This is a genomic window from uncultured Phascolarctobacterium sp. (assembly GCF_905212365.1).
Classification (GTDB): Bacteria; Bacillota; Negativicutes; order Acidaminococcales; family Acidaminococcaceae; genus Phascolarctobacterium_A.
Window position 1 is genome coordinate 1 of the sequence record NZ_CAJMEH010000001.1, and the last position, 55791, is coordinate 55791.

General features: G+C 53.4%; 60 protein-coding genes and 1 pseudogene (1 of these 61 only partly in view). 51 read left to right on the top strand and 10 right to left on the bottom strand.

The window, feature by feature from the left end; all coding sequences use genetic code 11:
- From QZ105_RS00005 to QZ105_RS00050, 10 genes and pseudogenes are all read left to right on the top strand, one after another.
- A pseudogene (locus tag QZ105_RS00005) lies at positions 1-360 on the top strand (3-deoxy-7-phosphoheptulonate synthase); the annotation flags it as partial.
- A 194-nt stretch (positions 361-554) separates the two neighbouring features.
- Complete coding sequence (locus QZ105_RS00010) at positions 555-1427, top strand: prephenate dehydrogenase (RefSeq protein WP_293727792.1); 873 nt, start codon at positions 555-557, stop codon at positions 1425-1427.
- Complete coding sequence (aroB, locus tag QZ105_RS00015) at positions 1427-2491, top strand: 3-dehydroquinate synthase (RefSeq protein ID WP_293727793.1); 1065 nt, start codon at positions 1427-1429, stop codon at positions 2489-2491. The genes QZ105_RS00010 and aroB overlap by 1 nt, the downstream gene beginning before the upstream one ends.
- A gap of 11 nt (positions 2492-2502) precedes the next feature.
- Positions 2503-3828, top strand: coding sequence for a 3-phosphoshikimate 1-carboxyvinyltransferase (aroA, locus tag QZ105_RS00020; RefSeq protein ID WP_293727794.1), 1326 nt, complete (start codon positions 2503-2505; stop codon positions 3826-3828).
- Positions 3825-4919, top strand: a complete 1095-nt coding sequence (aroC, locus tag QZ105_RS00025) for a chorismate synthase (RefSeq protein WP_293727795.1) — start codon at positions 3825-3827, stop codon at positions 4917-4919. The genes aroA and aroC overlap by 4 nt, the downstream gene beginning before the upstream one ends.
- A 1-nt stretch (position 4920) precedes the next feature.
- On the top strand, positions 4921-6039 hold the full coding sequence (pheA, locus tag QZ105_RS00030; RefSeq protein WP_293727796.1) for a prephenate dehydratase: 1119 nt from the start codon (positions 4921-4923) through the stop codon (positions 6037-6039).
- A gap of 2 nt (positions 6040-6041) precedes the next feature.
- Positions 6042-6860 (top strand): shikimate dehydrogenase, encoded by an 819-nt coding sequence (gene aroE, locus QZ105_RS00035; protein ID WP_293727797.1) that lies wholly within the window; start codon positions 6042-6044, stop codon positions 6858-6860.
- On the top strand, positions 6857-7357 hold the full coding sequence (locus QZ105_RS00040; RefSeq protein ID WP_293727798.1) for a shikimate kinase: 501 nt from the start codon (positions 6857-6859) through the stop codon (positions 7355-7357). Before aroE ends, QZ105_RS00040 begins: the two co-directional genes overlap by 4 nt.
- A gap of 12 nt (positions 7358-7369) precedes the next feature.
- The gene (gene aroQ / locus QZ105_RS00045; RefSeq protein ID WP_293727799.1) at positions 7370-7810 is read left to right on the top strand and encodes a type II 3-dehydroquinate dehydratase; all 441 of its coding nucleotides are present in this window, start codon (positions 7370-7372) and stop codon (positions 7808-7810) included.
- Positions 7811-7988: 178 nt separating this feature from the next.
- Positions 7989-9176 (top strand): dicarboxylate/amino acid:cation symporter, encoded by a 1188-nt coding sequence (locus tag QZ105_RS00050; protein WP_293727800.1) that lies wholly within the window; start codon positions 7989-7991, stop codon positions 9174-9176.
- Between the two features lie 77 nt (positions 9177-9253).
- Here the strand turns inward: QZ105_RS00050 and QZ105_RS00055 are convergent, their stop codons facing one another.
- The gene (locus QZ105_RS00055; protein WP_293727801.1) at positions 9254-10939 is read right to left on the bottom strand and encodes a DUF4127 family protein; all 1686 of its coding nucleotides are present in this window, start codon (positions 10937-10939) and stop codon (positions 9254-9256) included.
- A gap of 194 nt (positions 10940-11133) precedes the next feature.
- Here QZ105_RS00055 and rsmD point away from each other — a divergent pair, with 194 nt between their 5' ends.
- From rsmD to QZ105_RS00070, 3 genes are all read left to right on the top strand, one after another.
- Positions 11134-11688, top strand: a complete 555-nt coding sequence (gene rsmD / locus QZ105_RS00060; RefSeq protein WP_293727802.1) for a 16S rRNA (guanine(966)-N(2))-methyltransferase RsmD — start codon at positions 11134-11136, stop codon at positions 11686-11688.
- 147 nt (positions 11689-11835) lie between these two features.
- Positions 11836-12327, top strand: a complete 492-nt coding sequence (gene coaD / locus QZ105_RS00065) for a pantetheine-phosphate adenylyltransferase (protein ID WP_293727803.1) — start codon at positions 11836-11838, stop codon at positions 12325-12327.
- Between the two features lie 18 nt (positions 12328-12345).
- Positions 12346-12942, top strand: a complete 597-nt coding sequence (locus QZ105_RS00070) for a hypothetical protein (protein ID WP_293727804.1) — start codon at positions 12346-12348, stop codon at positions 12940-12942.
- A gap of 128 nt (positions 12943-13070) precedes the next feature.
- Here QZ105_RS00070 and QZ105_RS00075 read toward each other — a convergent pair whose 3' ends face one another.
- Positions 13071-13829 (bottom strand): sulfite exporter TauE/SafE family protein, encoded by a 759-nt coding sequence (locus QZ105_RS00075; protein WP_293727805.1) that lies wholly within the window; start codon positions 13827-13829, stop codon positions 13071-13073.
- 286 nt (positions 13830-14115) lie between these two features.
- On the opposite strand from QZ105_RS00075, the gene QZ105_RS00080 reads away from it, so the two are divergent.
- The 3 genes from QZ105_RS00080 (at position 14116) to QZ105_RS00090 (ending at position 17660) form a co-directional block, all read left to right on the top strand.
- Complete coding sequence (locus tag QZ105_RS00080; protein ID WP_293727806.1) at positions 14116-15813, top strand: FAD-dependent oxidoreductase; 1698 nt, start codon at positions 14116-14118, stop codon at positions 15811-15813.
- 75 nt (positions 15814-15888) lie between these two features.
- Positions 15889-16332, top strand: a complete 444-nt coding sequence (locus QZ105_RS00085; protein ID WP_293727807.1) for a C-GCAxxG-C-C family protein — start codon at positions 15889-15891, stop codon at positions 16330-16332.
- 143 nt (positions 16333-16475) lie between these two features.
- On the top strand, positions 16476-17660 hold the full coding sequence (locus QZ105_RS00090; protein ID WP_366935927.1) for a PLP-dependent aminotransferase family protein: 1185 nt from the start codon (positions 16476-16478) through the stop codon (positions 17658-17660).
- A 143-nt stretch (positions 17661-17803) separates the two neighbouring features.
- On the opposite strand, the gene QZ105_RS00095 is transcribed toward QZ105_RS00090, so the two are convergent.
- The 4 genes from QZ105_RS00095 to QZ105_RS00110 all read right to left on the bottom strand — a co-directional run bounded on the left by QZ105_RS00095 (position 17804) and on the right by QZ105_RS00110 (position 21869).
- Positions 17804-18880, bottom strand: coding sequence for a hypothetical protein (locus QZ105_RS00095; protein WP_293727809.1), 1077 nt, complete (start codon positions 18878-18880; stop codon positions 17804-17806).
- Between the two features lie 245 nt (positions 18881-19125).
- Positions 19126-19905 (bottom strand): transglutaminase family protein, encoded by a 780-nt coding sequence (locus tag QZ105_RS00100; RefSeq protein WP_293727810.1) that lies wholly within the window; start codon positions 19903-19905, stop codon positions 19126-19128.
- A 6-nt stretch (positions 19906-19911) separates the two neighbouring features.
- Positions 19912-20577 (bottom strand): alpha-E domain-containing protein, encoded by a 666-nt coding sequence (locus tag QZ105_RS00105; protein ID WP_293727811.1) that lies wholly within the window; start codon positions 20575-20577, stop codon positions 19912-19914.
- Positions 20559-21869: a circularly permuted type 2 ATP-grasp protein gene (locus QZ105_RS00110; protein WP_293727812.1), complete on the bottom strand. Its 1311-nt coding sequence runs from the start codon at positions 21867-21869 to the stop codon at positions 20559-20561. The genes QZ105_RS00105 and QZ105_RS00110 overlap by 19 nt, the downstream gene beginning before the upstream one ends.
- Positions 21870-22372: 503 nt before the next feature.
- Here QZ105_RS00110 and QZ105_RS00115 point away from each other — a divergent pair.
- Positions 22373-23593 (top strand): MFS transporter, encoded by a 1221-nt coding sequence (locus QZ105_RS00115; protein ID WP_293727813.1) that lies wholly within the window; start codon positions 22373-22375, stop codon positions 23591-23593.
- 89 nt (positions 23594-23682) lie between these two features.
- On the opposite strand, the gene QZ105_RS00120 is transcribed toward QZ105_RS00115, so the two are convergent.
- Positions 23683-24234 carry a gamma carbonic anhydrase family protein gene (locus tag QZ105_RS00120; RefSeq protein ID WP_293727814.1) on the bottom strand — a complete coding sequence of 184 codons (552 nt, stop codon included), beginning with the start codon at positions 24232-24234 and terminating at the stop codon, positions 23683-23685.
- 221 nt (positions 24235-24455) lie between these two features.
- Here QZ105_RS00120 and QZ105_RS00125 point away from each other — a divergent pair, with 221 nt between their 5' ends.
- From QZ105_RS00125 to QZ105_RS00200, 16 genes are all read left to right on the top strand, one after another.
- On the top strand, positions 24456-25148 hold the full coding sequence (locus QZ105_RS00125; protein WP_293727815.1) for a TVP38/TMEM64 family protein: 693 nt from the start codon (positions 24456-24458) through the stop codon (positions 25146-25148).
- On the top strand, positions 25133-26548 hold the full coding sequence (locus tag QZ105_RS00130) for a CYTH domain-containing protein (protein ID WP_293727816.1): 1416 nt from the start codon (positions 25133-25135) through the stop codon (positions 26546-26548). Before QZ105_RS00125 ends, QZ105_RS00130 begins: the two co-directional genes overlap by 16 nt.
- Positions 26549-26550: 2 nt before the next feature.
- Entirely contained in the window at positions 26551-27756 is a 1206-nt protein-coding gene (dpaL, locus tag QZ105_RS00135; RefSeq protein WP_293727817.1) for a diaminopropionate ammonia-lyase, read from the top strand.
- A gap of 11 nt (positions 27757-27767) precedes the next feature.
- Positions 27768-28673 (top strand): fumarylacetoacetate hydrolase family protein, encoded by a 906-nt coding sequence (locus tag QZ105_RS00140; protein WP_293727818.1) that lies wholly within the window; start codon positions 27768-27770, stop codon positions 28671-28673.
- 103 nt (positions 28674-28776) lie between these two features.
- Positions 28777-29190 carry an EamA family transporter gene (locus QZ105_RS00145; RefSeq protein ID WP_293727819.1) on the top strand — a complete coding sequence of 138 codons (414 nt, stop codon included), beginning with the start codon at positions 28777-28779 and terminating at the stop codon, positions 29188-29190.
- 227 nt (positions 29191-29417) lie between these two features.
- Positions 29418-29972: a peptidylprolyl isomerase gene (locus tag QZ105_RS00150; RefSeq protein ID WP_293727820.1), complete on the top strand. Its 555-nt coding sequence runs from the start codon at positions 29418-29420 to the stop codon at positions 29970-29972.
- Between the two features lie 57 nt (positions 29973-30029).
- Positions 30030-30968, top strand: coding sequence for a PhoH family protein (locus tag QZ105_RS00155; RefSeq protein ID WP_366935934.1), 939 nt, complete (start codon positions 30030-30032; stop codon positions 30966-30968).
- 3 nt (positions 30969-30971) lie between these two features.
- Positions 30972-31487 (top strand): rRNA maturation RNase YbeY, encoded by a 516-nt coding sequence (gene ybeY / locus QZ105_RS00160; RefSeq protein WP_293727822.1) that lies wholly within the window; start codon positions 30972-30974, stop codon positions 31485-31487.
- A 22-nt stretch (positions 31488-31509) separates the two neighbouring features.
- A complete protein-coding gene (locus tag QZ105_RS00165; RefSeq protein ID WP_366935935.1) occupies positions 31510-31908 on the top strand; it encodes a cytidine deaminase in 399 nt (132 codons plus the stop codon).
- Between the two features lie 3 nt (positions 31909-31911).
- Complete coding sequence (gene era, locus QZ105_RS00170; protein WP_293727824.1) at positions 31912-32826, top strand: GTPase Era; 915 nt, start codon at positions 31912-31914, stop codon at positions 32824-32826.
- A gap of 79 nt (positions 32827-32905) precedes the next feature.
- On the top strand, positions 32906-33658 hold the full coding sequence (locus tag QZ105_RS00175; RefSeq protein ID WP_293727825.1) for a CNNM domain-containing protein: 753 nt from the start codon (positions 32906-32908) through the stop codon (positions 33656-33658).
- The gene (locus QZ105_RS00180) at positions 33601-34173 is read left to right on the top strand and encodes a transporter associated domain-containing protein (protein ID WP_293727826.1); all 573 of its coding nucleotides are present in this window, start codon (positions 33601-33603) and stop codon (positions 34171-34173) included. Before QZ105_RS00175 ends, QZ105_RS00180 begins: the two co-directional genes overlap by 58 nt.
- Before the next feature lie 29 nt (positions 34174-34202).
- Entirely contained in the window at positions 34203-34964 is a 762-nt protein-coding gene (gene recO, locus QZ105_RS00185) for a DNA repair protein RecO (protein WP_293727827.1), read from the top strand.
- A 136-nt stretch (positions 34965-35100) separates the two neighbouring features.
- Positions 35101-36375, top strand: coding sequence for a GTPase ObgE (gene obgE, locus QZ105_RS00190; protein WP_293727828.1), 1275 nt, complete (start codon positions 35101-35103; stop codon positions 36373-36375).
- A 16-nt stretch (positions 36376-36391) separates the two neighbouring features.
- Positions 36392-37534 (top strand): glutamate 5-kinase, encoded by a 1143-nt coding sequence (proB, locus tag QZ105_RS00195; protein WP_293727829.1) that lies wholly within the window; start codon positions 36392-36394, stop codon positions 37532-37534.
- A 21-nt stretch (positions 37535-37555) separates the two neighbouring features.
- Entirely contained in the window at positions 37556-38812 is a 1257-nt protein-coding gene (locus QZ105_RS00200) for a glutamate-5-semialdehyde dehydrogenase (RefSeq protein ID WP_293727830.1), read from the top strand.
- Positions 38813-39004: 192 nt separating this feature from the next.
- Here the strand turns inward: QZ105_RS00200 and QZ105_RS00205 are convergent, their stop codons facing one another.
- A complete protein-coding gene (locus QZ105_RS00205) occupies positions 39005-39586 on the bottom strand; it encodes a LysE family transporter (protein WP_293727831.1) in 582 nt (193 codons plus the stop codon).
- A 272-nt stretch (positions 39587-39858) separates the two neighbouring features.
- Between QZ105_RS00205 and QZ105_RS00210 the strand changes: the two genes are divergently transcribed.
- The 13 genes from QZ105_RS00210 to QZ105_RS00270 all read left to right on the top strand — a co-directional run bounded on the left by QZ105_RS00210 (position 39859) and on the right by QZ105_RS00270 (position 51226).
- On the top strand, positions 39859-40410 hold the full coding sequence (locus QZ105_RS00210) for an XRE family transcriptional regulator (RefSeq protein WP_366935930.1): 552 nt from the start codon (positions 39859-39861) through the stop codon (positions 40408-40410).
- Between the two features lie 205 nt (positions 40411-40615).
- Positions 40616-41122, top strand: a complete 507-nt coding sequence (locus tag QZ105_RS00215; RefSeq protein WP_293727832.1) for a hypothetical protein — start codon at positions 40616-40618, stop codon at positions 41120-41122.
- 22 nt (positions 41123-41144) lie between these two features.
- Positions 41145-41435, top strand: coding sequence for a hypothetical protein (locus tag QZ105_RS00220; protein WP_293727833.1), 291 nt, complete (start codon positions 41145-41147; stop codon positions 41433-41435).
- Between the two features lie 21 nt (positions 41436-41456).
- The gene (locus QZ105_RS00225) at positions 41457-41882 is read left to right on the top strand and encodes a SoxR reducing system RseC family protein (RefSeq protein ID WP_293727834.1); all 426 of its coding nucleotides are present in this window, start codon (positions 41457-41459) and stop codon (positions 41880-41882) included.
- A gap of 14 nt (positions 41883-41896) precedes the next feature.
- Entirely contained in the window at positions 41897-42472 is a 576-nt protein-coding gene (locus QZ105_RS00230) for a nucleoside triphosphate pyrophosphatase (protein WP_293727835.1), read from the top strand.
- Positions 42465-43229, top strand: a complete 765-nt coding sequence (gene radC / locus QZ105_RS00235; protein ID WP_293727836.1) for a DNA repair protein RadC — start codon at positions 42465-42467, stop codon at positions 43227-43229. Before QZ105_RS00230 ends, radC begins: the two co-directional genes overlap by 8 nt.
- 14 nt (positions 43230-43243) lie before the next feature.
- Positions 43244-44287, top strand: a complete 1044-nt coding sequence (locus QZ105_RS00240; RefSeq protein WP_293727837.1) for a rod shape-determining protein — start codon at positions 43244-43246, stop codon at positions 44285-44287.
- A gap of 14 nt (positions 44288-44301) precedes the next feature.
- Positions 44302-45159 (top strand): rod shape-determining protein MreC, encoded by an 858-nt coding sequence (mreC, locus tag QZ105_RS00245; RefSeq protein ID WP_293727838.1) that lies wholly within the window; start codon positions 44302-44304, stop codon positions 45157-45159.
- The gene (gene mreD / locus QZ105_RS00250; protein ID WP_293727839.1) at positions 45156-45656 is read left to right on the top strand and encodes a rod shape-determining protein MreD; all 501 of its coding nucleotides are present in this window, start codon (positions 45156-45158) and stop codon (positions 45654-45656) included. The genes mreC and mreD overlap by 4 nt, the downstream gene beginning before the upstream one ends.
- 28 nt (positions 45657-45684) lie before the next feature.
- Complete coding sequence (gene mrdA / locus QZ105_RS00255; protein ID WP_293727840.1) at positions 45685-47523, top strand: penicillin-binding protein 2; 1839 nt, start codon at positions 45685-45687, stop codon at positions 47521-47523.
- Between the two features lie 15 nt (positions 47524-47538).
- Positions 47539-48645 carry a rod shape-determining protein RodA gene (gene rodA, locus QZ105_RS00260; protein ID WP_293727841.1) on the top strand — a complete coding sequence of 369 codons (1107 nt, stop codon included), beginning with the start codon at positions 47539-47541 and terminating at the stop codon, positions 48643-48645.
- An 8-nt stretch (positions 48646-48653) separates the two neighbouring features.
- On the top strand, positions 48654-50522 hold the full coding sequence (locus tag QZ105_RS00265; RefSeq protein ID WP_293727842.1) for a TIGR03960 family B12-binding radical SAM protein: 1869 nt from the start codon (positions 48654-48656) through the stop codon (positions 50520-50522).
- A complete protein-coding gene (locus tag QZ105_RS00270) occupies positions 50519-51226 on the top strand; it encodes a TIGR03936 family radical SAM-associated protein (protein ID WP_293727843.1) in 708 nt (235 codons plus the stop codon). Before QZ105_RS00265 ends, QZ105_RS00270 begins: the two co-directional genes overlap by 4 nt.
- 106 nt (positions 51227-51332) lie before the next feature.
- Here QZ105_RS00270 and QZ105_RS00275 read toward each other — a convergent pair whose 3' ends face one another.
- Positions 51333-52115: a MerR family transcriptional regulator gene (locus tag QZ105_RS00275; RefSeq protein ID WP_293727844.1), complete on the bottom strand. Its 783-nt coding sequence runs from the start codon at positions 52113-52115 to the stop codon at positions 51333-51335.
- Between QZ105_RS00275 and QZ105_RS00280 the strand changes: the two genes are divergently transcribed.
- The 5 genes from QZ105_RS00280 to QZ105_RS00300 all read left to right on the top strand — a co-directional run bounded on the left by QZ105_RS00280 (position 52114) and on the right by QZ105_RS00300 (position 55349).
- Positions 52114-52821 (top strand): 4Fe-4S binding protein, encoded by a 708-nt coding sequence (locus QZ105_RS00280; protein ID WP_293727845.1) that lies wholly within the window; start codon positions 52114-52116, stop codon positions 52819-52821. The genes QZ105_RS00275 and QZ105_RS00280 overlap by 2 nt on opposite strands.
- On the top strand, positions 52808-53005 hold the full coding sequence (locus tag QZ105_RS00285) for a hypothetical protein (protein ID WP_293727846.1): 198 nt from the start codon (positions 52808-52810) through the stop codon (positions 53003-53005). The genes QZ105_RS00280 and QZ105_RS00285 overlap by 14 nt, the downstream gene beginning before the upstream one ends.
- Positions 52998-53504: a hypothetical protein gene (locus tag QZ105_RS00290; RefSeq protein WP_293727847.1), complete on the top strand. Its 507-nt coding sequence runs from the start codon at positions 52998-53000 to the stop codon at positions 53502-53504. The genes QZ105_RS00285 and QZ105_RS00290 overlap by 8 nt, the downstream gene beginning before the upstream one ends.
- A gap of 81 nt (positions 53505-53585) precedes the next feature.
- On the top strand, positions 53586-53939 hold the full coding sequence (locus tag QZ105_RS00295; protein ID WP_293727848.1) for a CGGC domain-containing protein: 354 nt from the start codon (positions 53586-53588) through the stop codon (positions 53937-53939).
- 195 nt (positions 53940-54134) lie between these two features.
- A complete protein-coding gene (locus tag QZ105_RS00300) occupies positions 54135-55349 on the top strand; it encodes an ATP-binding protein (protein WP_293727849.1) in 1215 nt (404 codons plus the stop codon).
- Between the two features lie 67 nt (positions 55350-55416).
- On the opposite strand, the gene QZ105_RS00305 is transcribed toward QZ105_RS00300, so the two are convergent.
- On the bottom strand, positions 55417-55791 hold the 3' end of the coding sequence (locus QZ105_RS00305; RefSeq protein ID WP_293727850.1) for a hypothetical protein. Its footprint extends 390 nt past the window's final position; only the last 375 of its 765 coding nucleotides appear in the window; the start codon falls outside the window, past its right edge; it ends in the stop codon at positions 55417-55419.

The window sequence follows — 55791 nt, forward strand, 5'->3', positions numbered from 1 at the left end:
ATGTCCGCCGAATACATTAGGGCGGGCGGCAATGAAAATGTAATTTTGTGTGAGCGCGGCATCCGTACTTTTGAAACCTACACCCGCAATACGCTGGACTTGAGCGCGATTCCCGCTGTGAAAAAGCTCAGCCATCTGCCGGTAGTAGTGGATCCCAGCCATGCCGCCGGTATGTGGTGGATGGTAGAGCCCTTGGCAAAGGCTGCCGTAGCGGTAGGAGCCGACGGCTTGCTCATCGAGGTACATAACAATCCGGAATGCGCGCTGTGCGACGGCGCACAATCTTTGAAGCCGGAACGCTTCGCACGCTTGATGCAGGATTTAAAGGGAATTGCCCGCATTGTCGGCAGGGAAATGTAAAAATAAAACTCCCCCAGACATTTTGCAAGCAAAATGCCAGCCCCCTCAAGGAGGGGGCACAAAATTAGATTAAGCTTATTTTCTTGTCCTCCCTCGTTGAGGGAGGTGCCGAACGAATGTGAGGCGGAGGGAGTGGGCAATGGAGTAAAATTTTTCGCAGTATAGTAGTTTGGAATTTTTTAGGAGTGATTTTGTTGGAAGCTGGTTTTAGAAGTACCCAATGGCAGGAGCTGACCTTTGCCGTCGTAGGCCTGGGGTTGATTGGCGGATCTTACGCTAAGGCGCTGCGCCAATTGCAGGCCAAGCGCATCATCGGCGTGGAGCGTAATCCTGTAGTGCTGCGGCAGGCAGTTGAGCTGGGAATTATCGACGAGGCGCTGACGGAGGCAGGCCCTGAGCTGGCACAGGCCGACGTGCTGATTTGCGCTATTTATCCCGAGGCTATCGCAGGCTTCATTAAAAGCAACGTGCAGTTTTTGTCGCCTCATGTGCTGATAACCGACGTGGCCGGCATCAAGGGCGATATGATTCGCCGGGTGCAGGAGGCGTTGCTGCCCGGCATGGAATTTATCAGCGGACACCCGATGGCCGGACGGCAGAGCAGCGGCTTGGCTATGGCGGACGCGGCTATTTTCCATAACGCTAATTATATCGTCGTGCCGGAAGCAGGCAATACGCCGCAGGCCGTGGCCTGGCTGGAGCAGTTCGCTTTGGCGCTGGGCTGCGCGCGCACGGTGCGCGTAACGCCGGAGGAGCACGACCGCACGATTGCCTTCACCAGCAATTTGCCCCATGTGACGGCGGTGGCTTTAATGGACAGCTCGTCTTATAACGAAAAAACCAGGTACTTCGTAGCCGGAAGCTTCCGCGACGGCACCCGCGTTGCGGACATCAACCCGGAGCTGTGGTGCAGCCTTTTCCTGGCGAATAAGGAAAAGGTAGCCGACGAAATCGATAAATATATGGAGCAGCTGGAGCTGTGGCGCAACGCCTTGCGCGCAGGCGACGGCGAAACGCTGAAAGCTTTAATGCGGACTGCGGCTGCTCGCCGAAAGGAGCTTTATTGATGCAGAAAATTCATGTGGACTTAGGCCCTCACGCTTACGATATCGAAATCGCGGCGGGGCTGCTGCCCAGCGTGGGCGCTAAGGTGGCGGCGCTGCTGCCCAAGGCCCGCAAGGCAGCGATTATCAGCGACAGCAACGTAGCGCCGCTGTATGCCGCAGCGCTAGCCGAAAGCTTGCGGCAGGCAGGGCTTGCTGTGCTGCAGATTGTTTTTCCCGCAGGCGAGCAGAGCAAAAATATTACGGTGCTGAGCCGGGTTTTGGAAGAGCTGGCTGAAGGCGGCCTGACCCGCAGCGACGTGGTAGTAACGCTGGGCGGCGGCGTGGTCGGCGATTTGGGCGGCTTTGCGGCTGCCAGTTATATGCGCGGCGTGGCCTTTGTGCAGGTTCCCACCTCTTTGCTGGCGCAGATTGACAGCAGCGTGGGCGGTAAGGTAGCCGTGGATTTGCAGGCGGGCAAGAATTTAGCTGGCGCATTTTATCAGCCTAAGGCTGTGTTTATCGATACGGATTTGCTGGCGACGCTGCCGGTGCGCTTCTTGCACGACGGTTTGGCGGAAGCCATTAAGTATGGCTGTATTAAGGACGCGGCGCTGTTTGAAAAATTGGCGGGCTTTGCCGATGACGCGGAGCTTTTGCGCGATATCGGCAGCGTAGTGGCCAGCTGCTGCGCTATCAAAGCGCGCATTGTGGAGCAGGACGAATTTGATACGGGCCTGCGGATGCTGCTGAACTTCGGCCACACCTTGGGCCACGCTATTGAGCAGCACTTTGGCTACAGTCAATTTACGCACGGCGAGGGCGTGGCTATCGGCATGTACCAGCTGACCCAGCGCACGGAAGCCATGGGCCTGACAGCGCCGGGAACGGCGGAGCGCATTAAGAGCGTACTGCTGCAATACGGCTTGCCGCTGACTGCGGGCGTGGATAAAAGCCTGCTGCTGGACGCCATGGCGCGTGATAAAAAGAAAAACGGCAGCAGCATTACGCTTATCGTACTCAAGGCTATCGGCGAGGGCACGCTGCGTAAGCTGGAATGGCAGCAAGTGCCGGAATATTTAGGATAAAGGTAAAGCACATGGATTTGAACAAATTAACGCAAGACGCTACAGTAAAAATATATCCTGCAAAATTGCAGGGCACGGTGCAGGCTCCCTCCTCCAAAAGCATGGGGCACCGGGAAATAATCTGCGCCGGTCTGGCGGCAGGCACGAGTATCGTGGACAATATCAGTATGTCCAAGGATATCGAGGCTACCATGCGCTGCTTGAAGGCGCTGGACGTGGCCGTGGACGAAATTCCCAGCATGCTGCCGGGGCGCAAGGCCTTGCAGATTACCGGCACGGGACGCCCCGCAGCGGCGGCAGATTCTGTGGACTGCGGCGAAAGCGGCTCCACCCTGCGGTTTTTCATTCCTTTGGGCGCGACGCTGAACTGTCCGCTGACCTTTATGGGCCACGGCAAGCTGGTATCCCGCCCTTTGCAGGCTTATTACGATATTTTTGACGAGCAGCTTATTCAATATTTTACGGACGGCGGCAATTTGCCTTTGACGGTCAACGGCCGTCTGCGTCCGGGGATTTTTAAGCTGCCGGGCAATGTCAGCAGCCAGTTTGTCAGCGGGCTGCTGTTTGCGCTGCCCTTATTGGACGGCGATTCGGTGATTGAAATTACTTCGCCGCTGGAATCGGCGGCGTATGTGGATATGACGCTGCAATGCCTTGCTAAGTACGGTGTCAGCGTAAACAACGAAAACGGCGCGCACCGCCGCTATCTGATGTCGGGCAAGCAGCGCTACCGGGCGCAGAACAGCCGAGTGGAGGGCGACTGGTCCCAGGCGGCCTTTTGGCTGGCAGGCGGCAGCCTGGGCAGCGAGGTGGTATGCAGCGGCGTGGATTTCGCTTCGCTGCAGGGCGATAAGGCCGTGGTGGGAATTATGGAGCGCATGGGAGCAAACATTGCTTGCGGCGAAAACGCCGTTACCGTGAGTGGCGGCGTAACTCAGGCTACGGTTATCGACGCGGCCAACTGTCCCGATATTATTCCCGTACTGACGGCTGCGGCTGCGGTCAGCGAGGGCATTACTAAAATTATCAACGCGGCGCGGCTGCGTATTAAGGAATGCGACCGCTTGGCGGCTATGACCAGCGAGCTTAGTAAAATGGGCGCGCAGATTGTGGAGGAGGACGAGGGCTTGACCGTTTACGGGCAGCCCAGCGGCCTGATTGGCGGCGTGGATGTGGACGCCTGGAACGACCACCGCATCGCTATGAGCCTGGCCATTGCGGCCCAACGCTGTCGCCTGCCCATCGTGCTGCACGGCGCGGGCAGCGTCAGCAAATCCTATCCGACTTTCTGGACCGATTACTGCGCTTTGGGCGGAAAGATTGAGGTGCTGGCATGAGCGGCGTTTTTGGCATGAATATCAAAATGAGCATTTACGGCGAATCCCACGGCCGCTCCATCGGCGTGGTGCTGGACGGCCTGCCGCCGGGACTGGCGCTGGATGAAGAAGCGATAGCTAAGGAAATGGCTCGCCGTGCTCCCGGTCAAAGCGCGCTGACCACGGCGCGCAAGGAAAGCGACGCAGTGGAAATCCAGAGCGGTTTTTTCAACGGCTTTACTACGGGCACGCCCTTGTGCGCTCGCATTGCCAACAGCGACCAGCATTCTAAGGATTACAGCATTTTGCAGGATAAAATGCGCCCCGGCCACGCGGATTACGCAGGGCACGTGCGCTATCAGGGCTTTAACGATTATCGCGGCGGCGGCCATTTCAGCGGACGCTTGACTGCGCCATTGGTTTTTGCCGGCGCGGTGGCTAAGCAGGCCTTGGCCCAGTACGGCGTACTTGTGGGCGCGCATATCCTGCGCATCAGCGATATCGAGGATGCGGCCTTCGACCCTATGGGCATGACGGACGCGGAGCTGCTGGCCTTGCAGGCTAAAGCCTTCCCCGTGCTGGACGACGCTGCCGGAGAAAAAATGCAGCGGCGTATTTTGCAGGCCAAGGGAGATTTAAACAGCGTTGGCGGCGTAGTGGAGGCCATGTCGCTGCATCTGCCTGCGGGCGTAGGCGCGCCTTATTTCGATTCGGTGGAAAGCCGTTTAAGCCACGGCTTGTTTTCCGTGCCTGCGGTGAAGGGCGTGGAGTTTGGCGATGGCTTCGGCTTCGCAGGTTTGACGGGAGCTGAGGCCAACGACGAGCTGCATTACGACGGCGGCCAGGTGCGCGCGCTGACCAATCATAACGGCGGCGTGACCGGCGGCATTACCAATGGCATGCCTTTGGTGCTGCGGGCCGCGCTCAAGCCCACGCCGTCCATTTCGCGCCAGCAGCGCACGGTGAGCCTGAAAGAAAAAAGCGATACGACGCTGACCATCGTTGGGCGTCACGACCCCTGCATTGTGCAGCGCGCCGTACCGGTTATCGAAGCGGTTGTGGCCTGGAACCTGTGGGACTTAATATTGGAAGCAAAGAAATGGGAGAAATAAAATGCAGGAGCTTGATTTAGAACTCATCCGCAAGGAAATAGACAAGGCCGACCAGCAGCTGGCCGAGGTGCTGGAGCAGCGCCTGCAATTAGTAATGCAGGTGGCGGCTTATAAAAAATCCAAGGGTATGCCCGTAAAGGATAAAAATCGCGAAGCCAAGGTTATCGCTAAGGTTGCCGGTCTTTTGGAAAACAAGGATTATTCTATCGCCGTGAAAAATATTATGCGCGGCATCATCGACCAGGCCTGCGTTTTGGAAGAAACGGCCATGAGCGAAGCCAGCGACCGCACCTTCGAGGTGGCCTGCTTCGGCCCCGCCGGCTCCTTCACCCATCAGGCGCTGGACGAATATTTCCGCGGACGCAAATACAATCGCCATCATTACAATACCTTTGAAGAGGTCATCAGCAGCATTTCCGACGGCTCCATGGATTACGCCGTGCTGCCCATCGAAAACAGTTCCACCGGCGGCATCACCGAGGTTTATGACCTGCTGCGCCATTACGATTGCAGCATCGTGGGCGAGCAGTGCGTGAAAATCGAGCAAAATCTTTTGGGCTGCGCCGGCGCGACGCTGCAAAGCATCAAGACGGTTTATTCCCATCCCCAAGGCTTTAAACAGTGCAAGGATTTCTTCCGCGATTACCCCGACATGGAGCAGGTGCCCTATTTCAGCACCAGCAAAAGCGCCGAAGAGGTGGCGGAAAAGCAGGATATTACCCTGGGCGCAGTAGCGGGCAAGGCGGCGGCCGATATGTATAATTTGCAGATTATCGCCCCGGCCATCAACAGCAACAGCAATAATTACACCCGCTTCGTGATTATCGCCCGCAAGCCGGAAATCATTCCTCACGCCAATAAAATTACGCTGATTGTAGCCGTGAAGCATGAAACCGGCTCTTTGTACAAAATGCTGGCCAGCTTTTACCATACTGGTCTAAACCTGATGAACCTAGAATCGCGGCCCATGGGCAGCAAATCCTGGGAATACTTTTTCTATATCGACGTAACGGGCAATTTGTCCGACCCGTTGGTGGCGGACGTGATGGAAGAGGTCAAGGCCAAGAGTACTTACTTAAAGATTTTGGGCAATTACCGCGCTTACGAAAAGAAGAAATAAAAATGGAAAAGCTATACGGACTTTTAGGCGGCAAGCTGGGGCACAGCCTGTCGCCGCAGATTCACCAGCTGTTTTTCGCTTATACGGGGCGCAGCGGCCAGTATAATTTGCTGGAAACGGAGCTGGAGGATTTGCCGCAGCGGCTGCAGGAGCTGTGCCGCGCTTATGCGGGCTGCAATGTGACCATTCCTCATAAGCTGCACGTTATGCCGCTGCTGGATAAAATTGCGCCGGAGGCTGCGGCCATCGGCGCAGTCAATACCATCAAATTTACCGATGGCGTTGCGTTGGGCTATAACACGGATTATTTCGGCTTCGGGCGCATGCTGGCTTATAATGAAATTGAGCTGGCAGGCCGTACTGCCGCAGTGCTGGGCACGGGCGGAGCGGCGCGGGCAGTAGTCAAATATTTGGCAGACCAGGGCGTGAGCATGCTGTATTTAGTTACCCGCGACGTCAGCAAGGCCGACGGACATTTTTTGGAAATCGCGCCCATGGCGCAGTTTGTGAATTACGAAGAGCTGCGCGCTTTGCAGGGCGATTTGCTGGTCAACTGTACGCCGGTGGGTATGTACCCCAAAATTGCGGCGTCGCCCGTAGATGCGGAAATCAGCGCGGCTTTCGGCGCCAGCGTGGATTTAATCTACAATCCGGCGCAAACCTTGTTTTTGCAGCAGGCACAGGCGGCGGGGCATAAGGCGGTCAACGGCTTATTCATGCTGGTGGCGCAGGCAGTGGCGGCGCAAGAAATCTGGCAGGACGAAAGTTATGACAGCGGTTTAATCGTGCGCATCATGCGGGAGCTGGAGCAACAGCTATGAAAAATATTATTTTAATCGGGATGCCCGGCTGCGGCAAAAGCACTTTGGGCAAGCGGCTGGCCAAGCGCTTGGACCGCGAATTTTTCGACGCTGACGAAGTGTTGGAACAGCGGGAGCAGCGCACCATCAAAAGCTTTTTTGCAGAAAGCGAGGACGCCTTTCGCGAGGCGGAAACCCGCACGCTGGCCTATCTGGCACAGCTGCAGGGCGTCGTTATCGCCACGGGCGGCGGCGCGGTCAAGCGGCCGCAGAATATGGAGCTGCTCAAGCGGCAGGGCGTAGTGCTGTTTTTAGACCGGCAGCCGGATAAAATTATCGGCTGCATCGAAGGCGACGCGCGGCCTCTGCTGGCCGACGATAAGCAGCGCCTGTACACGCTGTACGACGAGCGCATCGCTCTTTACCGCCGTCACGCGGATAAAATTATTGAAAATAACGGCGACTTCGGCAAAACGCTGGCGCTTTTAGCGCAGTATGCTAAAGAAATCGCAGAATAAGCGAGGGATAATATGCGAAGAATTTTAGTATTAAACGGGCCCAATATCAATATGCTGGGCACCAGGGAAAAGGCTATTTACGGCCGCCGCGACTACGACAGCCTGTGCGCCTACATCCGCTCGGCGGCGGCTAAATTAGGCGTGGAAGTAGAACTTTTGCAAAGCAATTATGAGGGCGACATCGTTACCGCCATTCAAAAAGCTTACGGCGCTTTCGACGGCATTGTCATCAACCCCGCCGCCTTCACTCACTACAGCGTGGCGATTCTGGACGCGCTGAAGGCCGTTAATCTTCCGGCCATCGAGGTGCATATCAGCAATATTCACCAGCGCGAGGAATTCCGCCATCATTCCGTAACGGTAGCAGGCTGCATCGGGCAGATTTGCGGCCTGGGCTTTGCCGGTTATGCTCTGGCTTTGGAGGCGCTGGCCGTGTACGAGCCCGAAGCGTAAGAACGCTGCACGCGGCTGACAAGAGCATACCTGCGGCGTATCAAAGCTTCTCCTGCTGGGGAGAAGCTTAATTTTTTGCCTTAATTTAACTAAAATTCACAATTTTGCTTGCTATTTTATTTAGTGTACGCTATTATAATTACAGCTAATATTATTTTAAGGAAGTGGGAGTGTTTTTATGAGTATTTTAGGAAGTCTGCCTATGCGCCTGCTGCTGGGCGTAATTTTAGGCATGGGCGTGGGCCTGAGCGTGGGCGAAGGCGTTATGCAGGTGATTCTGACGGTCAAAAGCCTTTTGGGCCAGCTGATAAATTTCTGCGTGCCGCTGATTATCATCGGCTTTATCGCCCCGTCCATCACGCGGCTGGGGCAGCACGCCAGCGTTATGCTGCGTGTCGCCATCACCATCGCCTACGTTTCTTCCATTGGCGCGGCTTTCTTTTCTACGGCGGCAGGCTATACGCTGATACCCTTTTTGAATATTACGCCGACTGTAGACGGTCTCAAGGAGCTGCCCAAGCTGCTCTTTGATTTAAAGATTGCGCCGGTCATGAGCGTCATGAGCGCTTTGGTGCTGTCCGTGCTGATTGGTCTGGCTGCGGCCTGGACTAAATCTGAAACAATCATCAAATGCCTGGAGGAATTCCAGCAAATCGTTTTGGCCATTGTTACCCGCGTGGTTATCGCTATTCTGCCGGTTTTTATCGCCTGCACCTTCTGCGGTCTGGCTTACGAGGGCGCGATTACCAAGCAGCTGCCTGTGTTTCTCATCGTTGTGCTTATCGTTATGGCGGGGCACTATATTTGGCTGACGCTGCTGTACCTTTTGGCAGGCGCTTACGCTGGGGCTAATCCCATGAACGTGGTCAAGCATTACGGGCCGGCCTATATCACCGCCGTGGGCACCATGTCCTCCGCCGCTACGCTGGCCGTAGCGCTGAAATGCGCGCTGAAATCCACCGTGCTGCGCAAAGATTTGGTAAATTTCGGCATTCCCCTGTTTGCTAACATCCATTTGTGCGGCAGCGTGCTGACCGAAGTGTTCTTCGTTATGGTCGTATCCCAGGTGCTGTACGGCACGCTGCCTACCGTGGGCACGATGGTGCTGTTCTGCCTGCTGCTGGGCGTTTTCGCTATCGGCGCGCCCGGCGTACCCGGCGGTACGGTAATGGCTTCTTTGGGCTTAATCATCAGCGTGCTGGGCTTTGACGCTACCGGCACGGCATTGATGCTGACTATTTTCGCTTTGCAGGACAGCTTCGGCACTGCCTGCAACGTAACCGGCGACGGCGCGCTGACCTTGATGCTGACCGGCTACGCTAAAAAGCACGGCATCGACGAGGTTAAGGAAGTGGGCCTGCTGTAAGCGGCGTGTTTGCAAAACAGAATAAAATTTTACGGCGCATATCCTTGGGTTCAGGGTATGCGCCGTTTTATATGGGTTTAATCAGCGATAGGCTTCCTGCCTATCCGCATATCGACGTTTAAATCAACTTCAAAAATGCGGTTCCAGGGTAAGCGCGCACCTACGGTCAAATCGCGCAGATAATAGGCGGCGTTTTCCGCTTGAAAAAATGGCGTGCGTCCTAAATTACGATGCAGCAGCAGCCAGGCGTCCAGGCTGAGCCGCGCTTGAATACGCGCTTCCACCTGCGGCTTATTTTCCGCAGTCAGGGCCGTAGGCGTAACGCCGAAGCTTTCCAGATAGGGGCGCAGCTGGGGGTGCAGTAGCTTTTGGTAAAAATAATCTTCCAGAATGCGTTCAGCGGTGAAGCGCAGGTTTTCGGCATAAAGGGCGAGCAGTTGCTGTTCGTCGGCATTGGCGCTGCGCAGCCGGCGCAAGCGGCCGCTGACAATTACGGCCTGGGCCAGCGCCGTGCCGGAGGAATTGCTGAAGGTGTTCCACCCGGCGTAAGCCGCTAAACGGTTGAGCGGCACATCGTTAGCTAAAAGCCGGGGCAGCAGCAATTCTTCCGCGGCAAAATTAGCGCTGGCGTCGATTAAGGCCACGGGCTTGCCGCTGTGCAGCAGGTTTTGCAAATTTTCTACCTGAGCCGCGCTGGGGCGGCTGTCCTCGTCGCCGCAGTTAATATAGCAAGCTATGTCGGCGTCCTGTAAATTATCGATTAGTTGAGCGCCGAGCAGCTGCGCCTGATTGCGCAGAGCGGCGTTGACGCTGACGGCCATATAGGGCATATATTTAAATTCCGCGGACGGATCGGCGTACTGCAAATAGATTTTGGGCTGCCAGCCGCTGCTTTGCAAATAGCGGCGCGCTACAAGCAGGGCGGCGATTTCGTCCGCGCCGCAGGTGAGCGTGGCCTGATTTTGCCAGCCGCGCCGCTCGATAAGATTTTCCAAACGCAGCGCGCTGCGGTGGGGCAGGCCCAGGGGCGAAGCGTCGTCCTGGCCGATGACGACGGCGGGCAGGCCGTTTGGCGATATATCGCCGCAGAGCTTAGCCAGCAGCAGGCTGTTGAAGCTTTGGCTTTGCTCGTAAAGCTTCAGATATTTTTCTAAAATGGGGGACGGTATCTGCTTTTGATAATCTAAAAGCTGGCGCGTAAAGTAAGGGTCGTTATTGATTTCCGTCATGTCCAGCAGCTGGGAATAACGCATGAGATGGTATTGGTACCAGCGGTCGGGCAGCAGCTCGTCGCTGACCAGCAGGCGGGGAATAACGCTGAAAATTGTCTGCGGGCTTTGGCCGCGGCGCCGGAGCTCTTGCAGTGCGTCGGCCAGCTGCGCTTGTTCCTGTGCGTCGGCGGTGCGCTGCCGCGCTTGCAGCAGGCCGCCGTGAAGCAAAAGGTCGGCGGAAACAATGCTGTAGGGGTAGGCGGGAGCGTTAGCCTCCAGCCAGGCTAAAAGTTTTTCTTTAGCCTCAGGCTGTTGGTAGTTGTCAATCAGGGCTTTTGGCGGTACAATTACATCTATAGCGGCTAAGCGGCCCAGCTTTTGCACCATGGGACCGCACACGGGGCGGCTGTCTAAGGGCAGCAGCAACACGCGGTCGGTCGGCTGCGTTTTTGGCACAGCTAGAGGCGGGGCGGAGGGCAGGCTGAAAAAAGCAAAATAAAAAGCGAGCGCGCAAAGCGATAAGAATAGGAAAATATTTTTCAGCTTTTTCATGGCGGCGCTCCTTTCACGAATTATTATGTTAATTATACCATGTTTACCACGGCTCTGGCAGTGCCTGCTGCTTGTTAATCGCTGTGTGCAAACATCATGCCGCGCTTTTTAGAGTGGCTGCAAGGCGAGCAGGGTCAGGAAATTATAGAAAAGATTGGTTATGTAAAATTATAGATTTATTTACGGGAGGAAGTATGCGGATTATTACCGGTCGGGCGCGGGGGCTGTCGCTGACCGTGCCCAAAACTTACGACGTGCGGCCCACGGCGGACCGCGTTAAGGAATCGCTTTTTAATATTATCGGCAGCAAAATCATCGGCGCGCAGGTGCTGGATTTATTCGCCGGGACGGGCAATTTAGGTCTGGAAAGCTGGAGCCGCGGCGCAGCGGCCATCACCTTTATCGACGAAAGCAAGGAATCGCTGCGCCTGGTAAAAAGCAATATTGCCAAATGCCGCGCCGAGGCGGACTGCACGGTTATCAAGGGCAGCGCGCCGCAGGTTGCGGAACGGCTGGCGGCGCAGGGGCAGCGTTTTGATTTTGCCTTTTGCGACCCTCCATATAATAAGGGCTGGGTGCAGCAGATTTTCGCGGCGCTGGAGCGCAGTCCTTTTTTGGCTGCGGGCGGTTATTTGATTGTGGAGCGTTCCGCTCACGACCCGCTGCCGCCGCTGCCGCCCGGGTGCGAGCTGGTACGCAGCAGCCGTTACGGCGAAACGGAAGTGGATTTTATTTTATGGCAGGGCTGACGGTTTTTCAGAAGATATTTGCCGAATAGCTTGATAGTTTGTTAAAATAAAAAAGGATATTAGCGATTTGTGTCGAATAGATAAGAGACAAATTAGGTGGCTTTTGGCCTTGGGCAAGAGCCAGAGATAATGTAGGAGGTCTGGCTTATGCGCAGAGCAGTTTGTCCAGGTAGTTTTGACCCTGTAACTAAAGGGCATATAGATATTTTTGAAAGAGCGAGCGCTATGTTTGACGAGCTGATTATCAGCGTCTTTCATAATCCCGGTAAGGATAAGGCCATGTTTTCCATGCAGGAGCGAGTGGAAATGCTGGAGGAGGCGACCAAGCATATTCCTAATGTGCGCGTGACCTGCTTTTCCGGCTTGCTGAACGAGTTTTGCCGCAAGGAGGAGGCTCATTTCATCGTCAGGGGCCTGCGGGCTTTTACTGATTTTGAATATGAATTTCAGCGGGCGCTGCTGCTGAAAAAAATAGACTGCCGTTTGGAAACGGTGTTTATTATGACTAACGCTAAATATTCCTTCGTCAGCTCCTCCGGTGTGCGCGAGCTGGCAACCTTTGGCGGGCAGCTGAAAGATTTGGTGCCCGAATGTATTGAAGAACGCGTGCGCAAGCATGTTTGTGAAAAGTTTGAATGATGTGCGGAGATGACGGAAATGATTGAACGCAATAATACTAACGTAGCTTTGGACAGACTCTTTGAAGAACTGTATAATATGATTGCAGAAGCTAAGAGCGTGCCTTTTACGGAGAAAATTCTGCTGGATGAAAGCGATTTGGCTAATCTAATCGAGGATTTAAAAGAGGCGATTCCTCGCGAGATAAAAAGCGCTACCCAGGTGCTAGAGGAGCAGAAAAGTATTGTCAACAGGGCTTACGCCGACGCCGACCGTATCGTGCAGCAGGCTAAGGACGAGGCTGCGCGTATCGTAGCCGCCGCTCAGGCTGAAGCCGACGCCAAGATTCAGCAGGAGGAAATCGTTAAGCAGGCTAACGCTGTGGCTGAAGAAATCAAAAACAACGCGCTGCGCTATCAGGAGGAGACCAAGGCTGCCGCCGACGATTACGCGCTGCGGGTGAAGCACGATTCCCTGCAATATGCAGACGATATGCTGGCTTATTTGGGCGAAAATTTACAGAGCGCTTTGCAGGGCATGGCCGATAACCGCGAAAACATCAGCAACGAGATGCGTAACGTGCTGAACGGGCAGCTTGAAGAGCCGCAGCAGGAAGAACCTGAGGAAGAAGAATAAAAGTAAAATTGGTTTGTCTAAAATAAAAACATGGGGCGACCGCAGTGAACGATTTATTTTCGTTAATGCGGCCGCCCTTTTTTATACGGATTTATCTGTTTTTTTAAATTTTTTAAGCGGAGGTTTTCTTAGTGCTTAAATAATAAGAGCAGTCCGCCGATGGTCGGCATACAGATGACGATATAGCGCAGCGTATTTGGCGAGGCCATGCGCGTAAGCTTAGCGCCGCCGTAAGCGCCGAGGGCGAGCCCTCCCAGCGTCTGCAGAAAGATAAATAAATCTAGATGGCCGTTGAATAAATAGCTCAGGCCGCCAGCGACGGAAATGGGCAGAATGATGAGCATGGTAGTGCCGATGGCGTGGTACAGCGACAGTCCGAAAAACAGCATCAGGCTGATTTGGATAAAGGCCGTCGCGCCGATGCCGAACGCTCCCGATAAAAAGCCCGTTATCAAACCGATGGACAGGCTGTAATAATAAAAGCGCGCGCCCTGCGCCGTGGAAGCGTGGCGCTGAATGAAGCTGTCCAGCATTTCTTTGCGGAACAGAATAATGTAAACCAGACCGGAAGATAAAAGCAGCATACTCGCCGTAGCGCAAGCCAAAATATTTGCAGGCAGAACGTCGCTGACTTGCGCGCCGCAAGTCGCGCCCAGCATACCTGCAATGCCGGTGGTAATGCCTATTTTGATAATGACATCGCCTTCGCGGAAGTGACTGATGGCGCCGGACAGCATAGTGAAGCACATGGCGGATAGCGACACGCCCAGCGCGGTGTGGATGGGGATGCCGAAGCCGACGGTTAAAAGCGTAATCGTCAGTCCTGCGCCGCCAGCGCCTGCAAAACCTAAAAGTGCGCCGAGAAGAATCATTGCTGCAAAAATCATAAAGCTCGCTTCTTTCACATGATAATTTTACTTTATCATAAAATATTGAATTGCAGCTTGTCAAGCGAATTAAAAATATCAGCGTGAGTTGCTCGCGTTAAATTCGTTTTGCTTTTGGGCTTTGCAGCGGCGGACGCCGGGAGAATTTTGCTTGCGCGGCTTTACCTGTTCACAGCAAGTTTTATCTTTAAGAGGCTTTAGCAAAAGGTAAAAACGCTTCTGCGTCGAATTATATAAATAAAAGTGAAGCCGGTTAAGGCGGTTTAAGACGAGGAGCGTGATTTTTATGGCAAAGCGTGTGGTAATTATCGGCGGTGTGGCGACGGGTATGAAAACGGCGTCCCGTTTGCGCCGCCGCGATAAGGATGCGGAAATTATCGTGCTGGAGCGGGGACCGGAGCTGAGCTACGGCGCCTGCGGCTTTCCGTATTTTATCGGCGGCGAAGTGAAAAGCTTTGACAGCTTCGACCATACGCCCCAGGGCGCGAAGCGCGACGCAGAATATTTCCGCAAAGTGAAGGGCGTGGACGCGCGCACGGGCTGCAATGTGACGGCCATCGACCGCGCGCAGAAATGCGTGACCTATGTGGAAAACGGCGAGAGCAAAACGCTGGCTTACGACGTGCTGGTTCTGGGCACGGGCGCGACGCCGGTAAAATTGCCGCTGCCAAATGCGGACGCGGCTGGCATTCACAGCTTTTGGTTCCCCTGGGACGTTAAGGCAGTGGACCGCGAAATTCAAGAGCGCGGCGTGACGGATGCGGTAATTATCGGCGCGGGCTTTATCGGTATGGAGCTGGCGGAGGCCTTTGTGCACCGCGGGCTGCGCACCAGCGTTGTGGAAATGCAGGACAGGGTGCTGCCCCAGCTTTTGGATAAGGAAATGGCGGATTTGCTGCTGAAGCCGCTGCAGAAGGCAGGCTTGAATTTATATTTGGTCGAAAAAACCGTGGGCTTTACGGCGGAGGGCGGCGTTGTGACCGGCGTGCGGACGGATAAGCGGGAAATTCCCGCGCAGCTGGTTATCGTGGCCGTCGGCGTGCGTCCCAACGTGGAACTGGCGCGGGCGGCTGGTTTGGAAATCGGCGCGACGGGCTGCATTGCGGTCAACGAATATTTGCAGACCAGCGACCCCTGCATTTATGCAGGCGGCGACTGTGCGGAAAATACCAACCGCGTCAGCGGCGCGAAAATTTTTGCGCCCATGGGCTCCACGGCCAATAAGCACGGCCGCGTGATTGCAGACAACATCTGCGGCGACGGCATTAAATATCCCGGCGTTTTGGGGACGGGCGTGTGCCGCGTCTTTTCCTGCAATGCGGGCAGCACGGGCCTGAACGAGCGCAGCGCTGCGGCCGCCGGCATAAAATTTAAGAGCGTCGTGGTTCCGGGATTCGACCGCCTGGGCTATATGCCGGGAGCAGGGCGCTTAATACTTAAGCTGCTGGCGGAAGAAGGAACGGAGCGCTTGCTGGGCTTGCAGGCCGTGGGAGCTAATGCGGACAAGCGCATCGATACTATGGTTGCGGCGCTGTCCATGGGCGCGACTTTGGAAGACCTAGCTAATTTTGATATCGCTTACGCGCCGCCCTTTAACGGGCCCATCGATAATTTAGCGACGGCGGCCAATGTTTTGCACAACAAAATGACGGGGCAGCTGCGCGGCGTCAATCCGAAAGATTTTGAAGCGGAGCGCGCTAAGGGCGACTATCTTTTCGTGGATGTGCGCACTCCCGGCGAGGTGGCGGCCAACCGCATCGCGGGGATTCCCAACCGCGTTAACGTGCCGCTGGACCAGGTGCGGGACTGCGGCGAGCTGTGCCCCAAGGATACGCGCATCATTACCGCTTGCCAAATCGATTTGCGCGGCTACGAAGCGGAGGTTATGCTGCGGGCGAAGGGCTATGAAAATGTTCAGAGTCTGGAAGGCGGCATGAGCGGCTGGCCCTACGCAACCGAAAGCGACGCGCAGCGGCAAAAATAAAATTTGTTATGCAGGACAAACTGCATAGCGTCTTGGGCGGATTATAAAATATAAATCACAAAGAGGAGGAGAGTTATGAGCGAATTTAGCGAAAGAATGGGCATGGCGGCAGGCAATAATTTTAAGAGCGGCTTCAATTGCTGCGAGGCGATTGTGGAAACCTTCCGCAAGGAAGCGGGCGTAAATATCGACGACAACGCTTTTCGTCTGTGCAGCGGCTTCGGCGGCGGCATCGGACACGCACGCGATTTGTGCGGCGCGCTGGCGGGCTGCACCATGGTTATCAGCACGCTGGCTGGGCGCAATCACCCCAGCGACAAATCCTTGGGCGAAATTTATCCCTTGACGCTGGAATTTCAGCAGCGCTTTAAAGAAGCCTTCGGCAGCACGGCCTGCGGCGATTTGATGCCCTACGAATTCAACACGCGCGACCATTTGAAAAACTGTCTCAAGCTGGTCAACAAAGTAGCGCAGCTTTTGGCTATTTATCTGGAAGAAAAGGCGCTGCTTAAAGCGTAAATATTGTTACAAGAAATTTTAATGCACAAGCAGATTTTATGGTTCCGTAATTTTTGCTTGTGCATTGTTTTGCGCAGTGCTAAAATATTTAGTACGTTAAAAATATAACGTCAAGAAATAAAATTACCAATGAAGTGAGGGTGTTGAACATGAATTTCGCTAAACGTATGGAGCGGATGCAGGCTTCTGAAATCCGCGAGCTGCTGAAATTAACAGCTAAACCTGATATTATTTCTTTCGCAGGCGGCTTGCCCGCTCCTGAACTTTTCCCCGTGGAAGAAATCGCTAAGGTTTCCCACGATTTAGTATTGAAGGAGGGCCGTCAGCTGTTGCAATACGCTACTACCGAAGGCCGTCCGTCCCTGCGCGCTAAAATCGCTAAGCGTATGGCCGATAAATATAATACGCAAGTAGACCCGGACGATATTTTGATTACCACCGGCTCCCAGCAATGCCTGGATTTTGTAGGCAAGCTGTTCCTTGACCCCGACGACGTCGTGCTGTGCGAAAGCCCGTCCTATCTGGGTGCGCTCAACGCCTTCAACGCTTACCAGCCTAAATTTGTCGAGGTTCCCACCGATAACGGCGGCCTGATTCCCGAAGAGCTGGATAAAATTCTGTCCACAACTCCCAAATGCAAATTTATTTACGTAATCCCCGACTTCCAAAACCCCACTGGCCGCACCTGGTCCTTGGAACGTCGCCAGAAATTTATGGAAGTCGTTAATAAGCACAACCTGCCGGTAGTAGAGGATAACCCCTACGGCGAGCTGCGCTATGAGGGAGAAATTCTGCCATCTTTGAAATCCATGGATACCAAGGGCTTGGTTATGTTCCTGGGCACCTTCTCCAAAATTTTCTGCCCCGGCCTGCGTCTTGGCTGGGTTGCCGCCGAGCACAGCCTGCTGACCGAGTTCGTAAAAATTAAACAAAGCGCCGATCTGCACACCTCCAACTTCGACCAGGGCGTGGCCGACGCTTATATGGAAGCTTACGATTTGGATAAGCACGTTAAGGAAATCGTCGCTTTGTACAAGCATCGCCGCGATTTGATTCTGGAATCCATGGAAAAATATTTACCCGCAGGCACCGAATGGACGCATCCCGAAGGCGGCCTGTTCCTGTGGCTGACCTTCCCCGAAGGCGTAAGCGCCCGCAAGGTATTCGACAAGTGCATCGAAATGAAAGTAGCCGGCGTTATCGGCGACGCTTTCTATCCTAACCAAAAAACCGACCGCAGCATGCGCATTAATTATTCCAATATGCCGGACGACAGAATCGTCGAGGGCATTCAGCGCATGGCTAAGGCTATTAAGGAAGCTATGTAAGCGCCGCTCAAAAATTTGCTTACGGCTCTGCCAAAATAAAAGCTTACCGTCGTTCTGTAAACGGAACGGCGGTATTTTTGCGCAAAAAAAGCTGCCGCACTTTTTAGTGCGACAGCCATGTTTTTTTGGGGAGGCCTATAGCTTTACAGTTCTTTTTGCACGCGGCCGAACAGGATGTACATAACGCCTGCGGCTTCGTCGGGGAATTTAAAAAGCAGCTCCTTGCCTTCTTTGGTGAAGAACGTAACCATGTTGATATTATCAAATTCGGCTTTGGTAATGTCCTGCAATTTTACGTCGAAGGCGTTCTTCTGGCTGATATAGATGATGCGCTTGCTGGTAAGGAAGAAGTGGCCCAGCTCCAGCAGCACGGTAGCCTCCTCTTTAATTTTGGGATGCTCCAGCTTTTCGCCTTTGAAGTTGACGGTTTCGTCAATACTGAATTTGCGGGTCAGCTCGAAATAGTTATCCTCTTTTTCGATGACCTTATTCTGGCACAGGCCGCAGTTGACATAAGCGCGGCAGGCCTCGCCCTTTTCCAACGGCAGGTCGACCTTAATATCGCCCAGCTTCTGGTGTTCGGCGTTCCACAAATCGCGGTACTTATGCAGGGCGTTGACGATATTGTTTTTAAATTCGTAGGGAATGTCGAGAGCGGCGCAGTCGGCGCGGAAGGCTGCCTCCTGTTCCGGGCTGTAGCGGGCTTCCTTGGAAATATCCTCGAAGAGCAGATTGAAATGAGCCTGGAAAACCTGCTTGCGGATGGACAGGCCGTCCTCGTAATCGTAGCCGAACAGCTCGTTGATCGCGTTGATATCCAGCTTTTCTTCGCCGGACAGCAGCTTGCGGCAGCGAATAAAATAGGCGGCGGTTTTAGCGCCCTTGTCCGCCAGCTTGATTAAGTGGGGCGGCAGCTCCAACAGCTGCGCTAAACGCTCGGTTCGCGCAAAAAGAGGATCGTCGGCGCTTTGCGCGTCGGTATAAACCAAGTCGGCCAGCTTGCGGTAAAGGCCGCTGCGCTGCTGTAAATTTTCTTCGCTGAATTTAACGCCCCATTTTTTCAGAGCGCCGCGCACATCGTTTTCGCTAACGGATGTAATATCATTGGCTGCGGCCAGCAGATTGTTCAGCTCCTTCCAGCCGTTTTCCGCCGGTTTGCTGCCGAACATTTTAGATAAAAAACCGCATGCTTCTAATTCTTGAGGACTGTAAGGCTTCACTGCAAATCTCCTTTCAGCGGCGCTTGTAAGAGAGCCGCTGTTTTTATTTATCATAAGACGCTTAATAGCTGCATACAGATATTATTATACTGTAAAATTTCTGTGAAAGGAAGATGAAAGAAAAATTTTCTTTGCGTTGGCGCAGTGCGAGGAAAGGAGAGATTCGTCGGACGGCAAACAAAAAAGACCGCCAATAGTCGGACTGAAACCGAAGCTTGGCGGTCTGGCTTTTATTTTATTTTATTTTACTCCAGCGGCTCCTGCGTTACTTTTACAAAAACTCTTTGCTTCTGCTTAACGTCGCCGAAGAAAACGCCCTTGTCCACAATGCAGTCCGAAGCGTCGCGGCCTTCGGACATTTTGATATACATATCGTCCACCACTCTGTTATTGGTAGGGTCGACGCCAATCCAATGGCCGCGGGCGTAAATTTCCAGCCAGGCGTGGGTCGCGCCTTCGCCGATCATAAAGCCTGCCACATAGCGGGCGGGGATTTGGCAGCGGCGGCACAGGGCCAGCATGATATGCGTATAATCCTGGCAGACGCCCGTGCCCTGGTCCAAGGCCTGCTGCGCAGTGGTCTGGGTGGTGGTGGTATTGGGCTTGTAGATAAAATTATGGTACAGCGCGTCGCTCATGCACAGGGTTTTCTGTACTGGGTCGCGCTGCTGCTGCGCCAGCTCCAGATACTTTTCCATACCGTGGGTCAGCGTGGTCTGCGGCGTAGGGTAATAAAACAAGTGGTTCAGCTCGCCGCTATCAATGTTTTCGCTGTTGGTGATGGCCGTACCTGCGACACGGAAGCTGAAATAATCGTGAGGCTCGGCGATATAGCCAAAGCAGATAGGATTGCCGAAGGCGTCCCAGCTTTTAGTAATCGAGGTCAGCGGGGTAATGGAGCAGGAAAGCTTGGCAATGCGCTGCGTACACGTTTCTTTAGGCAGGCAGCGCAGCGCGAAGCTGTGGCGGTAAACGTCGCCGCTGAAATCCAGCTGCATTTCGTAGTGGAATTTTAGCTTTCTCAAAGCGTATCAATCCTTAAAGATATTATTGAGGTGGGGCAGAACGGCGCACAAATCGCCGCCGCGTTTGACGGCGTCGCTGACGATTCGGAAATTTTCTTCGTCATAGGCGGCGCAGCTGCGGTGCAGGCGGTATTCCATACGGGTGTAGGCCAGTTCCATTGCTCTACTATCATAATCTAAACGAATATACAAGTCAAGCCTTTCAATATAGCGGCCGGTTTTCATAATGTTGCGGCAGGCGCTGCTTTCCACATAATCGTCGACGCAGCCCCAGAAGGCGTACAAATCGTCCAGCACCTGCTGCAAATAAAGCAGGCAGAAGGTTTCGCGTTTGGCGTTTTCCATCACGTCCAGCGCCAGCTGAATATAGCCCAGCGCCGTGCTGCTGATAACGTCGCGCATCACGCTGGCGTTGTCGCAGGCGCGGGAAAGATTGCTATAAACGGAGTTGGGGTCGGTTTCGTCAAAAAGATAATTGACGATGAAATTTTCCTTGCTGCCGTACACATCGGGGATGTGCAGCTTGGAGCAGATTTTTTTGTAGGCCTCTGGGTCCTGGTCCAGCATGGTATCGTAGGCCTCCATAAAGGTGCGGATGGTGGTGAAGGCGCGCTCGCTGTAACGTCCCAGCCAATAGAGATGATTTGATTTTTCTAACGAGATAATACCCATGTGTCTTTAAAGCCTCCTCCTTGCGATGAGTTTACAACGAATGAATCCGGATTGCGCGAGAAACGGGTCAGACCGCTGGGCCATACTTTGGTCTCCTTGCCGCTGAGCACGAAGGCGCGCAGGTCGGCCTTGCGCAGTACTTCCTGGCCGTTGTCCATAATGGGCAGGTCGATAAAGTCGATGATTTCCTGCGCGATGAAGCGGCGGGGTTCGGCCTTAATGAGAGCGATAAAGTCGGCCTTGCGCTTGCTGTCCAAATCGCGGCCGAAAAGTACGCCGTAGCCGCCGGCTTCCGAAACATCCTTAAAGACCAGCTTGTCAAAATTAGCCAGCGCGTAATCCCTGTCCTTCTGATAATACATCAGATAAGTGGGCGCGTTGTGGGTGATGGAATCCTCGCCCAGATAATATTTAATCATGGCGGGCACGAAGTAGTAAATGCCCTTGTCATCGGCAACGCCGTTGCCGGGCGCGTTTATGATGGCTACGTTGCCTGCACGGTAAGCGGCCATCAGATTAGGCACGCCGATGAGGGATTCAGGCAGGAAGGTCAGCGGGTCTAAGTATTCGTCGGAAATGCGGCGGTAAATTGCGCCCACGCGCTGCGGCTTATCCATAGCGCGGTAGTAAACCTGCGCGTTTTCCACATACAAATCCGAGGGCATTGCTAAAATGCTGTGAGTCATTTCCGCCAGATAAGCGTGCTCGAAAAAGGCGGCGTTGTAGCGGCCTGGCGTCAGGATGACGGAAATGCCGCCGGTGCTGACGCTTTTCATAACGCCGCTCAGCATGGTTCCGTAGTTGCGGTTGTCCACCACGTTGTGGCTGGCATAGGTCTGCGGGCTGGCGATGCGGCACAGCTTGCGGGCAATCAGGGGATAGCTGGCGCCGGAAGGGATGCGCAGGTTATCCTCCAGAATATACCATTTTTTATCCTGCGCCTGTACTAAGTCGATACCGGAAATGTGGGAGTAAATTTTTCCCGGCGGGGTGACGCCTGCGCATTGGGGCAAAAAGCCTTTGGAGGAAAAAACAAATTCTTCGGGAATTATTTTATCTTTAATAATTTTTTGCTCGTGATAAATGTCGTAGAGAAACATATTGAGGGCTGTGACGCGCTGCACCAGGCCTCGCTCCATTTCCTCAAATTCTGCGGCGGTGATGACGCGGGGAATGGCGTCAAAGGGAAACAGCTGCTCGTGAAAGACGTTGTTTTTGTAAATTCCGAATTTTACGCCGAAACGTGCCAGCAGCTTATTGATATTGTCCGTATATTTTATAAGATCTTGCATACGGGGCGCTCCTTTCTTTACTTCTCCTCCCTGAAATACCCTGTGAAATTCTGCGCTTGTTTATACGGCTGCGCGTTGGCGCAGGGCTATAAAAAGCAAAAGCAAAGCCGCGTAAGCGACCTTGCTTATAGTTATATTGTAAACTTTATGTGACAAGCTGTCAACGAGGAAATATGTATACTATATGACAGTTTTTGAAATAGCACTACAAGATATAGCATTAACATTTGAAATTCTATTAGCCGACTTGCTTTCGTTTCGTAAATAAAATGAGAAAAACCGCCTAGCGGTGGGCGGTCTTCCATCAAAGTATAAACATTTTGGGGAGAGCCGACTCATCACAACCGGCTATCTCTTTCATTAATTATAAACTCATAATATAAGATAGTCAAGGAAATAAAAAATTTACATTATCTTTAGCATAACCATAGGCGATGACAGAGCCGAGGTAAAAATGATATAATAAGTACTAAGAAAGTAAGATTGCAAGCGGGGCGAAAAAAATGATTGCGTTATCTGAATCCAATTCTAAACATACATATTGGAAAAGAAATCTGCCCGTGTTGTGGATAGGCGTGTTTTTATGCTGCGCCAGCTATACCAGCTGCGTGCCCTTCCTGCCGATTTATCTTTTGCGGGATTTGGGCGTGGAGCAGGCGGACGTAAATTATTGGGCCGGCATTACTTTTTCCATTACCTTTTTGGGCAGCAGCATTATGGCTCCTTATTGGGGAGCGCTGGCCGACCATGTGGGGCAGCGCAAGATGGCTGTCCGCGCCGGCTTCGGCTTGGCGCTGACTTATTTTTTGACCGGCGTGTGCCAGAATGTGTACCAGCTTCTGCTGGTGCGGGCGCTGTGCGGCGTGGTGGCGGGCTTTGTGCCGGCCTGTATGTCTATGGCGTCCTCTTCCTTGCCGGAACATAAGATGGGCTGGGGCATGGGCCTGATGCAGACGGCGGTGGCGAGCGGCAGCATTATGGGGCCGCTTTTGGGCGGCTATTTAAGCAGCTGGTTCGGTATGCGCATGTCCTTTTTGGTGGGCAGCGCGGCGCTGTTTGTGGCGACTGTGGCCGTAATTTTCATCGTTAAGGATATGACGGTGCTGCAAAAGGGCGGCAGCGGCGCGGTAACTTTGCTGCACGATTTACGGGAATCGCTGCGCAATAAAGAGCTGCTGTACGTAATGCTGATGTTTTTTACGGTACAATCCTGCATTATGCTGATTCAGCCTTTGATTACTATGTATGTGGGCCAGCTGATGGGTACTATGGGCGACGAGGTTGTGAAAATGTCCGGCGTTATTTTTTCGCTGGCGGGACTGGCGGGCATTATCGCCGCGCCGTTTTGGGGCAAGCGGGGACAGCGCTTCGGCTATATCCGTACCTTTGCTGTAGTGACCTTTATCGCAGGCTTCATCAATTTATTTCAGGTGTTTATCGCCAATGTGTGGCAGTTTGCCGTTATTCAATTTGTCTACGGTTTGTTTTTGGCGGGTGCGGTACCTAATATCAACGCCAATTTGACGCTGGTGACGGATAAAAATACCCGCGGCAAGGCTTTCGGCCTGGTAACAAGCGCGCAGCAGTTCGGCGGCGTGGTAGGCCCGCTGTTGGGCGGATTTTTGGGCGCAATGATGGCGACGCGCTACGTTTTGGTGACGACGGGCTGCATTTTGATGTGTACTGCTTTATATTCCTATCTGACGCGCGTGCGCGGCAAGTAAATTTAAAATAATATAATAATATATTGAAAGCAAAAATAAAAGCTCAGAGCGGAATTGCCATTCCGTCCTGAGCTTTTTGCCTGAGTTTTTTAAACGATTTTTTCGCCGTGATAGCGTTCGCCGCCGCCGTCGGGCAAGAGGCCGTAGCGTTCGGTCCACAGGGTTTTATATTTGAGCGCTTGCGCGTGGATAGCGTCCAAACCTTTTTCGTCGAGCTTTTTGATGACTTTTGCAGGTACGCCTGCTACTAAAGAAAACGGCGGCACAACCGTGCCTTTGGTGACTACCGCGCCTGCGGCTACGATGGAGCCGCGGCCGATAACCGCGCCATCCAAAACGGTGGAGTGCATACCGATGAGGCAGTGGTCTTCTACCGTGCAGGCGTGCAGCAGCGCGCAGTGACCGACGGTAACGTAATCGCCGACGATGCAGGCATAATTATCCGCTACGTGCAGCACGCTGTTGTCCTGAATATTGCTGTAGCGGCCGACTTCGATGCGGTTGACGTCGCCGCGAATGGTTACGCCCGGCCAAATGCTGGCGTACTCTTTGATTTCTACTTTGCCGATAAGGGTAGCGGTATTGAAAGCATAGGCTTTTTCATCGATTTTTGGAGCTTGCGCTTCAAATTTAAAAATCATAATGTTTTCCCTCTTTCCCAAATTCTTGTCGTTGCTTGACGGTTTATTTCGTAAAGCAAACTTTATCTTAATTATATCGAAGGGTAGGCTTATGTCAAGGCATTTCACATTTTTATCATCTTACGTTACAGTAATTTTGCAGAAAATCGGCTTGCGGCTTGCATATCGGGCGTCAATGGCTTTATAATAAATTTGAACGGACAAGCAGGAAAGGATTTTATATGAAGAAAACAAGCTTGTATATTATATTACGGCTGGCGGCGTATGCGCTGCTCTTGGGCGCGATAGTGTACGCTTTATATATGTCGCCGTATAACCCTCACCCGCATTCGGCGGAGGATGTGCGGCGGTGGGTAATCGGCTTCGGCGTTTGGGCGCCGCTGATTTACGTCGGCGTATACACTATTCGCCCGCTGTTATTATTTCCTACTTTAATATTGAATTTGAGCGCGGGCGTGCTGTTCGGCCCGTGGTGGGGCGTTGTGTTTTTGCTTTGCGGCGGCTTTGGCTGCGCCAGCTTTTGTTATTTGCTGGGGCGCTTTGGCGGCGGCAGCTGGCTGTTCAGTAATTTTGGCGGCAGCGTAGGCGACAGGCTGGCGTCGTACCTTGTGGGCGAGGGAAGCTTTACGAAAATGCTGTGGCTGCGCACCGTGCCGATTTTCCCTTACGACCCGGTGAGCATTATTGCCGGCAGCGTGCGCCTGCCTTTTAAAATTTACGGCGGTGCTACAGTTTTGGGGATGCTGCCCGGAGCCGTGGCTTATAATTTTCTGGCTGATTCCTTTGGCACGACGCGCTTTTACGCGGCGCTCGTAATAACGCTGTTGGCTTTCGGCGTCCCGCTTGTGTGGTGGCAGCGCCGCAGCGGCGCAAACGTCGTCGCGGGCTGGAAAAAATATTGGAAAGGCAAGTGATGGTTATGGATAAGAATACGGAAATCGAATTGAAGCTTTTAGTGAGCAAGGCGGATTTGAAAAAGCTGCTGGGGCTGGATTTTGTCAGCGCGGCTGTCAGGCCGGAAAGCTGCCGCAAGCGCCGTTTGATAAGCAGCTATTACGACACGGCCGATTGGGCTTTTAAGGATAACGGCATTGCCTACCGCGTGCGGGATAAGGGCGACGGAACTTATGAAGCGACGGTGAAAACCTCGCTGCAAAACAGCGCCGGTCTAAGCGAGCGCCGGGAGCTGAATCTGCCGCTGCCTGCGGCGAAGCCCGTATTGGATGGCTTTATGGAACTGGGACTGGACGTGGATTTAAACGAGCTGGCGCCGGAGGGCGTACAGAAAATGTTTACGGTGACGGTGCAGCGCACGACCTATATTTTGGATTTGGACGGCGCGACGGCAGAGCTGGCTATCGACCACGGCAAAATTACCGCCGGAAAAAACAGCGAGAAGATAGATGAAATAGAAATTGAATTATTGGAGGGCGAAACCGGCGCGCTGCTGACTTTTGCCGCTAAGCTGGCTGCTGCGGTGCCTTTATTTGCCGAAAAGCGCAGCAAATTTGCCCGCGGCTTGGCGTTGTGCGGCATGACTGCGAACGAGCCTGCAAGTAAAAGTAAAATGGGCGGCGGCCCGGTGCGGGTGGAGCTGCTGCAGGCGGCGCAGCAGTGCGGCGGCGTTTTGCTGGATTTGCAGAACCAGCTGCGGGAGCAGGCTGGCGACGCTTTGCTGAAGGAAGCCCGCCGTCAGCTGGCGGCTCTGCGCAGCTTGGCGGCTGTGGGAACTGAGCTGACCGCTGCGGAGGCGCAGGGCGCAGAGCTGTTGGCAGCCTGCTTGCAGAAGGTGGACGGGCTGCGCAGCTTGCGGGCTTTGCAGAAGCTGTGGAGCGGGCTGTACGAGCAGGGACGGCCGGCCTTGGGACGCTGTGCACTGACGAAAAAGCTGGCGCAGGCCGTGGACACTGCGGCAACGGACGTGCAGGACATGGCGCGGCGGGGCGAGCTGACGGCTGTGGTTTATGCTGTAAGCGGCTGGCTGTATAATTTGCCTTTGCACGACGATGAGCAAAGCGGCGGCGAGGCGGCTCGCAGCTGCATTAAGGCCTGGCAGCTGCTGACGGAAGTAGGGCAGGATGACGCGGCGCAAAATGCGGCGGAAAATATCTGTGCGCTGGCGCGGCTGAACAGCGGCAAATTTTTTGCCAAGGCCGGAGAAAATACGAAAAAGCTGCGACGTCAGTTAGTACGGCAGAGTATGCTGCGCTCTTGGCAGCGCTTCCTGAACGAAACCTGCGCTGCCAGCACCAGTAAGCTGCTGTACCGGGACGCAGGCATCGTTATGGGCTATTTGCTGGCGAAGGAGCAATAATAATGAAAGAAATTAAAACGGTGCGCTGGCGGCCAAAGGCGGCTGCTCCCACTGCGGACTTCGGCTGGGAGCAGGCACGCAGGGCGCGCGCTTTTCACAGCAGCTTTCCAGAATATGCTTTTACGCCGCTGGTGCGGCTGCAAAATTTGGCGCGGACTTTGGGCGTGCGGGATATTTTTGTAAAGGACGAAAGTAAACGCTTCGGGCTGAACGCATTCAAGGTTTTGGGCGGCAGCTACGCCATCGGCTGGGAAATTGCCAAAATTTTTGGGCTGGGCATAGAGGATATGACCTATGAGCTGCTGACCTCGCCGCAGGTAAGGGAGCGGCTGGGGCAGCTGACCTTTGTGACGGCTACGGACGGTAATCACGGGCGGGGCGTAGCCTGGACGGCGCAAAAATTAGGGCAGCGGGCCGTGGTTTATATGCCTAAGGGCTCGGCTCAGGAGCGCCTGCATAATATACGCAGCCTGGGAGCGGAAGCGGAAATAACCGATGTGAATTATGACGACGCAGTGCGTTTGGCGCGGCGTTATGCGGACAAGCATGGCGGCATTGTGGTGCAGGATACGTCCTGGGAGGGCTATGAGGAAATACCGCTGCATATTATGCAGGGCTATACGACTATGGCTTATGAAATTGCGGAGCAGCTGGCCGCTTTGGGCGATGTGCGTCCGACCCACGTTTTCTTGCAGGCGGGCGTGGGCGCGATGGCTGGAGCGGTAACAGGTTTTTTAGCGGATTATTATAAAGATGATTTGCCTGAGATTATTATTGTGGAGCCGCTGAACGCGGCTTGCTTGCACAAAACGGCGCAGGCTGCCGACGGCGCGCTGCATACGGTAGGCGGCGATTTGCAATCCATTATGGCGGGTCTGTGCTGCGGCGAGCCCTGCAGTTTGGGTTGGCGGCAGCTGGCGGCGCACGCCGATGTTTTTCCCGCCGTACCGGACGAGGTTGCAGCCTTGGGAATGCGCGTTTTGGGCAATCCTGTGAGCGGCGATGCGCCGGTGATTTCCGGCGAAAGCGGCGCAGCGGGGCTGGGCCTGGCGGCTGCCGCTCTGAGGGAGCGGGAATTGAGCGGGCTGAAACGGCAGCTGGCGCTGGACGGCGACGCTGTGATTTTGTGCATTTCCACCGAGGGCGCTACGGATTTGGCGAACTACCGCAGCATTATGTGGGAGGGCGCCTGGAGCTGGAATAAATAAAGGAGGCTATTATGCGGTTCTATACAGCGGAAATAAATAATAAGGAAGAAATTTTATTGGCCTTTAGCGAAGGCGGCACGGTATACAGATTGCAGCGCCTAGCACGGCTGGCGCCGGAGCTGCAGCTGCGCGATATGCAGGAGCTTATCGAAAATTTTGACGCGGTGCGCGAAATTTTAAACCGTTTGGCGGCTAATGACGACGTACTGCAGGGAGCCGTCGTAAATTTGGCGGACGTCAAGCTGTGCGCGCCCATCGTGCGGCCGCGGCAGGACGTTATTTGCCTGGGCATCAATTACGAAGCGCATGCCCGCGAGGCGGGGCATTTTTCGGACGAAGCCTTTGGCGGCGAACGGCCTTACACTATTTATTTTTCCAAGCGCGTCAATCGGGCGACGGCCTGCGGCGAAGCGGTGCCAGCTTACGCCGGGCTGGTGGACAGTCTGGATTATGAATGCGAGCTGGGCGTGGTGCTGGGACGCGACTGCAAGGGCGTAACTGCGGAGGAAGCGCGGGAGTATATTTTCGGTTATACTATTATTAACGATATCAGCGCCCGCAATTTGCAGACCCGCCATAAGCAATGGTATTTGGGCAAAAGTCTGGACGGCTTTACGCCCATGGGGCCGTGCATAGTGACGGCGGACGAAATCGGCGACGAGCAGAAGCTGGACATCAGCTGTACGGTTAACGGCCAGCTGCGTCAAAGCAGCAATACCAGCTGCATGATACAAACTGTCTGCGGCGCGATCAGCGAGCTGTCCCAAGGCATTACCTTGCAAGCGGGAACGATTATCGCCACCGGCACTCCTGCAGGCGTGGGCATGGGTATGAAGCCGCCGGTGTTCTTGCGCCACGGCGACGAAATTGTTTGCCGCATTGAAAAAATCGGCAGCTTAGTAAATACTGTTGATTAAAATCGGCGCAGGCCTTGTAAAAGCGGAAAAATTACCCTTCTTTTTTTGAAATACAGCTGCATTTCAGAAAGGAAGGGTATTTTATAATTTGGGAGATGATCATATGTGGGCAGTTTTTGCATTGCTGTCGGCGGTGTTCGCCGCTTTGACTTCCATTTTGGCGAAAATCGGGATGGAGAATGTTAATTCAAATTTAGCGACGGCCATCCGCACCGTTGTGGTGTTGGTTATGGCCTGGCTTATAGTTTTCGCTACGGGCAAGCATCAGCAAATCGCGGATATCAGCGCGCGCAGCTGGCTGTTTTTAACGCTTAGCGGCGTGGCGACGGGCTTATCCTGGCTGTGCTATTTTTATGCTTTGCAGATTGGCGAGGCCAGCAAGGTAGCGCCGGTGGATAAATTCAGCGTGGTCATCACGATGGTTCTGGCATTTTTTATTTTAGGCGAAGCGGCGACGCTGAAAACTATTATCGGCGGCCTGCTGATTACAGCCGGAACCTTGGCGCTGATTTGGTAAGCGAAAAAGAAAATGAAAAAGAGAAGGCTGGGCTCTGCGGAACCTGGCTTTTTTCTTTTTAGCTTGCGATTAGCGCGTTGAAAACGCTGACAGAGCCGCGGTAGACGTGGTATAATGTTGTACACAGCGATTGCGGAGCCGAAGGCGAACGCAGAGATGATGTACAACATATGCCCTTGTGGTATAATGAACTTATCAAAGTATATTTTTTTTGGAGGCTTGTAATAATGAAAAAAATTCTTGTGATATGTATGCTGCTGCTGTGCGCAGTGGGGCTTACCGCCTGCGGGCAGGAAAAGAAAGCGGTCAAGGCAGAACCGGCTACGGCGGTGTTCAGCACCAGTATGGGCGATTTTGAAATTAAGCTGGCGACGGATTACGCGCCTAAGACCAGCGCTAATTTTATTAAGTTGGCCCAGCAGGGCTTTTACGACGGGCTGACCTTTCACCGGGTAATCGATAATTTTATGATTCAAGGCGGCTGTCCCAAGGGCGACGGCACCGGAGGACCCGGCTATAAAATTGCGGACGAATTCAGCAGCAAGCTGCTGCACGACGGCCCCGGCGTACTGTCCATGGCTAACGCGGGCCCCAACACCGGCGGCAGCCAGTTCTTCATTACTTTGCGCGAATGCAGCTGGCTGGACGGCAAGCATGCAGTCTTCGGCAAGGTTACCAAGGGCATGGACGTGGTTTACAGGATCGGCAAGGTAAGAACCGACGCGGCGGATAAGCCGGTAACGCCGGTAATTATCAAAAAGATTACCATTGAAAAGCGATAAGCGGGAGGAAAGAGCTTGACGAATAATTTTGAGTTACAGACCCACGACCAGCAGGAAATGGTAGGCATTTGCGGTAAGAACGACGAACTTTTGCGTATTATTCGCGGCGCTTTTGCCGGCTGCACCTTAGTGGCGCGGGGAAATATTATCAGCGTCAGCGGCGAGGCGGAGGAAGCGGCCGCCTTGGGGCGGCTGCTGCAGGAGCTGCTCTTCTTGTACCGTCAGGGATTGCCGTTGACCAGCCACGATGTGCGCTACAGCATTTATATGGTTAAGGAGGGACGCCTAGACAGCCTGCACCGCATGTACGCCGATACGATTATCGTCAACAACCGCGGGCGGCAGATTAAGGCCAAAACTCTGGGGCAGTGGCAGTACGTGGAAACAATTCGCAAAAGCTTCATTACGCTGGGAATTGGGCCTGCGGGCACGGGCAAGACCTACTTGGCCGTGGCTATGGCAGTGGCGGCGCTGAAGAAAAAAGAGGTGGAGCGCATTATTCTGACGCGGCCGGCGGTGGAGGCCGGTGAAAAGCTGGGCTTTTTGCCGGGCGATATGCAGGATAAGGTGGACCCTTACCTGCGTCCCTTGTACGACGGTCTGTACGACCTTTTGGGCAGCGAAACCTTTCAGAAGTATCTGGCTAAGGGAACGATAGAGGTAGCGCCTTTGGCTTATATGCGCGGACGCACGCTGAACGATGCTTACATTATTTTGGATGAAGCGCAGAACACTACGCCGGAGCAGATGAAAATGTTCCTAACCCGCTTTGGCTTCGGCAGCAAAATGGTTATTACCGGCGATATTACGCAGATAGATTTGCCCGGCGGTAAGAACAGCGGGCTGAAGGACGCGGCGAAAATTTTAGGCGACGTGCCGGGCATCGGCGTTATTCGCTTCGACGAGCGCGACGTGGTGCGCCACGAGATTGTGGGCAGCGTTATTAAAGCTTACGAGGCTTTTGAAAAGCGGCAGCAGCCTTTAAAACAGGAGTAAAAAATGATTATCAATTTAGAAAACGCTCAGGATAAAATAGAATTGACGGACGCGGTTTTGCAGCGCCTGCAGGAAGGGCTGGCAGCCGTTGCCCGGCTCAACGCTTTGCCGCAGGAGTCCGAGGTGGACGTGACCATTGTGGACGATGGGGAAATTCACACGCTGAACCGTGAGTACCGCGGCATGGATAAGCCTACGGACGTGCTTAGCTTCGCTTTGGACGAGGACTGCGAGGACTGCGGCGAGCCGGAGCTGAATTTTGACGAAGGGGAGCTGCAGGAACATCTTTACGGCGATATTATTATTTCGGCGGAAACGGCGCTGCGCCAGGCTGAGGAATACGGGCACGGTCTGGAAAGAGAAATGACCTATCTGGCAGTGCATGGTATGTTCCACCTTTTGGGTTACGACCATATGACAGAGGAGGAAAAGGCCGAAATGCGCGCTAAGGAAGAGGAAGCGCTGCGGGCCATTAATTTATCCGAGGAATATTTTGACCATCCTACGGGAAGGCATTGAGGAGGCCGGTAAAATGCAGGATATGCGTGCGGAAAATCTTGCCGGGGAACAGCGGAAGCTGTATGAATTGGCGCTGGCAGCCAGGGAGCATGCCTACGCGCCTTATTCGCATTTTGCGGTGGGGGCGGCGGTGCGCTGCGCCGACGGAAAATGTTACAGCGGCTGCAATGTGGAAAACGCTTCCTACGGCTTGTGCTGCTGCGGCGAACGCAACGCCATTTTTGCGGCGGTTGGAGCAGGCCAGCGGCAGCTGGAGGCTTTATGCGTAGTGGCGGACACGCCTGCGCCCGTGGCTCCCTGCGGCGCCTGCCGTCAGGTGATGAGCGAATTTAAAATAAAAACCATAATTTTGGGCAATCTCCGGGGCGATATTAAAATTTGTACGCCGGAGGAGCTTCTGCCCTACGGATTTTCATTATAGGAGTTGATTAGCATAGATACGCAAGCGAAGCATTACGCCGGTTTTGCCGCCATGGTGGGGCGCCCTAACGTGGGCAAATCCACTCTGACCAACAGCCTGATCGGCGAAAAAATTGCCATTATGTCCGACAGGCCGCAGACTACGCGCAATAAAATTATGTGCATTCTGAATACGGACAACGCGCAGATTATGTTTTTGGATACGCCGGGGATTCACAAGCCCCATCATAAGCTGGGCGAGTATATGGTGCGCACCGCTGAAAGCACCCTGCAGGAGGTGGACGTAATTTTATTCGTCGTCGACGCGGCGGAAAAACGCGGTCCGGGCGAGGATTATATTTTAGAGCTGCTGCGCAAGGTAAGAACGCCGGTTATTCTGGTGGTTAATAAAATAGATAAATTGCAGGATAAGAGCAAGCTGTTTAAGATTATGGACGAGTACAGCAGGCTTTATCAATTTGCCGCTATCGTGCCGGTGTCCGCGTTAAACGACGGGGAATTTCCCGGCCTGGTGAGCGAAATTACCAGGCTGTTGCCCGAAGGCCCGGCCTACTTCCCCGACGATGTGCTGACCGATCAGCCGGAGCGCGTTATTGCTGCGGAAATGATTCGCGAAAAGGTGCTGCGCCTGACGCGTGACGAAATCCCTCATTCCGTAGCCGTTGAGGTGGAGGAGTTTAAGGAACGAGAGGACGAAAGCGTTTATATCCGCGCCACTATTTTTGTGGAGCGCGATTCTCAAAAGGGCATCGTGATTGGCGCGAAAGGCAGCCTTTTGAAAAAAATCGGGCAGCAGGCCCGCGCAGATATTGAAACTTTATTGTACTGCAAGGTGTTTTTAGATTTGTGGGTTAAGGTAAAGCCTGATTGGCGCAATCAGGACAAGGCGTTGAAGCAGTTTGGCTATAATATTCGTTAAATTATTTTGTAAATTGGCAAAGGAGTGATGACCTATCGACGGCGATCCCGCTATCGGCAGCTTGTGGAGAATCGTTTTGGTGCTGCTGATAGTTTTATTAAACGGCTTTTTTGTAATTGCGGAATATGGTTTGATGCGGGCGCGCAAGGGCAAGCTGGAGGAGCTTGCTCAAGGCGGGTCTTCGCGCGCGTCTTTGGCTGTGCGCGTTTTGGACAAGCAGGAAAGCTATTTGAGCGCCGTGCAGCTGGGCATTACGGCGTCCACCGTACTGCTGGGCATTTTCGGCGGCCGCTTTTTTGCGCTGCTGCTGCATGAAGGCTTGGGCCTAGAGCTGCCTTTGGCCTGGCTGGGCAGCGTACTGTTTGTTATTTTGCTGCATGTGGTCTGGGGCGAACTGGTGCCGCGGGCTTGGGCGGCGGTCAGCGGCGAACGGGCCGCTGCGGCTACGGTGTATCCGGTAATTTTTTTGCATTATCTGCTGTATCCCTTGGTGTGGGTTTCCAGCAAGGCTTCGGCGGCGCTGCGCAGGCTGCTGCATATCGCCCGGCCGGTGGAGGACATAGCCCGCAGCGAGGACGAGCTGCGCCGCATTGTCAGCGCCAGCGAAAAGAAGGGACAGATAGACCAGCTTGAAAGCAGAATGATCGATAATGTTTTTGATTTTGCCGACCGGGTAGCCCGCGAGGTGATGGTGCCGCGGCAGGATATGATCTGCCTTTTTGTTGGCGACAGCTTAGCGGAAAATTTCGCGGCAGCCGCCACACGCGCTATCCCTTGTGCGTTGAAGATAAGGATAACGTTATCGGCACGATTCATGTGCGCGATTTGCTGACTATTGGCGGCGAGGAGCAGAATGATTTGCGGCGGCTGATGCGGCCCATCGTGGTTATTCCCGAAGCTATGCCCGTGGCCAAGGCCTTGCGCCTGATGCAGCAGCGTCATGTGCAGATGGTGCTGGTAGCTGACGAATACGGCGGCACGGCGGGACTCATTACGATGGAGGATTTAGTCGAGGAAATCGTCGGCGAAATTCAGGACGAGCATGAGGCCATGGAGCCGGAGGACGTGGTGCAGCTGGCGGACGGCGGTTACGAATTTGACGGCATGGTGCTGCTGGACGATATCGGCGAGCTTTTGCACCTGACCTTTGACGAGGCAGAGGAGGATACCATCGGCGGTTACGTCTTCGGCCTTTTGGGACGCCAGCCCCAGGTGGGCGACGCGGTGATTGTGGGAGCGTACTGCTTTAAGGTAATCGAAGCGGAGGGCTTCCGCGTGCTGCGGGTGCAGGCGGCGTCTTTGCCGGAAAAGCGTCAGAGTGCGGCTGATAAAAATAAAATTGATTGACGAAGGGATTTTTCCCGAAGAAGGTTGAAATGACGGACAACGAGCGGGAGCTTTTGCAGGACGAAGCGGTGGTGCTGCATGTAAGACATTGGCAGACGGCGGATAAGTATGTGGTCTGCTTTACAAAAAAATACGGCAAGCTGCGTTTTATCGCTTACGGCGCCCGTTATGTGAAAAATGTGCAGGGGCGGTTGTTACAGCCCTTCGCCTGTCTCAATATCGAGGTGCAGCAGGGACAGAAAATCGATAAGCTGCGCAGCTGCGAGCTGGTGCGGCTGCCTCAGGCCTTTGATATGCAGCAGATGGCTTACGGCGCGGTGGCGGCGGAACTTACCGCTGTGCTGACGGAGGACAGGGAGCCACAGGAGGAGCTGTACGCTTTGCTCAGGGAAACGCTGGCGACCTTAACTAAACGCAATCCGCGGCTGGTGGTGCTTTCCTTTGCTATCAAGCTGTTGGGACTGACGGGCTTTGCGCCCCAGCTGAGCCATTGCGTGGGCTGCGGCAGGGAGCTCAGCGCAGGCGAAGATGCCTGGTTCAGTCCGCTGCAGGGCGGCGCGCTGTGCGCCGATTGCCGCGCCGTTTATGCGGGGGAGGGACTGGAGCCCTGCGGCGACGGTACGCGGCGGTTGTGGCAGTGGCTGGAGCGATTGGATTTTGCCAGGCCTGCGCTCTTTGCGGTGCGCGGCGGTGATTTGATGGCGCTGGAACGGCTGCTGTATAAATTTATTTTTTTTCAGACGGACAAGCAGCTTAACAGCTTGAATTTTTTGAATCAGATGCGGCTGTAGCAGATGCCCTTGTGGTACAACTTATACCTGGCACCCGGCGATTGGCGAGTCGAAGACGATGACAGAGCCGCGGTCGACATGGTATAATATTACCAGCTATAAGTAATTTTAAATCCGGCAATAGGAGAATAGAATCATGTTTATTGACAGAGCGAGAATTTATGTAGAAGCAGGCGACGGCGGCGACGGTATGAGCAGCTTTCGCCGGGAAAAATTTGTGGAAAAGGGCGGCCCGAACGGCGGCAACGGCGGACGCGGCGGCGACGTGGTTTTGGTGGCTGATAAAAATCTCAATACGCTGATCGACTTCCGCTATAAGCGCAAATATGTGGCTAAGCGCGGCGGTCAGGGCGGCACGAAGAACTGCACCGGTATGCGCGCCGATACGGTTTACGTTAAGGTGCCCATGGGTACGCTGGTGCGCGACGACGCCACCGGTACGGTAATGGCCGACCTGGTGGAGGACGGCCAGCAGTATGTGGCTGCCAAAGGCGGACGCGGCGGCAAGGGCAACGCCTGCTATGTGACCAGCACCAACCGTGCGCCGACCTTTGCGGAAAAGGGCGAGCCGGGCGAAAACCGCTGGCTGAAATTAGAGCTCAAGCTTTTGGCGGACGTGGGCCTGGTGGGCTACCCCAGCGTGGGCAAGTCCAGCATTATCGCGCAGGTCAGCGCTGCCCGCCCCGAAATTGCGGCCTATCATTTTACGACGCTGTCCCCGGTTTTAGGCGTGGTGCGTCTGGACGAGGAGCGCAGCTTTGTGCTGGCGGATATTCCCGGCCTGATTGAAGGCGCGCACACTGGCGTGGGCCTGGGCCATGACTTTTTGCGTCATGTGGAGCGTACCAAGGTGCTGCTGCATATTGTGGACGTGGCGGGCGTGGACGGACGCGACCCGCTGGATGATTTTGATAAGATTAACAACGAGCTGGCGGAATACAGCGAGCGTTTGGCGCGCCGTAAGCAGCTTGTTGTGGCTAATAAAATGGACTTGCCGGACGCGCAGGAAAATTATGAGCGCTTGAAGACGTATGTGGAGGAAAAGGGCTACGAAATCTGCAAGGCCAGCGCCGCAACCGGCGACGGCTTGCGGGAGCTTATGTTTAAGGCTTACGATTTGCTGCAGCAGTACGTTCCGGAAGAAGACGAGGAAAATCTGGCGCGCTTCGACGAAATCGACCCGGACAGCTATGAAATAGTTGTGGGCAACGATACGGACTGGGAGGTGCGCGGCAAAAATATCGAGCGACTGGTAGCTATGACCAATTTTGACAACGATGAGGCGCTGTACCGCTTCCAGCTGATTTGGAAGCGACTGGGCATCGACGAAGCGTTGAAGGAAAAAGGCGTGGAGGAAGGCCAGACGGTGCGTATCCGCGATATGGTTTTCGATTATAAAGATAATAATTGATAAGGAGCAAAGGGCTATGAATGAGGGGAAGGCATACCGCGAGGCTTTGCGCAAGGCCAAACGCATTGTGGTAAAGGTTGGCACAAGTACGATTACTTACGCCAACGGCAAGCGCAATTTTAGCCAGATAGACAGACTGGCGCGGGAAATCAGCGATTTGCAGAACCAGGGCAAGGAAATGATTTTGGTATCCAGCGGTGCGGTGGCCGTGGGTGTGGACCGTTTGGGGCTGCCTGCCAAGCCGGCTACTATTCCCGGCAAGCAGGCTGCCGCCGCCGTGGGCCAGGGCGTGCTGATGCACACCTATGAAAAAATCTTTGCCGATTACGGGCAGATTGTGGCGCAGGTACTCATTACCCGCATGGAAGCCATCGACCGCCATCGTTATACCAATTCCCGCAATACCTTTATGGAGCTGATTAAGCAGGGCGTTATCCCCGTGGTTAACGAAAACGACGTGGTGGCGCTGGACGAGCTGAAAATTGGCGACAACGATAATATGTCGGCGCTGGTGGCCGGTATTGTGGACGCCGATTTAGTTATTATTCTTTCGGATATCGACGGTTTGTACACGGCTAACCCGGCTACACACCCCGACGCCAAGCTGGTGTCCACGGTACTGGAAATAACGCCGGAGGTAGAGGCCAGCGCCGGCGGCGTAGGCTCGGCCCGCGGCACCGGCGGCATGGCGACGAAAATTCAGGCGGCTAAGGCGGCCACTAACAGCGGCATTCAGCTGGTGATTGCCAGCGGCACGGAAAAGAACGCTATTCCGCGAATTTTGCAGGGCGAGGAACTGGGTACGCTGTTCGTCAGCCGCGAAAACCGTTTGCAGTTCCGCAAGCGTTGGCTGGCCTTCGGCGCGCAGATTCAGGGCAGCATCGTGGTGGACGACGGCTGCGCCAAGGCTATCCGCAAGGCCGGAGGCTGCAGTATTCTGCCCGCAGGCGTGTACGAGGTGGTGGGCAGCTTCCAGACAGGCAGCACCGTCAGCGTTATCGATAGGGAGGGCCACGAGCTGGCCCGCGGTTTGGTGCATTATACTTCGGAGGAGCTGGCGAAAATCAAAGGCTGTAAGTCCGGCGATATCGCCAATATTTTAGGTCATAAAAATTATGACGAGGTCATTCACCGCGACGATCTCGTTATCCTGCAATAAATTTGAAGGTGGGCGACGCAGATGGAAACTTATGAATTAGTAAAGAGCAAGGCTCAGGCGGCGAAAAAGGCTGCGGCTAAGCTGGCCGTAGCGGGAACCGCCGTAAAGAATAAAGCGCTGCTGGCGATGGCGGCGGCTTTGGAAAAAGGCTGTGTGGAAATTTTAGCGGCTAATGAAAAAGATATGGAAGCGGCGCGGGCTAAAGGCATGCGCAGTTCCATGCTGGACCGTTTGCAGCTGACGGAAGCGCGTATCGCCGGTATGGCCGACGGCTTGCGTCAGGTGGCGGCGCTGCCCGACCCGGTGGGCAACGTAGTGGACGGCAAAACTTTGCCTAACGGTTTGCAGATCACTAAGGTGCGCATGCCCTTGGGCGTTATCGGCATTATTTACGAAGCCCGTCCCAATGTAACGGCGGACGCTGCGGGGCTGTGCCTGAAATCAGGCAACGCCGTAATTTTGAAGGGCGGCAGTGAGGCCATGGAATCCAATAAGACGGTGGCGTCCGTGTTGGCGCAGGCTGCGGAAGCGGCGGGGCTGCCGGGTGGAGCCATTCAGTTTATCGACACCAGCGACCGTCAGGCCGTCAGCGATTTAATCCATCTTAACGGTTTGGTGGACGTGGTCATTCCCCGCGGCGGCGCAGGCCTGATTAAGACCGTGGTGATGAACGCTACCGTTCCGGTTATCGAAACCGGCGCAGGCGTGTGCCATACCTATGTGGACGCCAGCGCCGATGTGGAGATGGCGGTGAAGATTGCTTTCAACGCTAAGGTGCAGCGTCCTTCCGTATGCAACGCTATGGAAACGCTGCTGGTACACCGCAATATTGCGGAGCGTTTTTTGCCCGCCATGCTGGCGCAGTATAAAGCGGCGGGCGTAGAAATCCGCGGCGACGCAGGGGTGCAGGCAATGGACGGCGCCGTAGTGCCTGCCAGCGAAGAGGATTGGTCTACGGAGTACGGCGATTTGCGCTTGTCCGTAAAAATTGTCGCTTCCATCGAGGAGGCTATGGAGCATATTGCCCGCTACGGCACGGGCCACAGCGAATGTATCGTGACCAATGATTACAGCCAGGCGCAGCTGTTCCAGAAAACGGTGGACGCAGCGGCAGTGTACGTCAACGCCTCTACTCGCTTTACCGACGGCAACGAGTTTGGCTTCGGCGCGGAAATCGGCATCAGCACGCAGAAGCTGCACGCCCGCGGGCCTATGGCTTTGCCGGAGCTGACTTCGACGAAGTATCTTATCTGCGGCAGCGGTCAGGTACGCGAATAGAAAGGGGCACGATTATGCAGAAGAAAGAATTAGAAATAATTTTGCAGAATCTGACTGCGCAATAGATGATTTTCACAAGAGCCGTTTTATAAAATGAAAGGAAAGGGTGAATTTTATAACGTAGTAAACGGCGGGACGGTGCGTTCGTCCCGCCGTTTTTAATTTTTGTTACAGAATTAAGATTGAATTTTTTCAGAAAAATAAGGATACCGCGCAGTATAACAGCAGCAGCGCCATAACGCAATTAACGGCTTGGGGATGCCGGGCAAAAAATTTGCAGAAGGCGGAACCAAACAATGCCCATACGTAAGTGCCGGAAGCTCCGATGACTGTCAAAATAATGGTAAAGCAAATTAAAGCGGCCGGGGAATGAAATACGGGCAGGACGTAAAGGGACATGGCGGTAATCGCATAAATGTAAATTTTTGGATTCATAAATTGCAATACCATTCCGGCAAGGAAGCTGGCTTCATTATTGTTTTTCATTTTCAAATCAGAAGATGTTTTCCAGACCTTCCACGCAAGGTACGCCATGTAAGCCGCTCCTGCAAGCTGCATAAAGATTTTGACCTTTGGAAGCGCGGTATATAAAGCTGAGCTAAAGGCTGCGCAGAGGCTCATAACAATAAAAAAGCCTGCGGTAATTCCTAAATTGAAGCGATAGCTTCTTCTGAATCCCAAGCGCGCCGCATTGTTCATGGACAGAAGATTATTGGCCCCCGGTGTGTAAGCGGTAATAAAACAATAGATTAAAAAATCAGATACAGGAAACATGTTAATCACCTCGTACGAAAATTTAATTGCGCATCACAGCAGTCGGGACGATAGCTGCAATTACAGGCCGCAGGCAAGCATTGAAAATTTTTTTGCATTGCGTCGAATGCCGTATCAGTCAACTGCTGTTAGGCATAGATTGGTGCGCATAGTTCTTTACAAGCTAAAAATAAAATTATATAATATAACAAACGGTGCGATATATCACATTGTGTGCGATTTAATGATATAATAAGTGCGCTATATTGTCAATAGAGAGGAGTAAATTTTTTGTGGATACGATGAATATGATTGTTGCCAAAAATATTAAGCGTCTTAGGGAAGAAAATAAATTGAGCATGGACGAATTGGCAAAATTAAGCGGCGTCAGCAAAAGTATGCTGGCCCAAATTGAACGCGGCGAGGGCAACCCGACGATTTCTACGTTATGGAAATTATCCAACGGAATGAAGGTGCCGTTCGACGCTTTGACGGTTCGACCCAAAGTTCCCTATGAAATTGTTAAAACCTCTGAAATACAGCCGCTTTTAGAGGACGGCGGCAAGGTAAAAAATTATTCTATTTTTCCGGATGATGAAAACCGCAGATTTGCCGTTTATTACCTGGAATTAGAGCCGGGCAGCTATTTGCAGTCCGAGCCGCATCTTCGGGGGACGACGGAATTTATTACTATTTTTTGCGGAACGCTGGAAATAGAAGCGGGAGATAAACGCTTTTCCGTAACTAAAGGCGAGAGCATACGCTTCAAGGGCGATACGAGGCATTCCTATCGCAATATTGGAGCTGAAACCACTATTCTGCATATGATTTTGTATAATCCATGAGCGGGCGTTTGGCGAAGGCGCTTGTTCTGAGCAATTTATATTGGCGCGAAAGCCTTGGCGTCAGTACGTTTTCGCCTGCGCTAAAATTCACATTTTTATTGCTATTTACCGGCTTTGGGTATATGCTTTAGCTGTGAAATTTGATATAATTATTAAGATTAAAAATGGAATAGTGTTGTTACACGTTAAAGATGGAGGGAATACTTTGGAAGAAATCTATCGTGAGGAATCCAGTACCGGTTTTGAAAGGAAAATTTTTGCGGGAGCTGCGCTTATCCTTATCGGCTGCCTGTTCGTTTACGAATGGCAGGGCCTTCAGGAAAGCCGGCGCTTTAACCTTTTGGGCTGGGGCATGGATTTTGTTTTGCTGGCGCTGTGGGTTTGGCGCGTGGCCTTTAAGTATACGCTGATTCTGTATAAGGATAAACGCTTGGAGGTCGTGACCAGCGGCTTGGGCTTTATCAAGCACAGCTATTTTGTGGATTTAACGCGTACCGAAAGCTTTACGGACAAATACGTCAAGAGCTTTTTCCGCAAGACGAAAATCAGCCATTATATTCATCGTTACAATTCTTTGGACAATAATCCCCAACGTTTATTAGTATTTACTGAAGGCAAAAAAAATAAGCTGGCCGGGCTGCTGTTTAAGTGCAGCGATAAATTTATTCAGCAGCTGCGCAGACAAATGCCGGACAAATTCATTCAGCTTTAATTACGGTAGGAGGTTTTAGTTTATGGAAGGCTTGGAAAACGTAGCGCCTGTGGCCATTTGCTCCCGGGTTATGCAGGTTTTTTTCGGCGCGTTTGCGTATATTTATCTTGTGGCTAAGCTGGTAGGGCCGGATAATAAGCTGGCCTGGTTCAGAAAACGCAAAAAATATACCTTCTTTAACCGCCGCGGTATTTTCGGCGAGGATATCAATTTCGGTTATCCCGTCTGCTGGCAGGGCGTGCTGGTATTCTTTGCTATTTACGGCGTGGTTTTCGGCTTTGGCTACTGGTATGTTTTTGTGCATGCATATTGATAAAGGAAGGGTTTGTAGCGCATGACTGAAATTAGAGGTATAGTTGTAAAGAAGCACGGCGAAAGAGCCGAGGTCAAGGTTGATAAAACGGAAAGCGAGCTTACGGGCCTGCCTAAGTACCTTGATTGCTGGAATCCCGTGGGCGCCAAGGCAGGGGATATCGTTGGCGCCGAATATCGCGATATGGACGAAACCAAGGCTAAGCTGATTATGTACGGTCTGCCTCTTGGCGGCGTGCTGGCCGGCGTGGCTTTTGGCAATAGCCTGGCGACCTTTTTCCATATGGATAAGCTGCCCTTTATTGCCGGCGGCGTGGTGCTGTGGCTGATAGTAACCGTAAGCTACGCCCGCATTTTCCGACGCGACGCTGTGCGTCAGGGACGGCAGCCTGTAATTTTTGAAATTCAGGCCGAGGAAATGGTTATCGATATGAGCAGGAAGAGCTAGAACGGAGCGTAATGATGCAGGTGGTTTTAGCTTCGGCTTCACCGCGCAGGCTGGCCTTGCTGGAGCAGGTCGGCGTCCGCGTGCAGGTTTGCCCCGCAGATTTTGCGGAGGCTGACGGCAAAGCGGCGGAGGCGCGGCATGTGGCCGTGAATAATGCCCGCGGCAAATGCCGTGCGGTGGCGGCGGCGCAGGGGGACGCTGTTCCCGTGGTCGCAGCGGATACGATAGTCGTTATCGACGAGGATATTTTGGGCAACCCTGCCGATGCTGCGGCAGCGGAGGCTATGCTGAACCGTTTATCCGGTCGCAGCCATACGGTGATTACCGGCGTGGCGGTGCGTTACCGCGGACGGGAGCTGTATAAAGACTGCGCTACCAGCGTGCTTTTCCGCAGGCTGAGCGCACAGGAAATCCGGGAGTATGTCGCTACGGGCGAGCCTCTGGATAAAGCGGGCGCTTATGGTATTCAGGGCAGGGGCGCGCTGCTGGTAGAAAAAATCGACGGCTGCTACAATAATGTAGTAGGACTGCCCTTGACCATGCTGTACGAAATGTTTAAGGAATTGGGAGCCGACATGACTGGTGATTAAAAACTGCGGAGGCAGGGCCTGCCGTTTACGCGGCAGTAATGATTTCAGCAGTATCGACAATATTAACAACAAAAAAACGATTAAAGAGATACCCTTGGAGGACAGGCCGCGGGAGAAAATGCTTCTGCGCGGCGTGGAGGCGCTGACCGACGCGGAGCTGGTGGCAGTTTTGCTGCGAACGGGCACGGCGGACAAATCGGCTTTGGCCCTGGCGGGCGAGCTGACGGCTGACGGCGGCTTGTACCGGCGTTTGGCGGGAATTCGGGATATCAACGAGCTTATGCAAATAAGGGGCCTGGGGCAGGCCAAGGCAGCTACTGTGCTGGCGGCTCTGGAGCTTGGCAGGCGCATTGCGTCCGCCCGCCCTTTAGATAAAATTCATTTCAGCGGGCCGCAGGACTGCGCAGCGTTTTTAATGCCGCGTCTGCGCTACGCTAAAAAAGAACAGTTTATAGTGGTTTTATTGAACAGCAGAAATAAAGTAATAGGTACGCAGCTGGTGTCCGAAGGGACGCTGGATAACGCGCCGGTGCATCCGCGGGAGGTTTTTCAGCCGGCAATTTTGCAGGGAGCGGCGGCCATAGTGGCGGCGCACAACCATCCGTCGGGCGAACCGCGCCCCAGCCGCGAGGACCGCGAGCTGACGCAGCTTTTGGCAGCGGCAGGGCGGACGCTGGGCATTCCGCTTTTGGACCATGTGATTATCGGCGACGGCACCTATTACAGCTTTCAGGAAGAAGGAGCCTTAGAGGCGTAGGAGGACAGGCAAGCATGAAATTTACGTTCCCTAATTTTAGCATTTTTAATAATATGTCCGACGATATGGGTATAGATTTGGGTACGGCCAATACGCTGGTACACTGCAAGGACAAGGGCATCATTATCCGTGAGCCTTCGGTAGTGGCTGTGGAAAAGGATACTAACGAGGTGCTGGCTATCGGCGCGGAGGCCAAGCGCATGATCGGCCGCACGCCGGGCAATATCGTGGCTATTCGTCCCATGAAGGACGGCGTAATCGCCGATTACGAAATTACCCAGTCCATGCTGAAATATTTTATTAAGCAGGCTATGGGCAACCGTACTTTTGTGCGCCCACGTATTCTGGTAGGCGTGCCCTCCGGCGTTACGGAGGTGGAAAAACGCGCCGTTATCGACGCGACCATTGAGGCCGGCGCCCGCGAGGCTTATCTTATCGAGGAGCCGATGGCTGCGGCTATCGGCGCAGGCATGCCCGTGCAGGAGGCTACCGGCAGCATGGTGGTTGATATTGGCGGTGGCACCTGCGAGGTGGCGGTCATTTCTTTGGGCGGCATCGTAGTCAGCAAAAGCGTGCGCTGCGGCGGCGACGCTATCGACAGCGCAATCGTGCGTTATATCCGCAAAGCCTTTAATATGCTGATTGGTGAACGCACGGCGGAAAATATTAAAATTGAAATCGGCACCGCCATGCCGGTGGAAAACCCTGCGGTTATGGAAGTACGTGGGCGCGATTTGCTCAGCGGCCTGCCGAAAAACATCGAGGTCAACGCCAACCATATCTGCGAGGCGGTGGACGAGCCCGTGAGCATGATTGTGGACGCTGTGCGCAATACCTTGGAACGTACGCCGCCGGAATTGAGCGCCGATATTATGGACCGCGGCATTGTGATGACCGGCGGCAGCTCCATGCTGCGCAATCTGGATCGGCTGATTTCGCAGGAAACAGGCATGCCCGTATTCGTTTCCGACGAAGCGCTGAACTGCGTGGCTTTGGGAACGGGCATCGCCGTGGAAAATATCGATGTTTACCGTAAGGGCTTTATGACTTCTAAATAAACAGGTGCAGCAGCATGAGTAAAAAATTTATGCTGGGCGTGCTGGCGGTTTTCGTCCTGCTGTCGCTTCTGGCGATGGCCGTGGCGGGAAGAAGCCGCTTCCCTCTGGTCAACAGCGTCGTAGCGGCGGTGGTGCTGCCGGCGGAAAGCGGGCTGAACAGTATCGGCAACGCGGGCAACAGCCTGCGGGGCTACTGGAAAGCGCTGACAGTAATGCAAAGTGAAAATGCACAATTAAAAGAGGATAATATTCAGCTGCGCAATGCTAATATTCGGATGGCGTCTATTTACGCCGAAAATTTGCAGCTGCGGGCGCTGCTGGATTATAAGGAGCAGCACCAAAGCCAAACGGTGGTAGCGGCGAAGATTATTTCCCGTAATTACGGCGATTTGCGCGACTGCATGTATATCGACGCCGGGGCGGACAAGGGCCTGCGGCGGGAAATGGCTGTGGTCAACGGCGGCCTGGTAGGCGTAGTGGACGAGGTTTACGACGATTATGCCCGCGTACTGCTGCTCAATTCGCCGCGCTTTAAGGTGGGCGCTCGCGTGCTGCGTGCCGGGTCCCGTGCTGTGGGCGTTATTGGCGGCAAAACGGCCTTTGGCGATACGCTGCTTTTAGAGCATATTTTTCGTGAGGCCGATATCCGGCAGGGCGACGTTATCGTGACCAGCGGCTACAGCGGCAGCCATCCGGCGGATATCCTGATTGGTACGGTGACGGCTACCCGTATGGACAGCGTGGGCCTGCTGCAGGAGGCCGAGGTGCATGCCGCCGCCGATATAGCGGATGTGGAGCATGTTTTGGTAATTACGGCTTTTACGCCGGTGAAAAAAATTGAATTGGAAACGCAGGGAGGACAGGCACAATGAGGAGACTGATTTGGCCCGTCCTGTTTCTGCTTTTATTGCTGGTACAGGGAGCGGCCTCCGTATTCTATACCGGGTGGCTGGCCTGCGATTTGCCGCTGCTGGTGCTGTATGCCTTCGCTATGGTGCGCGGCGAATATTTCGGCATGGCGGCGGGGCTGGGCGTGGGCCTGCTGCAGGACGCTATGACCGTGGGAATTTTCGGCTATCATATGCTGACACGGGCGGCGCTGGGATTTTTGGTCGGCCTGACTAAGGAAAAGGTAGTCAAGGACAACGCGGCCTTTCACATGACGGCCATTGCGCTGTGCAGCGCGTGTGTGCGCTTTTGCTACTGGTGGCTGGAGCTGGTGCGCAGCGGCGGCCGCTGGGGCATTTTTTTTGATTATGCTGTAGACAGCCTAGGCTATATTCTGGGCAATATGCTTTTGGTAGCGCCGGTGGTGCTGCTGGTAAAGCGCGTTTACGAGTGGATAAAAGAGGAAGATATTTCCTACTGATAAAGCGGCGTGAAAGGAGGCGCAGGGCGTGCTTAATAAAAATCAAACAATAAGATTGCAGACGATGCTGGCTCTGTGCCTGCTGCTGTTTGCCGTGCTGCTGGGGCGTATGGTGTATTTGCAGCTGTGGCGCGGCGATTATTATTCCAAGCAGTCGGACGGCAACCGCCTGCGTCAGTCCAAAATTATCGCTCCCCGCGGCATCATTTACGATAAGGATGGGCATGAGCTGGTCAACAATCTGCCGGGCTATGCGGTGGTGCTGCAGAAGCAGGCCGATTACAAGCCGGAAACCTTGCAGCGTTTGAGCGCTCTTTTGGATATTCCCGTAGAAAAGATTGAGGAAAAAATCAAGGACAGCGCTAATTATTACGAGCCCATTATGCTTAAAAATAATTTGTCGCCGGAAATGGTAACGCGCATCGAGGAGCAGCGGCGCTATATGCCGGAGGTTATGCTGTCGGTGCAGCCCATCCGTACCTATCCTTATCACGAGCTGGCGGTACACGCTTTAGGCTATGTGGGCGAGGTCAGTCCCTACGAGATTGAGCACGGGCTGTTTAAAAACGTAACCCAGGGCAGCATCGTGGGTAAGACGGGGCTGGAAATGAGCTATGATAAATACCTGCGCGGCGAAGACGGAGCCTTTATGGAGGAGGTGGACGTTGCCGGCAGCGTGGTAAAGCATTATGATTCCGTGCAGCCTGTGCCTGGCAAAAACCTGCGCCTGACGCTGGATTACCGTTTGCAGAAGGCGCTGGAGGATTTTACGGATAAGCATTTGGCCTACTTGCGCAGCAGCGGTATTGCCTCCGGCGCCCGCGCTGCCGCCGTAGTGGCGCTGGACCCCCGCAGCGGCGCAGTCCGGGCCATGGTCAGCCGTCCGGGGTACGACCCCAACCTTTTTGTACATGGTATTTCCTCCAAGGATTGGAATAAAATTAACAATGACGAAAGCTATCCGCTGAATAATAAGGTTATTAGCGGCGAATATCCGCCCGGTTCTACCTTTAAGATAGTTACGGGCAGCGCCGCCTTTGAGCTGAATAAGGTGCGGCTGGACGAGCCCATTTATGACGGCGGCTTTCATCCTTTAGTACCTACCATGGGCAACGCCGGCGGCGAGGTGCTGGGCTGGCTGACCTTCATCAAGGCGCTGGCCATGAGCGATAACGTGTATTTTTATGAGCTGGGCTATCGCGTGGGCATCGATAATATTGCTAAGTATGCCCGCATTTATGGCTTTGGTCAGCCTACGGGCATAGATTTGGAGGGCGAAAGCAAGGGCCTGGTGGCCTCCAAGCAGGTAAAGCGCGATATTTGGGACGAGGACTGGCGCTTGGGCGACACCTTCAACGCCGCCATCGGCCAGGGCTTTAACCTGACGACGCCGATTCAGCTGGCGGTAATGCTGGGTATTGTCGCTAACGGCGGCATGAAGTACCAGCCCTATCTGGTGGACAGCATTACTAATCCCGACGGCAGTATGTTTGCCAAGCCTAAGAGGGCTGAGGGCAAGCATATCGACGTTTCCCAGCAGACAATCGACTATATGCGTATGGGCATGAGCGCGACCACGCAGGAGGGCGGCACGGCTTCTTATTTCAGCAGGCTGCCCAAGCCTATCGCCGGCAAAACCGGTACGGCAGAAAATTCACATGGACGCGACCACGGCTTGTTCGTTGCCTACGGTCCTGTGGACGACCCGGAGCTGGTTGTGGTCTGCATTGTGGAGCAGGGCGGCTTCGGCTCGACGGCTGCCGGCCCCATAGTTTATAAAGCCTTTGAGGAATTCTTCAAGGAACGCGGCTGGATGCCCGAAGACCCGCCGGAGCAGGCGGACGGCGTCCGGCAGGCGCAGCAGTAGGGAGGGAGCGGTGTTATGGACGTTAAGCGTATCCTGAAAAATCTGGATTGGTGGCTCGTCGCTGCCGTAGTCCTGCTGTTGGGCTGTGGCCTGGGGCTTATAGACAGCGCCACCCATTCCTTTGCCGTAAGCACGGGCAAGGCCTGGCATGTGCAGCGCCAAAGCATGTTTATGGCCTTTGGCCTGCTGCTGGTTACGGCTTCCTTTGCCTTTGACTACCGGATGCTGAAGAATTATGCCAGCAGGCTGTACATTTTTAATGTAGTGCTGCTGATAGCCGTTATGCTGTTCGGCCATAGCCAGCTGGGAGCGCAGCGCTGGATACAAATTGGTTCGCTTTCCTTTCAGCCCAGCGAATTTGCCAAGGTCTTTTTAATCATCTGTCTGGCAACCTTTATGGATAAGCGCATTGAATGGCTGGAAAATTTTAAGGATTATCTTCCGGTGTTCGCTTATATTTTTGTGCCCTTCATTTTGGTTATGCGCCAGCCGGATTTAGGTACTTCGCTGACCTTCATCGCTATTTTAGTCGGCATGATTTTTGTCAGCGGCTTTAAATATAAATGGTTCTTTCGCCTGGGTGTGCTTTTTGTGGCGCTGCTGCCGGTATTCTGGCTGATTTTGAAGGATTACCAGAAGAACCGTATCCGCGTTTTTTTGAATCCGGAGCTGGACCCCTTCGGCAGCGGCTATCACGTTATTCAGTCTAAAATCGCCATCGGCAGCGGCGGCCTTTTGGGCAAGGGCTGGCTGGCGGGCACGCAAAGCCAGCTGAACTTTCTGCCGGAAAACCATACGGACTTTATTTTTGCCGTAGCCGGTGAGGAATTTGGCTTTATCGGTACGGCGTTCATCATCATTTTATATGCCATCATCATTTGGCGCGGCATCGCTATCGCCCTGGACGCCGACGATAATTTCGGCACGCTGCTGGCGGTGGGCGTAACCAGTATGTTCATGTTCCATGTGATGGTCAACATTGGCATGACCGCCGGTATTATGCCGGTAACGGGCGTACCCCTGCCCTTTTTAAGTTATGGCGTCAGCTCGCTGACGACTAATCTGATGCTGGTGGCCTTGCTGCTGAATATTAAGGTGCGCAAGCAGAACCTGCAATTTTAGGAGGATTTATGGAGAAGGATTTGACCATTGATATATTAAGCAGCGTGCAGAAGCCTGCGCGTTACACCGGCGGCGAATTTGGCAGCATTATCAAGCCGCAGGCGGAGGTAGAGGCAACCATCGCGCTGGCCTTTCCCGACGTCTACGAGGTGGGCATGAGCTATTTGGGCTTTAAAATCTTGTACCATCTGCTCAACCGGCAGCAGGGTGTGCAGGCCGAGCGTGTTTACGCTCCCTGGATAGATATGGAAGCCAAAATGCGGGAGCGCGGCATTCCCCTGCGCACGCTGGAAACAAAAAAAGCTTTGAGCCAGTGCGATATTGTGGGCTTTACCCTGCAATACGAGCTGAGTTATAGTAATATTTTAAATATGTTGGACTTAGGCGGCGTGCCCTTGCTGACCCAGGAGCGCGGCGAAAACGACCCCTTCGTTATCGTGGGCGGCCCCTGCGTGTATAACCCGGAGCCCTTGGCGGATTTCTTCGACTTTGCCATTATCGGCGAGGGCGAGGAGGTTATGCACGAGGTTATGGCTTGCTATATGGAGTGGAAAAGAAACGGCCGCAGTGGCGGACGCATGGGCTTTTTGCGCCGGGTCGTGCAGCTTGACGGTATCTATGTGCCGAGCTTCTATCAGCCGTTGTACAACGAGGACATGACGCTGAAGGAAGTAGTGCCCTTGGCGGAAAACGTGCCGCCCGTGGTGTATAAGCGGGTGGTTAAGGATATGAATACGGTGGATTTCCCAACTGCGCCTATCGTGCCTTTTGGTGAAATTGTCCATGACCGCATTATGCTGGAGGTCTTTCGCGGCTGCAGCCGCGCCTGCCGTTTCTGCCATGCGGGTATGGTGTACCGTCCGGTGCGCGAGCGCAAGCCGGAGGTTTTGCAGGATTTGGCGCGTAAGCTGGTGGATAATACGGGCTATAACGAAATCAGCCTGGTGTCCCTGTCCAGCGCCGATTATTCCTGCCTGGCGCCCATGGTACACAGCATGATTGAAGAATTTAAGGACGAGCGGGTCAGCGTATCCCTGCCGTCCCTGCGCATCGACAGCTTCTGCGTGGCCATCGCCAAGGAGGTGCAGGCCGTGCGCAAGAGCGGCCTGACCTTTGCGCCCGAAGCAGGCAGTCAAAAGATGCGCGACGTTATCAATAAGGGCGTCACGGAGGAGGACTTGATGAACGCTGTGGGCGCGGCCTTTGAATCGGGCTGGAACAGCGTCAAGCTGTACTTTATGATTGGCCTGCCCTATGAAACCGACGAGGACGTGCTGGCCATTGCCGATTTGGCGCGCAAGGTGCAGTATAAATACTATCAGGTTACGGGCAAGCGGGGCTGCAAGGTGACGGTGAGCGCTTCTTCCTTTGTCCCCAAGCCTTACACAGCTTTTCAGTGGTTCGCGCAAAACGATTTGGAAACCATTCGCCGCAAGCAGTTCTTGCTGAAGGACGAAATCAAGAAGATCAAAAACGTGACGTTGAATTATCACGACGGCAAGACCGGCATCATCGAGGCTGTTTTTGCCCGCGGCGACCGGCGCGTAGGCAAGGCGCTGCTGCTGGCCTGGCAGAAGGGCGCGCGTTTCGACGGCTGGAGCGATTGCTTTTCCTATGAGCGTTGGTTGGAGGCCATCAGCGAGGCGGGGCTGGATAAGGACTTTTACGCTGCCCGCCAGCGTGGTGAAAATGAAGTGTTCCCCTGGGAGCATATTTCTCCGGGCGTGGCGCGCCGCTTTTTGTGGAACGAATGGCAGAAGGCCTATGCGCAGCAGCTGACCCACGACTGTCGGCGCAGCAGCTGCACCGGCTGCGGCGTGTGCCAAAAGCTGGGCGTAAAAATTATCGATTGGCAGAAGGAGGCGAAGGCAGAATGAAGCTGCGTATGCAAATAACCAAGGACCAGGAAATCCGCTTTATTTCCCATTTGGAATATGTGCGCACCATCGGGCGCGCCATTCGCCGCGCCAAGCTGCCTGCCGCTTATTCCGAGGGCTTTAATCCTCATTTGAAATTCAGCCTGGCCTCCGCTTTGGGCGTGGGCGTAGTCAGCTATACGGAATTTGTTGAAATCGAGTTAGCAGAGCCCATGGAGGTGCTGGCGGCAGCACAGGCTTTGGACGCTGCGCTGCCCCGGGGCATTCGCGTGCTGGCGGCGGACGCGGTGGATACCCATCATGCGGCGTTGATGAGCCAGGCGGCCGGAGCGGAGTACCGCGTGACGCTGCCTTGGGCTGCCGACATCAGCGAGGCGGCGGCAGACTTTAACGCCGCGCCGCAGCTGCTCTTTAAAAAGGCTGCGCCGAAAACGAAGGCCGGCTTTAAGGAAATCGACGTGAAGTTTTATATCCCCCATTTGACGGTGACTGTCGAAGGTGAAAATACGGTTTTTTCCTTTGACTGCAAAATTACGCCGACTGGCAGCATGAAGGCGGTGGATTTGCTGAACGCTTTAAACGAGCGGTATGCTTTGCAGCTGCCGGTGGAACTGGCTGATATCGAGCGCTTGCGTTTGTACCGCGTCGGCAAGAACGGGCAGCTGCTGCCTATGCTCAACGCCGACGCAGTAAAGCTGGCGTGAGGCGAAGCCAAAGCGTAAAGCAAGCGATAGGTACTTATAATAATTTAATAGGAAGTAAAAGCCGGAGGCTGATGATATGCGTCAGCTTCCGGCTTTTGTGCGCTTATTATTTTATCCTTACCTCCAAGCGGTAGGCGTATTCTTCGGTATTGGTGGTTGTCCAATAATTAAGCAGGCTGGTTACGTAAATGTCGGACAGCGCTTTTAAATCGTGCTGTTTGCAGTATTCGCCCAGCTGTTGCAAATATTTTTGGCTGTTATACATGTAAACGCCTTGAAAATATAATGTAAGATAAGTACCTGCGGGACGCAGGCGATAGGCGGCGTTGGGCAGGCATTCTTCTAATGGATAAAAATATTCTATGTTATGAAAGGTGGCCGTATCAAAAAGAGCTTTTTTATCTACGATGTAGCCAAATACATGCTGCTTGAAGGGCAGCTTATCGCGCAGAGATAAGAAAAGCTTTGCGGCGTGCAGCGAACGAGTTTTAAAATTATCCTGCGTTTTACAGCTTTTGGTAACGAAAAGATATTGCTCCGGGCATTGCTGTTCGGTGATAATGCCGTAGGGCAGCTGTTCCAGCGTTTGCAGCTTGTCTATATAATTATCCAGCTTTTGCTGAAGCTGCTGCAAACGCTTTATTTCCTGCGAGATAGCAAGCTGCTGCTTAACCAAAAGCTTACGGTAATTATCAGGCGAACGCTGGTTAAGATAGGCTTGAATATTCGTCAGCGGCACGTTTAGCTGGCGCAGAGTAACGACCAGCTCTAACAGGAAAAGCTGCGTACGTTTGTAATAGCGATAGCCGTTATCAAGGATTACCTCTGGCGTAATCAGCCCTAATTTATCGTAATAGAGCAGAGTTTTGCGCAGAATATGGCAGCCCATGTCGATTCATAGCCTGTGCTTCCGCATACCTATCGAGCATTTGTTGGATGGCAAATTCTTGCGGTTCAGCGCGGTAAGCGTGCTGGGAACGGTGATTTTACTTTTATCAGCCTGCCTTTTAGGGCCTGTGTTTTGCGGACGCTTGTGCCCGGCAGGAGCTTTTACGGAATATCTCAGCAGGCTGGTCCCCAGCCGTTGGCAAATAAGCTGGCGCAGGCATACGGAAATAGCGCCTGTTCGCTACGGTATGCTGGCAGGCTTTTGCTTAGTGCCTTTTTTCGACGGCGTTTTGGCTTGTGCGTATTGCAATTTCTTTGTGTTCGATTTACTGGCGAATTATTATACCCAAGGCTATTTTATTGCGTTAAATTCCAGCCTGCTGCTGACGGCAATTTTATGGCTGGGTGTTTTCGGTCTGTTTACTAAAGGCGGGCGGGGCTTCTGCAATTTTTTGTGCCCGGTGGGAGCGGCGCAAAGCCTGGCGTATGCTGTAAGCAGCAGGCTGCCTTTTGTGCGGCATATGCAGGTAAAGCGCCAGGATTGCATCGGCTGCGGCGAATGTGCGAAGCATTGCCCTATGGAGGCTGTTACTATGGAGCAGGGTAAGGCTGCAGTCTGCCTGCATAATTGCATTGTTTGCGGCGTTTGTCGGCATGTTTGTCCGGTGCAGGCTATAGGCTATGGGAGGCGCGATGATGAAAAATAGGGTGTTGACTTTTCTGCTGTCCATGGGGATTCCTGTTTCTGCTTTTAGCGCGCAGGGCGGCGGCTGTACCGGTATTTGCGGCAGCTGTCATTTGAGCTGCACGCCGGGCATTTTTGCGCTGCTGCTTTTGGGAGGCAAATATTTTTACGGCAGACTGAAGGGCGGTGTGCTGAAGCATGAATAGAATATGGTTAAGAAGAACAGGCCTTTTTGTATTTATGCTGGCAGTTATGTTCGGGCTGATGCTGCTGCGTGGAGAAAATGCCAACGAACGGGCGTATAAAGCTGCGCAGCTGGCGCCGGGAAAAACTATTTTCTGTACGGTGGATTTAGGAAGACAGGGATTTTTGAAATCGTGGCTGAATCCCAATATAGCTACCTTGTATTTGCGCTTGCGCGCCGACGACAGGGCGCAGCTTACTTGCGAAGGTACAGGCATGACGATGATGCTTTCCCAGGGAACGAAGAAGGGACTGTGGCCCAAACTGGAAAAGCATACGGTATTAAAAAAGGTGCGCGGCAGTATTCCGGTCAACGTGGAGCTTTATGTGGACAGGAAAGCTTTGCAGCAGTACCATGTAGCCAGCGGCAATATTTATTTTTATGAAGGGGAAAAATTATACAGCACTGTGGCTATAGAAGTGATTAATTCGCGGGCGAATAACACAAGAATCGAAAGGTAAAGCTTAATTTGCCATGTGGAATAAAAAGCTATATAATATTATATAGCAAAAATGCTGACATTTTATTTTTGGAGGAAAATTATGAAAAGAATAGCGATTTTACGTTGTTTACAGACTTCGGCGTCCTGCGCCGGGTCGGGCTGCCTGCGGGCGATGTTTGACCATGAAAAAAGCTTTGCGCAATACGGCGAGGAGGAGCTGCGGCTGACGGCTATGTGGACCTGTAACGGCTGCGGCGATTCCCTGCTGGGCAATCAGGAGGGCATCCGAAAAAAAATAGAGCGCATGAAGGCGCTGGAGCTGGACGCGCTGCATATCAGCAACTGCACCCATAAAAAGGATGCGGAGGGAGTAAAGCATTTATGCCCCAAAATTAAAGCTATCGTCGAGGAGCTGGAGGCAGCAGGCATTCAGATAGTGGACGGTACGCATTAAGGCGCAGGATAATTTATTGCCGGTTTACTGCTTAAGCGGAAATCTGGAATGAATTCCAAAAAAAATATTTTTTGACGAAAAATACGGAATAGAATCCAGAAAAATCTATTTTTGGAGAAAAATTGGGAATTGATTCCGGAAAAATTTGCGCTGGCTGCGCTTTTAGCGTATAATATACGCAAAGAGGTGAGCGATATGCAGTTGATTGAGCGGCAGGAATATTTAGCTTGGCTGGAACGGTGGCAAAGCAAACAGATTATTAAGGTAGTGTCCGGAGTCAGACGGTGCGGTAAATCTACCTTATTTGATTTATTCAGGCAGCATTTGCTGCGTCAGGGCGTTCGACCGGAGCAGATTCTTACAGTTAATTTTGAGGCCATCGAGTTTGAGCTTTTACGCGACTACCACCGGCTGTATACGTATATTTCAGAACGCTTGCAGGCTGGCAGCATGAACTATATTTTTCTGGACGAGGTGCAGCATTGCCGGGAATATCAAAAAGCAGTGGATAGTCTTTTTATAAAAGATAATTGTGATTTGTATTTGACCGGCTCCAACGCTTATTTTATGTCGGGCGAGCTGGCTACGGTGCTTTCCGGACGTTATGTGGAATTAAAAATGCTGCCATTGTCCTTTAAGGAATTTATTCAGGGGCTGCAAGGCGATTATGCGCAGCTGAGCAGGGGACAGCAATTCAATCTTTATTTGGAATATGGAGCGCTTCCTTTTATTACGCGGTATAATAGCTTTGGCAGCGACGCGAAAAACTATTTGCAGGATGTGTATAATACTATTATTCTTAACGATATTGTTCAGCGGTTGGGAGTTGCCGATGTGACGGCTCTGGGGAATATTGCGAAATTTATGGTGGATAATATCGGCAATAGGGTTTCCGTGAATAAAATTGCTAATACGCTGAAATCTGCGGGCAAGGGCGTGGACAGCAAAACTGTTGACAAATATTTGCAGGGCTATACGGACGCTTTATTTTTGTATAAAGCGCCGCGCTACAATATTAAGGGCAAGCAGCTGCTGACGACTTTGGGAAAATATTATGTAGTGGATTTGGGCTTGCGCAATCTGTTAGTGCGCAATAAAGCAAGCGACATAGGACATGTTTTGGAAAACGTGGTTTATTTGGAGCTGCTGCGGCGCGGTTATGAGGTATATGTAGGCGATTTGGAAAACAGCGAGGTGGACTTTATCGCCTGGAAGGATGGCAGAGCTGAATATTATCAGGTTTCTGCTACGGCGTTGGAGGAAAGCACCCTGCGGCGCGAGCTGGCGCCCTTTAAAAATATTCCGGACAATTATCCTAAATATTTACTGACTTTAGATGAAGTTTTTGGCGAAATGGATTACGCTGGCGTACAGAAGAAAAATCTTTTGTCCTGGCTTCTGCTATCTTAAATGAATAATGCGCAAATAAAAAACGGAGCTGCTTTGGTAGAGGCAGCTCCATTTTTCATCTTTTAGATTATTTCTTGGAATCGATTATTTCTGCTCCGTCAGCGGTAAAGCGCACGTTGGCTTTGGCTGGGAGGGTAATTATTTCGCCGTCGGCATTTTTCCAGCTGGCGGCTTCTTTAACAGTGCCGCCGGTAACATAGCCGTCAGTATCGAAGGTGATGGTGCGGCTGCCCTTAAATTCCAGAAAGCCTGCGTTAGCGGCATTCGTGCGGTTTTGCTGCCAGCCTAAGGGACGCAGGCGCGTATCGTCTGCCAGCGTGCCGCTGATAATATGGCCTTCGGCATCGAAGGTCAGGACTGTGTCCGCTTTGAAATCTACAAAGCCGTAACGGTCCTTTTGCAGGGCAACGGTAGTTTTTTCGTCAATAGTGCCGCTGAGGAC

What these genes read in the sequence shown, in the direction of transcription:
- aroB (WP_293727793.1), top strand. Translation starts at nt 1,427, where the DNA reads ATGCAGAAAATTCATGTGGACTTAGGCCCTCACGCTTACGATATCGAA.
- aroA (WP_293727794.1), top strand. Translation starts at nt 2,503, where the DNA reads ATGGATTTGAACAAATTAACGCAAGACGCTACAGTAAAAATATATCCT.
- aroC (WP_293727795.1), top strand. Translation starts at nt 3,825, where the DNA reads ATGAGCGGCGTTTTTGGCATGAATATCAAAATGAGCATTTACGGCGAA.
- pheA (WP_293727796.1), top strand. Translation starts at nt 4,921, where the DNA reads ATGCAGGAGCTTGATTTAGAACTCATCCGCAAGGAAATAGACAAGGCC.
- aroE (WP_293727797.1), top strand. Translation starts at nt 6,042, where the DNA reads ATGGAAAAGCTATACGGACTTTTAGGCGGCAAGCTGGGGCACAGCCTG.
- QZ105_RS00040 (WP_293727798.1), top strand. Translation starts at nt 6,857, where the DNA reads ATGAAAAATATTATTTTAATCGGGATGCCCGGCTGCGGCAAAAGCACT.
- aroQ (WP_293727799.1), top strand. Translation starts at nt 7,370, where the DNA reads ATGCGAAGAATTTTAGTATTAAACGGGCCCAATATCAATATGCTGGGC.
- QZ105_RS00050 (WP_293727800.1), top strand. Translation starts at nt 7,989, where the DNA reads ATGAGTATTTTAGGAAGTCTGCCTATGCGCCTGCTGCTGGGCGTAATT.
- QZ105_RS00055 (WP_293727801.1), bottom strand. Translation starts at nt 10,939, where the DNA reads ATGAAAAAGCTGAAAAATATTTTCCTATTCTTATCGCTTTGCGCGCTC.
- rsmD (WP_293727802.1), top strand. Translation starts at nt 11,134, where the DNA reads ATGCGGATTATTACCGGTCGGGCGCGGGGGCTGTCGCTGACCGTGCCC.
- coaD (WP_293727803.1), top strand. Translation starts at nt 11,836, where the DNA reads ATGCGCAGAGCAGTTTGTCCAGGTAGTTTTGACCCTGTAACTAAAGGG.
- QZ105_RS00070 (WP_293727804.1), top strand. Translation starts at nt 12,346, where the DNA reads ATGATTGAACGCAATAATACTAACGTAGCTTTGGACAGACTCTTTGAA.
- QZ105_RS00075 (WP_293727805.1), bottom strand. Translation starts at nt 13,829, where the DNA reads ATGATTTTTGCAGCAATGATTCTTCTCGGCGCACTTTTAGGTTTTGCA.
- QZ105_RS00080 (WP_293727806.1), top strand. Translation starts at nt 14,116, where the DNA reads ATGGCAAAGCGTGTGGTAATTATCGGCGGTGTGGCGACGGGTATGAAA.
- QZ105_RS00085 (WP_293727807.1), top strand. Translation starts at nt 15,889, where the DNA reads ATGAGCGAATTTAGCGAAAGAATGGGCATGGCGGCAGGCAATAATTTT.
- QZ105_RS00105 (WP_293727811.1), bottom strand. Translation starts at nt 20,577, where the DNA reads ATGGGTATTATCTCGTTAGAAAAATCAAATCATCTCTATTGGCTGGGA.
- QZ105_RS00110 (WP_293727812.1), bottom strand. Translation starts at nt 21,869, where the DNA reads ATGCAAGATCTTATAAAATATACGGACAATATCAATAAGCTGCTGGCA.
- QZ105_RS00115 (WP_293727813.1), top strand. Translation starts at nt 22,373, where the DNA reads ATGATTGCGTTATCTGAATCCAATTCTAAACATACATATTGGAAAAGA.
- QZ105_RS00120 (WP_293727814.1), bottom strand. Translation starts at nt 24,234, where the DNA reads ATGATTTTTAAATTTGAAGCGCAAGCTCCAAAAATCGATGAAAAAGCC.
- QZ105_RS00125 (WP_293727815.1), top strand. Translation starts at nt 24,456, where the DNA reads ATGAAGAAAACAAGCTTGTATATTATATTACGGCTGGCGGCGTATGCG.
- dpaL (WP_293727817.1), top strand. Translation starts at nt 26,551, where the DNA reads ATGAAAGAAATTAAAACGGTGCGCTGGCGGCCAAAGGCGGCTGCTCCC.
- QZ105_RS00140 (WP_293727818.1), top strand. Translation starts at nt 27,768, where the DNA reads ATGCGGTTCTATACAGCGGAAATAAATAATAAGGAAGAAATTTTATTG.
- QZ105_RS00145 (WP_293727819.1), top strand. Translation starts at nt 28,777, where the DNA reads ATGTGGGCAGTTTTTGCATTGCTGTCGGCGGTGTTCGCCGCTTTGACT.
- QZ105_RS00150 (WP_293727820.1), top strand. Translation starts at nt 29,418, where the DNA reads ATGAAAAAAATTCTTGTGATATGTATGCTGCTGCTGTGCGCAGTGGGG.
- QZ105_RS00155 (WP_366935934.1), top strand. Translation starts at nt 30,030, where the DNA reads ATGGTAGGCATTTGCGGTAAGAACGACGAACTTTTGCGTATTATTCGC.
- ybeY (WP_293727822.1), top strand. Translation starts at nt 30,972, where the DNA reads ATGATTATCAATTTAGAAAACGCTCAGGATAAAATAGAATTGACGGAC.
- QZ105_RS00165 (WP_366935935.1), top strand. Translation starts at nt 31,510, where the DNA reads ATGCGTGCGGAAAATCTTGCCGGGGAACAGCGGAAGCTGTATGAATTG.
- recO (WP_293727827.1), top strand. Translation starts at nt 34,203, where the DNA reads ATGACGGACAACGAGCGGGAGCTTTTGCAGGACGAAGCGGTGGTGCTG.
- obgE (WP_293727828.1), top strand. Translation starts at nt 35,101, where the DNA reads ATGTTTATTGACAGAGCGAGAATTTATGTAGAAGCAGGCGACGGCGGC.
- proB (WP_293727829.1), top strand. Translation starts at nt 36,392, where the DNA reads ATGAATGAGGGGAAGGCATACCGCGAGGCTTTGCGCAAGGCCAAACGC.
- QZ105_RS00200 (WP_293727830.1), top strand. Translation starts at nt 37,556, where the DNA reads ATGGAAACTTATGAATTAGTAAAGAGCAAGGCTCAGGCGGCGAAAAAG.
- QZ105_RS00205 (WP_293727831.1), bottom strand. Translation starts at nt 39,586, where the DNA reads ATGTTTCCTGTATCTGATTTTTTAATCTATTGTTTTATTACCGCTTAC.
- QZ105_RS00220 (WP_293727833.1), top strand. Translation starts at nt 41,145, where the DNA reads ATGGAAGGCTTGGAAAACGTAGCGCCTGTGGCCATTTGCTCCCGGGTT.
- QZ105_RS00225 (WP_293727834.1), top strand. Translation starts at nt 41,457, where the DNA reads ATGACTGAAATTAGAGGTATAGTTGTAAAGAAGCACGGCGAAAGAGCC.
- QZ105_RS00230 (WP_293727835.1), top strand. Translation starts at nt 41,897, where the DNA reads ATGCAGGTGGTTTTAGCTTCGGCTTCACCGCGCAGGCTGGCCTTGCTG.
- QZ105_RS00240 (WP_293727837.1), top strand. Translation starts at nt 43,244, where the DNA reads ATGAAATTTACGTTCCCTAATTTTAGCATTTTTAATAATATGTCCGAC.
- mreC (WP_293727838.1), top strand. Translation starts at nt 44,302, where the DNA reads ATGAGTAAAAAATTTATGCTGGGCGTGCTGGCGGTTTTCGTCCTGCTG.
- mreD (WP_293727839.1), top strand. Translation starts at nt 45,156, where the DNA reads ATGAGGAGACTGATTTGGCCCGTCCTGTTTCTGCTTTTATTGCTGGTA.
- rodA (WP_293727841.1), top strand. Translation starts at nt 47,539, where the DNA reads ATGGACGTTAAGCGTATCCTGAAAAATCTGGATTGGTGGCTCGTCGCT.
- QZ105_RS00265 (WP_293727842.1), top strand. Translation starts at nt 48,654, where the DNA reads ATGGAGAAGGATTTGACCATTGATATATTAAGCAGCGTGCAGAAGCCT.
- QZ105_RS00270 (WP_293727843.1), top strand. Translation starts at nt 50,519, where the DNA reads ATGAAGCTGCGTATGCAAATAACCAAGGACCAGGAAATCCGCTTTATT.
- QZ105_RS00280 (WP_293727845.1), top strand. Translation starts at nt 52,114, where the DNA reads ATGTCGATTCATAGCCTGTGCTTCCGCATACCTATCGAGCATTTGTTG.
- QZ105_RS00275 (WP_293727844.1), bottom strand. Translation starts at nt 52,115, where the DNA reads ATGGGCTGCCATATTCTGCGCAAAACTCTGCTCTATTACGATAAATTA.
- QZ105_RS00285 (WP_293727846.1), top strand. Translation starts at nt 52,808, where the DNA reads ATGATGAAAAATAGGGTGTTGACTTTTCTGCTGTCCATGGGGATTCCT.
- QZ105_RS00290 (WP_293727847.1), top strand. Translation starts at nt 52,998, where the DNA reads ATGAATAGAATATGGTTAAGAAGAACAGGCCTTTTTGTATTTATGCTG.
- QZ105_RS00295 (WP_293727848.1), top strand. Translation starts at nt 53,586, where the DNA reads ATGAAAAGAATAGCGATTTTACGTTGTTTACAGACTTCGGCGTCCTGC.
- QZ105_RS00300 (WP_293727849.1), top strand. Translation starts at nt 54,135, where the DNA reads ATGCAGTTGATTGAGCGGCAGGAATATTTAGCTTGGCTGGAACGGTGG.